The organism is Streptomyces sp. NPDC025638, assembly GCF_055558775.1.
On the sequence record NZ_JBVHLX010000005.1, the window covers coordinates 338208 to 394217 of the forward strand.

A 56010-nucleotide genomic window follows, 5' to 3' on the forward strand; every position below is an offset into this window, starting at 1 on the left:
CGACATTGCGCACGGCCGTCAGGCCGCCGAAGCGCATCGTGACGCCACGGGCGTCGAGCACGACCTCGCCGGGGGCGGGGGCGCCGGGTGCGGCGTCCTTGGTGGTGGTGTCGGTAGTCATCGTGGTCAGGCCCCTGCCTTGGTGAGGACGGCGGGCGCTTCGGCCTCTTCGTGGAATTCGAGCTGGCGGCGCCGGTTCGGGATGAGGCCCTCCGGACGGAAGCGCATGAGGACCATGAGCGTGACGCCGAAGGCGAAGAGCTGGTAGTCGCCCAGGAACTGGAGCTTGGCGGGGATCAGGTAGAGCAGCGCCGCGCCGACCAGCGGTCCGGCGATGGTGCCCATGCCGCCGAGGACGACCGCGGCCAGCAGGAAGGCCGAGTTCGGCGGGACGACGTGGGCGAACTGGTACTGCTCCGGGGTCACCGTGTAGGTGACGTGGGCCTGGACGGAGCCGGCGAGGCCCGCCAGGCTGGCGCCCAGGGCGAAAGCGATGAGCTTGACCCGGAAGCCGTTGATGCCCATGGCGAGCGCCGCGGTCTCGTCCTCGCGGATGGCGATCCAGGCGCGGCCGATGCGGGAGTCGCTGCTGCGCCGGAACACCACGACCACGATGAGCGTGATGAGCAGCATCAGCAGGAAGTAGTTCGCGAACCGGCCGACGGTGGTCCCGAGGATGACGTGCTCCTGGCCGAAGTCGAAGCCGAGGATGTTCAGGTTCGGGATCGAGGAGATGCCGTTGGAGCCGTTGGTGACGTCCGGACCCGAGGTGCCGTCCATGTTGAGGACGGTGATACGGAAGATCTCACCGAAGCCGAGGGTCACGATGGCGAGGTAGTCGCCGCGCAGACGCAGGGTCGGGGCGCCGATCAGCACACCGAAGACCATGGCGACGGCCGCGCCGCACAGCGCCGAGGCCCAGAACGGCCAGTTCACGTGCAGCGGCGAGGACGGCGAACCGGAGACCAGGGCGGCGGTGTAGGCGCCGACACCGAGGAAGGCGACGTAACCGAGGTCGAGGAGGCCGGCGAGGCCGACGACGATGTTCAGGCCGAGCGCGACCGTGGCGAAGATCAGGATGTAGACGCCGATGGTCGCGTACTGGTCGTTGGACTGGGTGAAGGGGAAGGCGGCGGCGGCCGCGAAGGCGCCGGCCATGGTCACCGTGCGGTGCCGTGCGGTGATCGCCGAGACCCGGGCCACGAGCCCGGCCTTGGCGATGGCGGAGAAGCTGAAACCGGCGGTGATGAGGAAGCCGATGAACAGCTGGTCGTACTCCGTGCCGATGCCGTAGGTGAAGACGATCAGGCCGACGGCCATGGCCGCCACGATGACGAGGATCTCGACGTAGCCGGGCAGGTTGCGGGCCGGCGCCGGGGTCTCGGCGGTGAAGGCCGCCTTGAAGACGTTCCAGTTCTGGCGGGACTTGTGGCGGAACGCCTCCATGCCGGTGTCGTCCGGGTCGGACGGCTCGGGGGCCGGACGCTCGAACGGCAGGGCCAGCGCGCCGAGGAGGGCGCCCAGCGTGGCACCGGCGACGACGAAGCCGCCGGCCTCCAGGTTCACCAGGCCGCCCAGCTTGGCGCTGATGGCGATGACGGTGTACCAGGCGGTGGCGAAGGTGCCGAGCGCGGACATCTTCAGGGCGGCGTCGGCGCTCCCGGGAGTCAGCCAGCCGAGGCCCTTGACGCCGTACGAGGCGAGGCCGAACAGGGTGGTCAGGATGCCGCCGATGAGGACGAGGACCTGAAGGCCGCCCGGGTAGCCGTAGACGGTGAGGTCACCGGGGAAGTCCGAGGTCCAGGTCCAGGCGAGGAACGTGGAGACGATCGTCAGGGCACCGCCACCGGTGGCGAGGGCCCGCCCGAGGGAGGCCGGGAGGCCGATCAGTCCGGACTGAGCGGCCGCGGGGGCGCTCGGGGTTTCTGCTGCGGTCTGTGTGGTCATCGGTGTCACGCCCTGTCCGCGACGCGCTCGCCGAGCAGACCCTGGGGCCTGAACAACAGCACGAGGATGAGGAGTACGAACGCCCAGACGTCTGCCCAGGACTGGCTGCCGAACTTGTCCATGCCGGGGATGTCCGAGATGTACGCGGTGGACAGGGCCTCGGCGATACCGAGGACGATGCCGCCGAGCATGGCGCCGTAGATGTTGCCGATGCCGCCGAGGACGGCCGCGGTGAAGGCCTTCAGACCGAGGATGAAGCCCATGCGGAAGTCGATCTGGCCGTACTTGAAGCCGTAGGCGACGGATCCGACGGCGGCGAAGGTGGCACCGAGGGCGAACGCGACCACGATGATGCGGTCGGTGTTGACGCCCATCAGCTTCGCGGTGTCCGGGTCCTGGGCGGTGGCCTGCATACCGCGCCCGGTACGGGTGCGCATCACGAAGTAGGCCAGGAACGCCATGCTGATCGGGGCCGCGATGAGCAGGAAGATGTCGCCGCTCTGGATGGTGACGTTGCCGATGTCGAAGGGGCCGCCCGGCAGGCTGGGGAAGGTGCGGGCGGACTTCGCCTCGGGGTACCACGCCCACACCGCCTGCTGCAGGGCCAGGGAGAGGCCGATCGCGGTGATCAGGGGGGCGAGGCGGGGCGCGCTGCGCAGGGGGCGGTAGGCGAACCGTTCCGCTCCGACGGCGATCGTGACGGCGACCAGGATGGCGCCGATGAGCATCAGCGGCAGGGCCAGCCACATGTTGGTGCCGTCGGGAAGGACGTACACGTAGACCGTGAGCGCACCGAAGGCGCCGGTCATGAATATCTCGCCGTGGGCGAAGTTGATGAGCTGGACAATGCCATAGACCATCGTGTAGCCGATGGCGACCAGCCCGTACATGGATCCAAGTAGCAGGCCGTTGACCAGCTGCTGCGGCAGTTCGTTCACCGCATGTCCTCCGAGACTTCGGATGTTCGACGGATGTGCCGGATGCGAGTCCGCGCGGGGCGCCAGTGGAACAGCGCCCCGCGCGGCTCGATGGTGCGGGTGTGGATCAGCTGCCGTTGTAGGTGCCGGACTCCACGGCCTTCCAGGCCCCGCCCTCGACGGAGTACACGGTGAGCTGCTTGTTGGTCGCGTCACCGTACTCGTCGAAGGAGACCTTGCCGGTCACACCGTCGAAGGAGACGTTCTGCACCGCGGCGGTGATCTTCGCGCGGGCGTCGGACGGCAGCTTGCCGCCGTTGTCGTCGACGACCTTCTTCACGGCCTCGATGATCGCCCAGGTCGAGTCGTAGGAGTAACCGCCGTAGGCGCCGTACGCCTCGCTGTAGCCGCCGGCCTTGTAGTTGGCGACGAACTCCTTGGCGGAGGCCAGGGTCTCGACCGGCGCGCCGACCGAGGTGGCGAGGTCGCCGGTGCCGGAGGTGCCCGCCAGCTTGATGAAGTCGTCGGCGTAGATGCCGTCGCCGCCGGCCACCGGGATCTTGGCACCGGCCGACTTGATCTGCTTGCTGAGCGGACCGGCCTGCGGGTACTCGCCGCCGTAGTAGACCACGTCGGCCCCGGAGTTCTTCACCTTGGTCGCGACCGCGGAGAAGTCCTTGGTGTCGGGGTTGATGTGCTCGGTGCCGGCCACCTTGCCGCCGAGCTTCTTGAACTCGGAGGTGAACGTGGCGGCGAGGCCGGCGCCGTAGGTCTTCTTGTCGTCGATGACGAAGACCTTGGTCTTCTTGGCCTTGTTGTAGATGTACTGGGCGGCGAACGGGCCCTGGATGGCGTCCGTGGTCGCGGTGCGGAAGTACGACTTGTACGGCCGCGTCTTCGTCTTCTGCCAGTTGTCGCCCTGGGTCAGGGCCGGGTTGGTGTTGGCCGGCGAGACCTCGACGAGCTTGGCGTCGTCGAAGACCTTCTGCATCGACTGGGCCACGGAGGAGTTCAGCGGGCCGACGACGCCGAGGACGTCGTTCTCGCTGACGAACTTCGAGGCGTTCGACTGGCCCGAGGAGGGCTGCGCCTGGTCGTCGAGGGCCTCGACCTTGAAGGTCACGCCCTTGACGAAGTTCTTCTTGTTGGCCTGCTTGGCCGCGAGGTCCGCCGAATTCTTGATGCCCAGGCCGAGCGCGGACAGGTCGCCGGTCAGCGGGGCGTCGACGCCGATGACCACCGTGGTGCCACCGTTGCCGGAGTCCGAGCCCTTGTCGCCGCTGTCGCGTGAGCCGCAGGCGGTGAGGGTGAGTGCTCCCGCCGCCAGTGCGGCGGTGATGGCGATGAGCGAACGTTGACGCACGATCAGTCCTTTCCCCTGGCACGACCGCCTCCCCGTGGAAGCGGCCGAGTCGCCCGCAGAGTCGAACTGAGAAATCCGACGGCGTGGTGACTGGCGGTGACTCTAAGCGCGGGTGGGGAACGTCGAGGAGGGTCTGACGAATGCTGTGACGCTCTTGTTATGACACGAGGTAACGCACAGCGGTACACGGTGGGGGGAACAGCGAAATTCAGGCCGATTCGCCCCGTCCACATTGTGAGAACTCGCAGGACTCACCCCCCTGCGTTCAGGCGTCTCAGGGGTTTTGGTGATTACCTGGAATTGTTGCCGCAGGCGACCTGAACGGCCTCTGACAGGTGCTGGGCGTACCGGGAGCCAAGGATGAAACTCTGGACCTGTATTGCGCGCGTATTACGTAGAGTTACTTCCAGGAAAGGCAGTCCCGCGTCCTTCGGAACCTTTCCGCATTCGGTCACATGCATGGTTATCGTGATCTTGCGGGTGTGGCCCGCTTTTGTACCGAAGGGGGCGCGCGGCGTCTCGGTCAGTGAGAGCCCGGCGTACGGCTGGGTGACCCGGGTCACGGTCACCGGCGGCCCGGACAGGACGCTCAGGGACACCGCGAAGCTGAAGCTGCGGGGCGGGGCGCCGGGCGGGGTGGGCCGGCCGTCGAGGAAGGCCATTTCCACCACCTGCGCGGGGTACGGCGGCTCGGGCGGGGGCGGTTGCCGCGGCCGGGTCGCGTAGAGGTAGCCGCCGCCCGCGAGGAGGGCGGCGGCCGCGGCGAGGGCCAGGGCGGCCCGGCGGTGGCGGGCGTACAGCGGCGCGAGACGTGCGCGCGTGCGGCCGGGGGGCCGGACGGCCTCCGCCTCATGCGTGTCCCACGCGCGCGTGCCCTCCCCCGGCTCGACCGGGCCGACGCCGCTCATCGCCACGGACCTCCGCTCGGGGTTCCGGCGCGGTACCGCTCGGCACAGGCCGCGCGCGCCCGACGGTCGATCAATTCGTCGGCGGCCTCGGCCCCTTGACGCCGTTTCGCGGCTCGCGCGGCATCCACGACGTCCCGCAGGATCTCGTACTGCCCGTTGGACAGTCCCATCGACTGGTAGTCGCCGTAGGTGCCGCTGTCGAGCGCCTTGCGCGACCAGTGCGCGACGATCGTGGCGCACAGCTCGGCGTCGGAGGTCGCCGACGCCGAGACGGAGCGGGAAGTGCCCCCGGGGCGACCGGAATCGTCGGCCGAGGCTCCGGACCCGTCGCACCCGGTCGCCAACACGCCTGCCAGCAGCGCCAGTCCGAGCCCCAGTGTGGTCGCCCCCGTGCGGGGGACTCCTCGCCGTTCCATGTGCCGACGCTAAAGGGACGGACGGCGGGGAGCAACGGCGCTGCGGGCCTCTTCGGGTCCGGTTTCAGCCCTGGGGGGTCTGGGCGTGGGCCTCGTCGCCTGCCTTCACGTCCCGGAGCAGACAGGTCAGCCGGGCACTGCACACCCGGCGCTCCTGCTCGTCGCTGATCACGATCTCGTACGTCGCCGTCGACCGCCCCCGGTGCACGGGCGTGGCCACGCCGGTGACCAGCCCGGAGCGCACCCCGCGGTGATGGGTGCAGTTGAGGTCCACACCGACCGCGATCTTGGAGCTGCCGCCGTGCAGCATCGCGCCCACCGAGCCCAGGGTCTCCGCCAGCACGGCGGACGCGCCGCCGTGCAGCAGCCCGTACGGCTGGGTGTTCCCCTCCACCGGCATGGTGGCGACGACCCGCTCCGCCGACGCCTCGACGATCTGCACGCCCATCCGCGTCCCGAGGTGCCCCGCGGAGAACAGCGCCGGCAGGTCGACCCCGAGCGCGGCGTACTCGTCGATGACCTCCTGCGGGAACTTCACCTGCTGCTGCTCACCCATGGGACCCGGCTCCGTTCGTCGTGATCAGCGGTTCTGATCGGTCGCTCCAGTCGACTGAGCAAACGCTCAGTCGGTCGCCGATTGTTCCAGACGCACCACCACGGACTTGCTGGCCGGGGTGTTGCTGGTGTCCGCGGTGGCGTCCAGCGGCACCAGCACATTGGTCTCCGGGTAGTACGCCGCCGCACATCCGCGTGCCGTCGGGTAGTGCACGACCCGGAAGCCGGGTGCCCGCCGCTCCACGCCGTCCTGCCACTCGCTCACCAGGTCCACGTACGACCCGTCCGCGACCTTGAGCTCCCGGGCGTCCTCGGGGTTCACCAGCACCACCCGGCGGCCGTTGCGGATGCCCCGGTAACGGTCGTCGAGACCGTAGATCGTGGTGTTGTACTGGTCGTGCGAGCGCAGCGTCTGGAGCAGCAGCCGGCCCTCGGGCAGCCCGGGGAACTCGACCGGCGCCGCCGTGAAGTTCGCCTTGCCGGTGGCCGTCGGGAAACGGCGTTCGTCGCGCGGGGCGTGCGGCAGCGCGAAGCCGCCGGGCCGGGCCACGCGCGCGTTGAAGTCCTGGAAGCCGGGGATCACCCGCGCGATGCGGTCACGGATCGTCGCGTAGTCCTTCTCGAACTCCTCCCACGGCACCACGCTGGCCTCGCCGAGCACCCGGCGCGCGAGACGGCAGACGATGGCCGGCTCGGACAGCAGCCGGGCACCGGCCGGCTCCAGGCGGCCGCGCGAGGCGTGCACCATGCCCATGGAGTCCTCGACGGTCACGAACTGCTCGCCGGAGTCCTGCAGATCCCGCTCGGTGCGGCCGAGGGTGGGCAGGATCAGCGCACGCGCGCCCGTGACCACGTGCGAGCGGTTCAGCTTGGTCGACACGTGCACGGTCAGCCGCGCGCGCCGCATGGCCGCCTCGGTGACCTCCGTGTCGGGGGACGCGGCGACGAAGTTGCCGCCCATCGCGAAGAACACCTTCGCCTCGCCGTCGCGCAGCGCGCGGATGGCCCGTACGACGTCGAAGCCGTGCTCGCGCGGCGGCGCGAAGCCGAACTCCTTCTCCAGGGCGTCCAGGAAGGCAGGGGCGGGCCGCTCGAAGATGCCCATGGTGCGGTCGCCCTGCACGTTCGAGTGACCGCGCACCGGGCACACGCCCGCGCCCGGACGGCCGATGTTGCCGCGCAGGAGAAGGAAGTTCACGACCTCGCGGATGGTCGGTACCGAGTGCTTGTGCTGCGTGAGACCCATGGCCCAGCAGACGATGGTGCGCCGCGAGGCGAGCACCATCCGCAGCGTTTCGTCGATCTCCGCGCGCGTGAGTCCGGTCGCCGCGAGCGTCTCGTCCCAGTCCGCGGCACGGGCGGCCTCGGCGAACTCCTCGTATCCGTGCGTGTGTTCGCGCACGAAGTCCTCGTCGACCGCGCCGTCCGTCTCGAGGATCAGCTTGTTGAGGAGGCGGAAGAGGGCCTGGTCGCCGCCGATGCGGATCTGCAGGAAGAGATCGGTCAGCGCGGCGCCCTTGAGCATGCCCTGCGGGGTCTGCGGGTTCTTGAAGCGCTCCAGGCCCGCCTCGGGCAGCGGGTTGACACTGATGATCTTCGCGCCGTTGGCCTTGGCCTTCTCCAGGGCGGCGAGCATGCGCGGATGGTTGGTGCCGGGGTTCTGCCCCGCGACGACGATCAGGTCCGCCTTGTAGAGGTCGTCGAGCAGGACGCTGCCCTTGCCGATGCCGATCGTCTCGTTCAGCGCCGAGCCGGACGACTCGTGGCACATGTTCGAGCAGTCCGGCAGGTTGTTCGTGCCCAGCTCGCGCGCGAACAGCTGATAGAGGAAGGCGGCCTCGTTGCTCGTACGCCCCGAGGTGTAGAAGACGGCCTCGTCGGGGGAGGCGAGGCCGGCGATCTCCTCGGCGACGATGTCGAAGGCGCGCTCCCAGGAGACCGGCTCGTAGCGCTCGCCCCCTTCGGGGAGATACATGGGGTGGGTGAGGCGGCCCTGCTGGCCCAGCCAGTAGCCGCTGCGGGTCGCCAGATCCGCCACGGTGTGCGCGGCGAAGAACTCCGGGGTGACCCGGCGCAGTGTGGCCTCCTCGGCCACCGCCTTCGCGCCGTTCTCGCAGAACTCCGCCTTGTGCCGGTGGTCCGGCTCCGGCCAGGCACAGCCCGGGCAGTCGAAGCCGTTCTTCTGGTTGACGCTCAGCAGCGTCAGCATGGTGCGCTTCACGCCCATCTGCTGCTGGGCGATGCGCAGCGTGTGCCCGATCGCCGGGAGGCCGGCCGCCGCGTGCTTGGGCTCGGCGACCTGCGGCGCGTCCTGAACCGGGTCACCCTGGGGTGGCTTCGTTGCCATGGCTGCGCTCTCCTTCACCGGCACCCGTGAACTACGTCTTTGATCCTCGCACGCACCTCCGACAGGCAAGGCGGCCGGGGTTTGCGGAGGACACGGGCAATGGTTGCGTATGAAGCAATGGTTGCGGAAGAGGCAACGATGTGAGGTGTGGGTGCCGGCCGGCCGCCGGGGCACGCACGGGTGGGGTCCGGCTGTCAGTGGCACGTGGCAGGATCGGGGGCGTGGCAGAGACAGCATCGAAGAAGACCGACAGCACCCCCGGCGGAGCCCGCCCGCGGCTGATGCTCATGGACGGGCACTCCCTGGCCTACCGCGCGTTCTTCGCGCTGCCCGCGGAGAACTTCACGACCGCGACGGGCCAGCCGACGAACGCGATCTACGGCTTCGCGTCGATGCTGGCCAACACGCTCCGCGACGAGGCGCCCACGCACTTCGCGGTGGCCTTCGACGTCTCCCGCAAGACGTGGCGCTCGGAGGAGTTCACCGAGTACAAGGCCAACCGCTCCAAGACCCCGGACGAGTTCAAGGGCCAGGTCGAGCTGATCGGCGAGCTCCTCGACGCGATGCACGCCGAGCGCTTCGCCGTCGAGGGGTTCGAGGCGGACGACGTCATCGCCACGCTCGCCACCCAGGCCGAGGCCGAGGGCTTCGAGGTGCTGATCGTCACCGGCGACCGCGACTCCTTCCAGCTGGTCACCGAGCACACGACGGTGCTGTATCCGACGAAGGGCGTCTCGGAGCTGACCCGGTTCACCCCGGAGAAGGTTTTCGAGAAGTACGGCTTGACGCCCGCCCAGTACCCCGACTTCGCGGCGCTGCGCGGCGACCCGTCCGACAACCTCCCGGGCATCCCCGGTGTCGGCGAGAAGACGGCCGCGAAGTGGATCAACCAGTTCGGTTCCTTCGCCGAGCTGGTGGAGCGCGTCGAGGAGGTCAAGGGCAAGGCCGGGCAGAACCTCCGCGACCACCTGGAGGCGGTCAAGCTCAACCGCCGGCTCACCGAGCTGGAGCGCGCGGTGGAGCTGCCCAAGGCGGTCACCGACCTGGCGCGGGCCCCGTACGACCGCAAGACGGTCGCGATGGTCCTGGACACCCTGGAGATCAGGAACCCCTCCCTGCGCGAGCGCCTCTTCGCCGTCGACCCCGGTGCCGAGGAGGCCGAGACCACCCCCGTCGCCGCCGAGGGCGTGGAACTGGACGGCACCGTGCTCGGCACCGGCGAGCTGGCCCCGTGGCTCGCCGGGCACGGCACGCAGACCCTCGGAGTCGCCACGGTCGACGCCTGGGCGCTGGGCGCCGGCTCGGTCTCCGAGATCGCGCTCGCCGCGGCCGACGGCGCGGCCGCCTGGTTCGACCCGTCCGAGCTGGACGAGGCCGACGAGAACGCGTTCGCCGGCTGGCTGGCCGACGCGGCGAAGCCCAAGGTCTTCCACAACGCCAAGGGCGCCATGCGGGTCCTCGCCGAGCACGGCTGGAGTGTCGCGGGCGTCACCATGGACACCGCGCTCGCCGCCTACCTGGTCAAGCCGGGCCGCCGCTCCTTCGACCTGGACGCGCTGTCCCTGGAATACCTGCACCGCGAGCTGGCCCCCGCCGCCGCGGCCGACGGCCAGCTGGCGTTCGGCGTGGACGACGGCGCCGAGGCCGAGGCCCTGATGATCCAGGCCCGCGCGATCCTCGACCTGGGCGAGGCCTTCGAGGGCAAGCTCCAGGAGGTCGGCGCGGCGGACCTGCTGCGCGACATGGAGCTGCCCACCTCCGCCCTGCTCGCCCGGATGGAGCGGCACGGCATCGCGGCCGACCGGGCCCACCTGGAGGCCATGGAGCAGACCTTCGCGGGCGCGGTGCAACAGGCCGTGAAGGAGGCGCACGCCGCGGCCGGGCACGAGTTCAACCTGGGGTCGCCCAAGCAGCTCCAGGAGGTCCTCTTCGGCGAGCTGGCCCTGCCCAGGACAAAGAAGACCAAGACCGGCTACACCACCGACGCCGACGCCCTGGCCTGGCTCGCCACCCAGACCGACAACGAACTGCCAGTGATCATGCTCCGCCACCGTGAGCAGGCGAAGCTGCGCGTCACGGTCGAGGGCCTGATCAAGACCGTCGCCGCCGACGGCCGTATCCACACCACCTTCAACCAGACGGTGGCGGCGACCGGCCGGCTCTCCTCCACCGACCCCAACCTGCAGAACATCCCGGTCCGCACGGACGAGGGCCGGGCGATCCGCCGCGGCTTCGTGGTCGGCGAGGGCTTCGAGTCCCTCATGACCGCGGACTACAGCCAGATCGAACTGCGGGTGATGGCCCATCTCTCCGAGGACGAGGGCCTGATCGAGGCGTTCACCTCCGGGGAGGACCTGCACAACACGGTCGCCTCCCAGGTCTTCTCGGTCGAGCGCTCCGCCGTCGACGCGGAGATGCGCCGCAAGATCAAGGCGATGTCCTACGGCTTGGCGTACGGTCTGTCGGCCTTCGGTCTGTCCCAGCAGCTGAACATCGAGGCGGGCGAGGCCCGCGCCCTGATGGACACGTACTTCGAGCGGTTCGGCGGTGTGCGGGACTATCTGCGGCGGGCGGTCGACGAGGCCCGGGCCACCGGCTACACGGCGACGCTCTTCGGGCGCCGGCGCTACCTCCCCGACCTCAACAGCGACAACCGCCAGCGTCGCGAGGCGGCGGAGCGGATGGCCCTCAACGCGCCCATCCAGGGCACGGCCGCGGACATCGTCAAGATCGCCATGCTCCACGTCGACCGGGCCCTGCGGGAGGCGGACCTCAAGTCCCGCATGCTCCTCCAGGTGCACGACGAAATCGTCCTGGAGATCGCCCCCGGGGAGCGCGCGGCCACGGAGGAGATCGTCCGCCGTGAGATGGCGGGCGCGGTCCACCTGAGGGCACCCCTGGACGTGTCGGTGGGCGTGGGACCGGACTGGGAGTCCGCCGCGCACTAGCCTCCGGCGGCTCAGGCTCAGGCTCAGGCTCAGGCTCAGGCTCCGGATCCAGCTCAGACTCCGGCTCCGGCTCGGCGGAGGGGGCGCCCACCTCGGGGACGCCCCCTCCGCACAAGCACCCGCACCACCCCGGCCCGGGCCCCGCGAGGCCCGTCACTCACGTGGCCCCCGTCAATGCGCCCCCGGCCCTCCCGGCGGTGAGGATGCGGGCATGGGTATACGCATGCTCCACCGCCGGACGGCCCTGGCACGGACCACGGCACAGGCGGACGCCGTCGCGCCCCCGTCCATGCCGCCCTCGCGGATCCCGGCCATCGCGGCCGACGCAAGCACCGCCCGCATCCACACCGACCTGAGGACAGCCGCGCGCAGGACCGCGGCAGCCCTCGGACACCGGCTCACCACCAGGGCCTCCAGAGCGGCCCGGCCACTGGCCTGGCGCCAGTGGGCCGACCTCGGCCGCGGCTACCTCGCGCTGCTTCTCACCCTGCTCCCGAGGCCACGCCCGCCCCGCACGATCACCGTCTTCGTCGCGCCCCTCACCGAGCGACCGGACGGCTCGGCTCGGCACGCTCCCCGCCGGGAACGGCGGCAACCCGGACCGGGCGCCACACCCTGACGCCGGCGGCGTACACCAGCAGCCCCAGCACCAGCCCGGCGCCCGCCCCGAAGCACACCGTCGGCACCACCTCCCAGGGCTTGGCCGAGCCCCCGCCGCGGTACTCCCACCAGCCCGCCACACGCTGCGCCGCCCCGGCCACGGCGCAGCCACCGATCACGGCCCCGGCCCACCACCGGTCCCGTACCGACAACGGCGGCACCCCCACCGGCTCGCCCGAGGGCGCCCGCCGTACCGCATACGCCAGGAACACCGCGATCACGACCGCGGCCACCGCCGAGCCGCCGTACTGCAGGTACCAGTACAGCGGTGTGCCCGCCAGTTCCCGGCCCAGGACCGGGAACAGCCGCATGCCCCACCGGTCGAGATGCGTGAACGCGTCCCACACGACGTGGGTCAGCGCGCCGAGCGCCGCGGAGACGTACCACCACGCCACCGAAGCGGGCCGCACGCGCGCGCGTGGCGCCCCGCAGCGCAGCAGCGCCGCCACCCGCCCCTGCCGGGCCCGCGGCGCCAGCGCCACCAGTGGTTCCCGCACCAGCAGCCACAGCCCCACCAGCGCCCAGGCGATGAGCACGTCGACGGTGAAGACACCGGCGAACGAGTGCGTGACGTCCCCGAACTCCATCGCACCCGACAGGACACTGGCCGCGTAATAGGTCATGTCGGGAGAGAAGGAGCCCGCGACGAGCACCGCGGGCACGAGCCGCCCCCGGCCTGATCCGTCCCCGCGCACCGCGGGCAGGACCGCGGCCGCATGGCTGAGAGTGAACGGCAACGGGTCCCCCTGGAGCGGTTGTCGGCCGGCCCGAGACCGGTGATCACATCCGTCAAGTATGGGTGATGGCAACCCACGACAAGGGCACATGGACAGTGGGTGAAATCCGGACACCATCGGGTGCCTCCGCAAAGGAAGTTGTCGTAGGGTCACCTGGGTTGCGCTACCGGGGAGCAGGCGCGAAAGCGCCACCGCATCGCAGCGCACGCATCGAATGGCGCAACGGGGCAACCAGAGCACCGGGTCAACCGTCACAACAGGGCGAGCAGACAGACAGAGACGGGCGCTCGGGCGTCCACGGGAGGGGTTCACGCCATGACGGCGCATTTCGGCAGGCGGCTGTACAAGGGGGCGGCGACGACCGCCGTGGCCGCGGCAGCGGTCGCGGCCCTCTCCGCGTCCCAGGCTCCGGGTGTCACGTCCGACGACCACGGCAGACAGTCCGCCGCCGGCGCCACCAGCCCGGCGCCCGAGGCGGAGGCCGACGGCAGTGCCAACGCCACCGGCAACTCGCCGTACTACACGGACCTTCCGCCGCTCAACAGCCCGAACCCCAGCCCCTCGTCGACCATAGGCACCCCCGTCTCCCAGGGGGAGGCCGAGTCGGGCATCCCCGCGACCGTCCTCGACGCCTACAAGAAGGCCGCGGCGGAGCTGCGGAGCTCGAAGCCGGGCTGCAACCTGCCCTGGCAACTCCTCGCCGCCATCGGCAAGGTCGAGTCGGGCCAGGCCCGCGGCGGCCGTGTCGACGCGAACGGCACCACCCTCGGCCGGATCCTCGGCCCGGAGCTCGACGGCAACGGCTTCGCGCTCATCAAGGACACCGACAACGGCCAGTACGACGGCAACAGCGAGTACGACCAGGCCGTCGGCCCCATGCAGTTCATCCCGTCGACCTGGGCCTGGGCGGGCCGCGACGGCAACGACGACGGCGTCAAGGACCCCAACAACGTCTACGACGCGGCACTCGCGGCCGGCCACTACCTGTGCCGCAACGGCTGGGACCTGTCCGCCCAGGCGGACATGAACCGCGCGATCCTCAGCTACAACAACTCGCAGGACTACCTCAACACGGTTCTGTCGTGGTTCGAGTACTACCGCAAGGGCACCCACTCCGTCCCCGACGGCACCGGAACCGTGCCCTCGGGCCGCAGCGACGACCGCACCGGGAAGAACGCGAAGCCGGGCAAGGAGAGGACGCCGACCCCCGGCAAGCCGCGCGACACGAACCCGAGCCCCGACCCGTCCAAGCCGCCGCAGACGCCGCAGACCCCCACCGACACGGTGGACCACCTGGAGGACGCGGGCACCGCCAAGCTCACCGCGATGGCCGGGCACGCGTTCACCAAGAAGATCAGCACGCGCGCGGAGACCAAGGCGGGCAAGGCCGTCGGCAAGGTCAGGATCCGGTTCACCATCGTCGGGGACACGGACACCACCTTCACCGGCGGCGAGAGCGTCGCCATGGTCATCACCGACAGCAAGGGCGTGGCCGTCGCGCCCGCGCTCCAGGCGGGCGAGAAGACCGGCGACTTCACCGTCCGTGCCACCATCGTGGGCCGCTCGGTCGCCGCCCCCGACTACAAGGCCACGGTCACCCCGCATGCCGCCGACACCCTCGCCCGGACCAACGACACCGCGCTGACCTGCACCCCGGGCGGCGAGTTCGCCGACCAGGTCGAGGTGAAGGCCACGTACAAGGGCGCCGTCGCGGACAAGGTCGCGGCCACCGCGACCCTCGTCAAGTCGGCGGACGACGCGACCGAGAACGACAAGGGCCCCTACTTCAAGGACGCCGACGGTAAGGCCGTGCGCACCCTCACGGACCTCAAGACGGACGCGAACGGCCTGATCAAGCTGCCGAAGCTGTACGCGGACGACGCCACCGGCACCTTCCTGCTCCGCATCACCACCACCGGTGGCGCCACGCTGACCGTCGAACTGACGGTCGCCGCGGCCGACCCGTCGCCCAGCCCGTCGCCCAGCACCTCCGCGAGCCCGTCCGCCAGTCCTTCGGCGTAAGGCCCGGCCGGCTCCACAGGGCGTCCCTCCGCTCCGGCGGAGGGGCGCCCTCGTCCGTGTGCGCAACGTGTTCTCATCTCGCCCGCCCGTTGCTACGGTGCCGGACCTGACGACCTATCAGGAACCGTCCGTCGGGAGGACCCGCATGCGCGCCCTGATCGCCGCCGCGACCGGTCTCGCCCTCGCGCTCGCCCTGGTCCTCGCGATCACCGCCATGGGGGCGCCCACGGGAAAGACATCCCCGAAGCCACTGCTCACGACGGTGCCCGCACACCCGTAACCACCCGTCCGGGAGGGAGGCCGAGATGCGCCGCACGACCAGTCTGATCCTGCTCGCCCTCGCCGTGTTCTTCACGGCGCTGTCCCCGCTGCTGCGCTGGTACGCCTTCCCGCGCCTGGCCAAGATCCCCGCGAACCAGTACCAGGACATGGTCCTGGAGGCGAAGGACGCCACGCTCCTCGACTACGGCACGATGCGGGCGAAGCAGGTCCCCGAGGTCACCATCGTGCAGACCCTCAAGGGCAACGTGGACGCCTCCGACCGCATCGAGAAGACGGCGGGGAAGGACGTGGTCGTCTGGGACGGCCTGTCCTATGTCCAGGGCCCCGACGGCAAGATGGTCTCCCGCATCCCCGAGCGCTACATCTTCGACGCCCACTCCCAGGAACCCGTCCACGCCACCGGCGAGACGGTCGACGGCGACCCGGTCAAACGGGAGGGCATCGAGTTCAAGTGGCCCTTCCTCACCGAGAAACGGGACTACGAGTACTTCGACGCGCAGACCCGCACCACCAACCCCATCCACTACAAGGGCACCCGGACCTTCCGCGGCGTGCACGTCTACTACTTCGAGCAGACCATTCCCTGGACCAAGGTGCCCTTCCCGAAGACCATGCCCGTGCAGGGCATCACCCCCGAGTCGGTCGCCAGGACCGGGACGACCCGCTGGTACACCACGGTCCGCAAGTTCTGGGTCGAGCCCGTGACCGGCGCCCCCGTCTACGGCGAGGAGATCCACAAGGAGGAACTGCGCGGCGGCACCCTGCTCGGCGGCCGCGACCGGGTGACGGCGTTCGCCGGTCACGTGAAGATGCGCGAGGACTACATCGAGCACACCGTGGCCCTGGTCAAGCACAACCGCACCGTCGTCCTGCTGCTCACGTCCTATCTGCCCTGGGGCTTCCTGGCCCTCGGCCTGGTGCTCCTGTCGCTCTCCCTGTACCTGGAGGCGCGCGGCCGCCGGCCGGCGGACCCGGCCCCGGCACAGGCCGCGGAACCCGAGCCGGTCAGCGCCTGAGCGGGTCAGCGCCCGAGCCGGGCGTTGGTGTGCCGGGTGGGCTCGGCGGTGGCCGGGTCCTCCGGCCACGGATGCTTCGGGTACCGGCCGCGCAGCTCGGCCCGTACGCCCTTGTAGCCGTCCCTCCAGAAGGAGGCGAGGTCGGCGGTGACGGCGGCGGGCCGCCCCGCGGGGGAGAGGAGATGCACGAGCAGCGGCACTCCGGCCACCCGCGGCGACTCGTGCAGCCCGAACAACTCCTGCAGTTTGACTGCGAGGACGGGCTGCTCGGGGTTCGCGTAGTCGATCCGGATTCTGGACCCACTGGGTACGACGATCCGCTCGGGGGCGAGTTCGTCGAGCCGGGCGGCGTCCCCGCCGGCCCACGGCAACAGCCGTCCGAGCGCCTCCCCGGCATCGATCCGCGCGAGGTCGGCCCGCCGCCGGGCCCGTCCCAGCTCGGGTTCCAGCCATTCGTCCACGCGCGCGTGGAGGGCACCGTCCGACACGTCCGGCCAGGGCTCGCCGACCCGCAGCCGCAGAAAGGCCAGCCGCTGTCGCAGTACCTCCGCCTCCGCCGACCACCGCAGCAGCCCGAACCCCTCCTGCCGCAGCCCTTCGAGAAGCGCGTCGCGTACGAGGGCCGGGTCGGCGTCCTTCAGCGGTCGCACCGCCAGCTCGACCGCCCCCAGCCGCTGCACCCGCCGCGCGACCACGTCCCCCTCCGTCCAGCGCACCTCGTTCCGCTCCTCGTACAGGGCCCGCGCCGCGAACCGCGCGAGTTCCTCGTCGACCACCGCCCCGAGCCGCACGCGCGCGTGCCCCTTGCCGAGCGGGCGGTCGGCCGCGGCGACAGCGATCCAGGGCACCTGGCGCAGCGGCGACCCGTCGGCGAGTTCGGCTCGCGTCCCGGAGAGCATCAGGTACGACCCGCCGTCGAGCCTGGCGATCCGCTCGGGAAAGGCGAGCGCGGCGACGAGCCCGGCGATCTGCTGATCGCCCGTTCCTGTGCCGGCCCGGGTGTCCACCGACTGGGGCAGACCGGTGGGCGGGTGGGAAGCCCCCTCCGAGACGACCGCCCGCAGCCGCCGAACCTCAGCGGCCCACCGCTTGGCGTAGGCGTCACCACCGCGCCGCGCGACACGCAAGGCCGACGCCAGGTCGTCCCCGTATTCCCTGGGCGCCTCTTCACTCAGCAGCGCGACGACCTCGGCACCCCCGCCGGAGGTGTCCAGCAACGCCCTCCCCAGCCGGGGGTGCAACCCCAGCCGCGCGAGCCGAACCCCCCGCTCCGTGGCCCGCCCGGCGGAGTCCACCGCCCCCACGGCCGTCAGCGCGGAGCGCGCCGCCGCCATGGCCCCGCCCGGCGGCGGGTCCAGCAGCGCCAGCCCGGAGGCGTCCGGATCCCCCCAGCAGGCGGCCTGAAGCGCGAACGCCGTCAGGTCGGCCACCTTGATCTCCGGCAACGGATAACGGGGCAGACGGGCGTCCTCGGCCTCCGCCCAGCACCGGTACACCGCACCCGGCGCCTCACGCCCGGCCCGCCCCGCGCGCTGCCGCCCCGCCGCCTGCGAGGCCCGTACCGTCGTCAGCGCGCTCAGCCCGCGCGCGTGATCGACACGTGGTTCCCGCGCCAGCCCGGAGTCCACCACCACCCGCACCCCGGGCACCGTCAGCGAGGACTCCGCCACCGACGTGGCCAGCACCACCCGGCGCCGCTCACCGGGCGCCAGCACGGCGTCCTGCACCGCCGCCGGCGCCCGCCCGTGCACCTGGAGCACCTCGACGTCGCCCAGGTCCCCCAGCTGCCCGGCCACCCGCGCGATCTCGCCCACGCCGGGCAGAAAACACAGCACGTCCCCCGGCCGCTCGGCCAGCGCCCGCCGCACCACCGACGCCACGTGGGACAGCAGCGCGGGGTCGACGCGCATCCCGTGCGGCGGCCGTACCGGGCGCACCGGCGGCGCCCACACCACCTCCACGGGATGCGACACGCCCGCGGCCTCGACCACCGGCGCCCCGCCCAGCAGCCGCGCCCAGCCCTGCGCGTCGGTGGTCGCCGACGCGGCCACCAGCCGCAGCTCCGGCCGCAGGGTCTCCCGCACGTCCCACAGGAACGCCGCCACCGTGTCCGCGTCCAGATGCCGTTCGTGGCACTCGTCGAGCACGACCACGTCGACGCCCGTCAGCTCCTGGTCCCGCTGGAGGCGCTGGAGCAGCACACCGGTCGTGACGACCTCCACGCGCGCGTGGCGCCCCACGACCCGTTCCCCGCGCACGGTGTAGCCGACGCTCTCCCCGACCTTCTCGCCCAGCAGCCACGCCATCCGCCGCGCGGCCGCCCGCGCAACGATCCGCCGCGGCTCGGCCACGACCACCCGCCGGGCCGGCCCCGCGCCCAGCAGCCCCGCCAGCGCCGGCGGCACCAGCGTCGTCTTGCCGGTGCCGGGCGGCGCGACCAGGACGGCGGTGCCGTGTCCCGCCAGGGCGTCGTCCAGGGCGGGCAGGGCACCACGTACGGGCAGAGCGTCCAGGGCGTCGTAACGGATCACGCCCCTAGTGTCGTACGGCCCCCGCAACCGCCCTCACGCGCGTGTGCCCGGCGGAATCTCAGTCCCGCTCGCACACGAAGATCGCCGTCCCGGGAATGAGGGCGCCCCGCAGCGGGGACCAGCCGCCCCACTCCGCGGTGTTCCAGGCCGGCCACTCCGGCTCCACCAGGTCCACCAGACGAAAGCCCGTGGCCACGATGTCCCGGACACGGTCGCCGATCGTCCTGTGGTGCTCTACGTAGACCGCCCGGCCCTCGTCGTCCTGTTCGACGTACGGCGTGCGGTCGAAATACGAGGCCGCCACCGACAGCCCCTCGGGCCCCGGCTCGTCCGGGAAGGCCCAGCGGACGGGATGGGTCACCGAGAACACGAAGCGGCCACCCGGGCGGAGTATCCGGTGCACCTCGCGCAGCACCAGCCGCGGGTCCGCCACGAACGGCAGCGCCCCGTAGGCCGAACACGCCAGGTCGAAGGAGGCGTCCGCGAAGGGGAGCGCACCGGCGTCGGCGCACACCAGAGGAAACGATCCGCCGATGCGCAGTGCGTGCTGGAGCTGCCGGTGGGAGAGATCAAGGGCCACCGGCCGGGCCCCCTGGTCGGCCAGCCAGCGCGAGCACTGCGCCGCGCCCGCGCCGATCTCCAGGACGTCCTTGCCCTTCAGCTCCTCCGGCGCGCCGAGCAGCTCGGCCTCCACCTCGTCGAGGCCCTCGGGGCCCCACACGAAACGGTCGTCGCCGAGGAACGTGCCGTGTTCGACCTGGTACTCGTCCGCGTTCCGGTCCCACCAGCCCCGATTGGCCCTGGAGCTCTCGGTGGTATCGGCGTCGCGCCGGGTGGCCTCGGGTTCGAACGCTTCGGGCTCTTGGATGATCGGCTCCCTCGTCGTACTCTTCCGTCCAACCCTCAGGGCCGTGTCACGGAGGAGGTTCCCTCAGGCCTGCGTGGCCTGCTGGGACGTTTCTTGTGCCGGTTATGCGGCGATCCGCCCCGGGTGTGCGCCTTCGCGCATTGACCCTGTCCGGCTGCCCCCGTATGCTACAAGTTGCGCTGCGGGCCTGCGCACCTCAGACGTAGCAGGCTGCGCTCGCATCTGTTGTATGTCCCCTCGGTTGTCGAGGCGCCATCACCAGTCTCTGGTGGGGCGCTTCCTTGGCTGTCCGGCTTCTTCAGAGCGATACGGGCTCCCGGCGTAGCAGTACCTACGACTTCAATGTCCGTACCGGAGCCCTTTCCCACATGACGAGCAGCACCGAGACCACCGCCACCACCCCGCAGGTAGCGGTCAACGACATCGGTAACGAGGAAGCCTTCCTCGCCGCGATCGACGAGACGATCAAGTACTTCAACGACGGCGACATCGTCGACGGCGTCATCGTGAAGGTCGACCGGGACGAGGTCCTGCTCGACATCGGTTACAAGACCGAAGGTGTCATCCCGAGCCGCGAGCTCTCGATCAAGCACGACGTCGACCCCAACGAGGTCGTTGCCGTCGGCGACGAGATCGAGGCCCTCGTTCTCCAGAAGGAGGACAAGGAAGGCCGCCTGATCCTCTCGAAGAAGCGTGCCCAGTACGAGCGCGCCTGGGGCACCATCGAGAAGATCAAGGAAGAGGACGGCATCGTCACCGGTACCGTCATCGAGGTCGTCAAGGGTGGTCTCATCCTCGACATCGGCCTCCGTGGCTTCCTCCCGGCCTCCCTCGTCGAGATGCGCCGCGTCCGCGACCTCCAGCCGTACGTCGGCAAGGAGCTCGAGGCCAAGATCATCGAGCTGGACAAGAACCGCAACAACGTGGTCCTGTCCCGCCGTGCCTGGCTGGAGCAGACCCAGTCCGAGGTCCGCCAGACGTTCCTCACGACCCTCCAGAAGGGTCAGGTCCGCTCCGGCGTCGTCTCCTCGATCGTCAACTTCGGTGCCTTCGTGGACCTGGGTGGCGTCGACGGTCTGGTCCACGTCTCCGAGCTGTCCTGGAAGCACATCGACCACCCGTCCGAGGTCGTCGAGGTCGGCCAGGAGGTCACCGTCGAGGTCCTCGACGTCGACATGGACCGCGAGCGCGTCTCCCTGTCGCTGAAGGCGACCCAGGAAGACCCGTGGCAGCAGTTCGCCCGCACCCACCAGATCGGCCAGGTCGTGCCCGGCAAGGTCACGAAGCTGGTTCCGTTCGGTGCGTTCGTCCGCGTCGACGAGGGCATCGAGGGTCTGGTCCACATCTCCGAGCTGGCCGAGCGCCACGTGGAGATCCCGGAGCAGGTCGTCCAGGTCAACGACGAGATCTTCGTCAAGGTCATCGACATCGACCTCGAGCGCCGTCGCATCAGCCTCTCGCTGAAGCAGGCCAACGAGGCCTTCGGTGCCGACCCGGCCACGGTCGAGTTCGACCCGACCCTGTACGGCATGGCCGCGTCCTACGACGACCAGGGCAACTACATCTACCCCGAGGGCTTCGACCCCGAGACCAACGACTGGCTCGAGGGCTACGAGACCCAGCGCGAGGCGTGGGAGCACCAGTACGCCGAGGCGCAGCAGCGCTTCGAGCAGCACCAGCAGCAGGTCATCAAGTCCCGCGAGGCCGACGCGGCTGCTGCCGCCGAGGGTGGCGAGGCCGCCGCTCCGGCCGCGACCGGCGGTTCGTACTCCTCCGAGGGCGCGGACACCTCTGGTGCCCTGGCCTCGGACGAGGCGCTTGCCGCGCTGCGCGAGAAGCTGGCCGGCGGCCAGAGCTGATCGCTGCCGCTGAGGCTTAGCCGTTGACTGCAGGGGCCGTACCTTTCGGGGTACGGCCCCTCAGTGCTGCCCGGGAGCGGGGAACCCGGCGTCCCCGTCCAGGAGTTCACGGCCACGCGCGTGACGGCCGCACGGCGCCTCGTGCCGTGGTGGACCAGTGCATGAAATCGCGGTGAGAGATGCCTGATCAGGGACGTGGGCGGGAATGCCCACGTTCCGGGCCGCGTTGTCGACTACTGACACGAGGAGGAGCGGTCACAGTGCTTGATCCGCAGGGTTTGTACGCATGGGAGCCGAAGGGGCTTGCCGTCGTCGACATGGCGCTCGCCCAGGAGTCGGCCGGACTTGTCATGCTCTACCACTTCGACGGATACATCGACGCGGGTGAGACCGGCGACCAGATCGTCGAGCGGCTCCTCGACGCTCAGCCCCACCAGGTCGTCGCCCGCTTCGACCACGACCGACTCGTGGACTACCGGGCCCGCCGCCCGCTGCTCACCTTCAAGCGGGACCGCTGGACCGAGTACGAGGAGCCCACCATCGAGGTACGGCTCGTCCAGGACACGACGGGAGCGCCCTTCCTGGTGCTCTCCGGCCCCGAGCCGGACGTGGAGTGGGAGCGCTTCGCCGCCGCCGTACGGCAGATCGTGGAGCGCCTCGGCGTACGGCTCTCCGTGAACTTCCACGGCATCCCGATGGGCGTCCCGCACACCCGCCCGGTCGGCCTCACCCCGCACGGCAACCGCACCGACCTCGTCCCGGGCCACCGCAGCCCCTTCGACGAGGCGCAGGTGCCCGGCAGCGCCGAGGCGCTGGTCGAGTACCGCCTCATGGAGTCCGGGCACGACGTTCTGGGCGTCGCCGCGCACGTCCCGCACTACATCGCCCGCTCCGCCTACCCGGACGCGGCGCTGACCGTCCTGGAGGCCATCACGGCCGCGACCGGCCTGGTCCTGCCCGGCATCGCGCACTCCCTGCGCACGGAGGCGCACCGCACGCAGACGGAGATCGACCGGCAGATCCAGGAGGGCGACGAGGAGCTCACCTCCCTCGTCCAGGGCCTTGAGCACCAGTACGACGCCGCCGCGGGCGCCGAGAGCCGCGGCAACATGCTCGCCGAGTCGGCGGACATCCCGTCGGCGGACGAGATCGGACGGGAATTCGAGAAGTTCCTGGCGGAGCGGGAGGGCGACAACTAGGCGGTGCGGCCGATGGGCGCCCTGTCAGCGGCAGGGCCTAAGCTTCCGCTCATGCTGAAAGTTGGCCTCACCGGTGGGATCGGCGCCGGCAAGAGTGAGGTGTCGCGGCTGCTCGTCGCGCACGGTGCCGTACTGATCGACGCGGACCGCATCGCACGCGAGGTCGTCGCGCCCGGAACCCCGGGCCTTGCGGCGGTCGTCGAGGCCTTCGGCAAGGAGGTGCTCGCCGCGGACGGCAGCCTGGACCGGCCCCGGCTGGGCTCCATCGTCTTCGCCGACCCGGAGAAGCTGGCCGTCCTCAACTCGATCGTGCATCCCCTGGTGGGCGTCCGCTCCCGCGAGCTGGAGAGCGCGGCGGCCGACGACGCGGTGGTGGTCCACGACGTCCCGCTCCTCGCGGAGAACGGCCTCGCGCCGCTGTACGACCTCGTGGTCGTCGTCGACGCGAGCCCCGAGACCCAGCTCGACCGGCTCGTCCGGCTGCGGGGCATGACCGATGAGGACGCACGCGCGCGCATGGCGGCGCAGGCGACGCGCGAGAAGCGCCTGGAGATCGCGGACGTCGTCATCGACAACGACGTACCGCTCGAAGCCCTGGAGCGGCGCGTGGACGAGGTGTGGAGCGAGCTGGTCCGCCGTGCGCGGGAATAGCGGCCCTCCGGCCGGGCGTTGAACGCCTCCAGCAAGGGAAGGACTTTGTCGTGCCCGAGACCAGCGGTTCGACCGGACGTACGCCGGAGACGCATGTCATCGACTTCCGTGCCGCCGAGCAACTGCTCAACGCACGGGACCCGAGGGGCGCGGTGAAGCTGCTCGACGGCGTCATCGCCGCCCATCCCGAGAACACGGCCGCGCGGCTGCTGCGTGCCCGCGCCTTCTTCGCCGCCGCCCAACTGCGGCCGGCCGAGCTGGAGTTCACCATCGTCCTGGAGCGCGAGCCGGACAACGCGTTCGCGCACTTCGCCCTCGCCCGCACCTATGAGCGGCTGGGACGCCCGGACCAGGCCAAGCGTCACTTCCGGCTGGCGGCCGCGCTGGACCCCAACCCGGAGTATCTGAAGGCCGCGCGGTTCGATTCCTGACGCCGCCGCCGGTCCGACGCCGGCCGCGGTGCCGTGCCGCCACGCGTGCGCCCGTCACGGCTGCCGGTGCTGCGGAGGCCGACGGAACGGCGGACGACTGTCCACCGGATCGTACGGCGGGACATCACGGCCCGGCTGGTAGTGCGGGCCCTGCCGCATGTGCTTGAGGATCACGGCCATGTCGACGGTGGCCACCACCCAGAGCACCCCGCAGGCGGCGGCCCAGCCGGGGCGCCCGACGAGCACGAAGACCACCGTGCCGAAGATCGCCCAGCCCAGCCCCCACACGCTCAGCCACAACCGCGCCCGCAGAGAACTGCGCGCGGTCGCCGGCTCACTGCCCGTACGCATCGGGATCACCATTCCTCCTTGCAACGTACTCTTCGAGGGGACGTTCACCAAAGGGGGAATCGCACCGTGCTGCCGGACGCCGACGACCTGCCCGAACTGCTCCTCGACCTCTGCGTCCCCCATGAGGACATCAACGAATTGGTCGGACTGCGCCGCACGGTGACCGGCGACCCGGGCGCTTTGCGGCTCCTGGAGGAGTGCGTCGAGGAGCTGGTCCGGGACCTGGGGGAGCCGGGTGGGGCACCGGGGCTGGACGAGCGGCTCGCGGCGGCTCCGGCCGGGCTGGGCCCGTACTTCGTGGTGTACATCTTCCTCGCCGGGCTTGCCCACACGCGCGCGTACCACCGCGAGCGCGGCATCCCGGCCGACGTCTGCCGGCGCACCCTCGCCGACCTGGGGCGGCACATGACGATTCACCGCAGACGGTCCGGCGCGGGCGGGCTGCACCCTCGGCAGGCGCGCTGGCTGGCCCACCACTTCCGCGGTGAGCTGTACCAGCTGGGCCGACTGCAGTTCGAGCGCGCACGGCTCGGCGAGCGTACGGCGCGGGTGATCTCGGCCGCCGGACCGGACGTGGCCCCCGGCGTGCCCTGTCTGAACCTGCACATCCCCGACTTCCACGGTCCGCTGACACCGGCCGCATGCGACCGGTCGGTGGCGCTGGCCCGGGACTTCTTCGCCCGGTACTTTCCCGAGGAAAGGCCTCGGGTCGCGGTCTGCCACTCCTGGCTGCTCGATCCGCAGCCGAAGCGGTATCTCGCCGAGGACTCCAACATCGTCCGTTTCCAGGAGCGGTTCCGGGCGGGCCGGGAGGACACGGGGCCGGCCGACGGAGATCCCGTCCAGTTCGTGTTCGGGGATCCGGACCTGCCGGTGCGGGACCTGCCGCGCCGGACGTCCGTGGAGCGGGCCGTGGGGGACCATCTGCGGGCGGGCGGCCACTGGTACATCGGGCACGGATGGTTCCCGCTGCCATGAGGAACACTCGAACGAGTGAACTACCGGCGGGCGGGAACGGGCCTGCGGAGGCGGGCCGTTGTTCGGGCATGACGGTTGAAATGCGTGAGGGGTACGAGGGAACGGGACCCGGTGCGATCACACCGGACGGCTGCGCGGTGGAGCTCTACTCACGCCTGCCGGTGCGGGACGAGCCGGACATCATCGCCGCGGCCGTGCCGCCCGGTGCGCGCATCCTGGAGCTGGGCAGCGGAGTGGGACGGATGACCCACCCCCTGCTGGAGCGCGGCTTCACGGTCACCGCGGTGGACGAGTCCGCCGAGATGCTGGAGCGCGTCCACGGGGCGCGCACGATATGCAGTCCCATCGAGAACCTCGACCTGGGCGAGACGTTCGACGCGGTGATGCTCGCGTCGTTCCTGGTGCACGCCGGGGACGTCGAGGTGCGACAAGGAATGCTGCGCACCTGCGCCCGGCACCTGGCGGCGGGAGGCTGTGTCCTCATCCAGCGGGAGGGCGAGGACTACCACACCAACCTCCCGCGGGAGCGGGTCGACCCCAGCGGCTTCACCGTGCGGATGCTGTCGTCAGAGCCGGTCGGGGACGGGGTGAACTCGGTGCGCGCGGAGTATGTGTTCCCGGACGCGGTCTGGACGCAGACGTTCCGGGCCCGGCCGCTGACCAAGGAGGAGTTCGAGGAGGCGCTGGCGGAGGCGGGGCTGGAGGTGGACGAGTATCTGACACCGGACGGGGTGTGGGTGCGGGCGGTGCGGACGGCATAGGGGCGTCGGAGCGCGGGACAGCGGGCGCATTTCCCGCGGACGGCGATGAGTTCTGGGACAGGGGTCGGTCTACCTCTGTGACAGCAACCGGGACCGCTTCCCCAGGAGACACCCATGACCGGGATCATCGCTTCCGTCACTTCCGCCCCGACCGCCCTCGGCCACCGCGCCCGGATCGCCCTGCGCACGGTGCAGGTGCTGCTCGCCCTGTTCTACGCCATCGCGAGCGCACTGCCCAAGCTCATCGCGCACCCCTCGGCCGTCGAGTCCTTCGACAGGATCGGCTGGGGCAGCACGGGCATGTACACCATCGGCGCACTCGAACTGGCCGGGGCGGTCGCTCTGTTGATCCCGGTCCTGCAGTCGGTGGCGGCCATCGCGCTGAGCGCGCTCATGGTGGGCGCGTTCATCGTCCAGCTCACGGTGTTCGACGGTCAGTACGCGGCGACCCCGGTCATCCTGATGGTGCCCCTGACCCTCATCGCCTGGGCGCGACGAGGGCACAACGCGGAGCTGCTGCGGCTGGTCCGACGACGGGCATGATCCGCGCACGCGGGCGGCGACGTCCGGCGGGCCTCGGGGGCTCGGGCGGGCGTCACCGCTGTGCCAGGGCGTGCGGGCGGGATCACCGCTCCTTGGGACGGCCCCCGGGATTTGGCCGTCCCCTGGGATTTGGCCGTCCCCCGGAAGTTGGCCGTCCCCCGGGACTGCCGAAGCCGCCGGCGCCACCCGCTCCCCGAAGCCGTTCCAGCTCGCGGCGGTCGCGCTTGGTGGGGCGGCCGGTGCCGCGGTCGCGGATGCCGATGGGGGCCGTGGCCTCGCGGGGCGGGGGCGGCGGGGAGTTGTCGATGTAGCACTGGGCTGCCACGGGGGCGCCGACCCGCTTGCGGATCAGGCGCTTGACGACGACGACCCGCTCCCGGCCCTCGTGCCGCAGGCGCACCTCGTCCCCGATGCGCACGGAATAGGCGGGCTTGACGCGCTCGCCGTTCACATGGACGTGTCCGCCACGGCAGGCGGTCGCTCCCTGGGAGCGGGTCTTGACCAGACGCACGGCCCAGATCCAGCTGTCGATGCGGACGCTCCCGCCGTTGGCCGGCCCGGCGGCCTCGGCGGCGGCAATCGCGGCGGCGATCTTCGGGTCGACGGCAGTCGCGTCGGCGGCACCGGAGTTTCCGGTGGCGTCGGCGGTACTGGTAGCGGCTTCGTCCGGGGTGTGGGCAGCGTCGGTCGCCCCGGGGGTCCCGGCCACCGCGTCGGTCCGGGTTCCACCGTCGGCCCGCGGGCGAGTGTTGCCGCCGTCGCCGCCGTCGCCGCCCGTCTTCGGCACAGCCGAGCCGCGTCGCTCGGTCACCCGTACCCGGCGTGTGTCGGGCGTGCGGCCTGCCGACCGCGTCCCGGTCCCGCCGGTCTCGCGGCCATTGCTCTCGTCCGCATCCTGCAAAGCCATGTCCTCGACCTTAGCTCCAGGAGCGTCGTGAGCCGGACGCGTTTTTCGAGCGGAGGCATACGGTTGTGGCATGGACATCCGCGGCTTGCCCGACCTCGACCGGCGCCTTGCCGACTGCCGGGCGTGCCCGCGGCTGGTCGCCTGGCGGGAGGAGGTGGCGCGGACCAAGCGCGCCGCCTTCGCCGACTGGACCTACTGGGGCCGCCCGGTGCCCGGCTTCGGCCCGCCCGGTGCGCGGCTGCTGATCATCGGGCTCGCCCCGGCGGCACACGGCGGCAACCGCACCGGCCGCATGTTCACCGGCGACCGCTCCGGGGATGTGCTGTACCGGGCGTTGTACGACGTCGGACTGGCCTCGCAGCCCACGTCCGTCAGTGCCGACGACGGACTGGAGCTGTACGGCGTACGTGTCACCGCGCCCGTGCACTGCGCTCCGCCCGCCAACAAGCCAACCCCCCAGGAGCGCGACACCTGCCGGCACTGGCTGGTGCGGGAGCTGGACCTGCTGCGGTCGACGCTCAGGGCCGTCGTCGTGCTCGGCGCCTTCGGCTGGCAGGCCGCGCTGCCCGCGTTCGCCGAGGCGGGCTGGACCGTGCCCCGCCCGCGGCCCGCCTTCGCCCACGGCACCCGCGTGAGGCTCGACGGGCAGGACGGGCAGGACGGGCAGGACGGGCCGGACGGGCTGGATCTCTTCGGCTGCTTCCACGTCAGCCAGCGCAACACCTTCACCGGCCGGCTCACACCAGAGATGCTGCGGGAGGTGTTGCGCACGGCGGCGGACGCGGCGGGGCTCGGTGACCCGGTGGCCCGGAAGGCCGGGTGAGCCCGTGCGTTTGTGCGTTCGCCGATGAGGCTGTTCCCTGGGCTCCTCAGACGATGCGGGCCGCCGCGATCGGTCGCTTGTCGGGGGTGTACGACGTGCCGCTGTTGACGCTCCACCGGTAGCGGGAGAACTCGCCGGAGGCGTTGTCGGCGTAGACCATCATGTGGCCCATGCCGACGCCCTGGAGGTTGGTCACGTCGTCGACCATCCGGGTGTCGGGGTAGGGGGCGTAGCTGGCCTTGCCGTACACCCCGTGCGGATCCGATGTGCAGTCGAGGATCTCGACGGCGTACTGCGTCTCGTTGTTGACGGTCGAGTTGCCGGTGTAGACGCCCTTGACCTCGCGGACCATCACGATGTGCCCGGTGTTGACGGTCGCGGGGTCGGTGCCGGGCTCCGGCTTGTAGTCGATCGCGATCAGGTCGCCCGGCCGCAGGTCGGTGACCTTGCGGATGCGCTGGAAGCGGGGGCCCGCCGTGCCGTTGGTGAACGCCGAGCAGTAGTCGGCGGCCTCCGGGACCTTCTCCTGGAAGTACTGCAGGTAGTAGGCGTCGCTCGCCCAGCCGTAGGTGTGCTTGAGGACGGCGGTCATGAACGACGAGCAGCGGGCGCGGGCCACCCAGCTCGTGAGGTCGTCGGAGCGGCCCCAGGCGACGGTCGCGGGGGAGCCGATCAGGTAGACGTTGTTCTCCCGGGCCGTACGGCCGCTGACCAGGGCGATCTCAGCGGCGGTGAGCGCGCGGGAGTACGCCCGTACGTCGTCCACCGCGCCCTTGAACCGGTTCGCATAGGCGCCGTCCCAGCGGGCCCGCCCGATGTTGAAGCCCTGCGTCGCGGCCCACGCGAGCGTGGTGTCGGCGCTGCCCTCCAGCGTGCCGTTCACATACAGATGGATGCGCGTGCCGTCCCAGACGCCGGTCAGATGCGTCCAGTCCCCGGTCTTGGTGACCGGGGTGGTGGAGACGGCGGACACCTTGGTGCTCTGGTCCTCGCTGCGCACCTTGAACGCCCATGTCCCGGCCGTGTTGTCGTACTGGAGCAGGAAGCGGCTGGCGGAGCCGCCGTCCTGGCTGACGGCGGTGTACATGCTGGTCAGATCGGCCGGACCGGCGGGGTCGTCGGACAGGCGTACCCACGCCGAGACCGTGAACGGGGCCGTGGTGTCGAGGACGGAGCCGGTGGCCGCGTACGCACCGGAGGTGCCGTCCAGGCTCAGCTCGCCGCCGGACCGCAGTGTCGTCCAGGTCGCGCCCGGGCCGAGCGTGACGGGGTGTTCCCGTCCGCTGCGGTCGCCCGCGGAACCGTCCAGCGGCCAGTGCCCGGCGAGGCCCTCCGAGAGATACCCGGCCGCCAGTAGCCGCTGGTACTGGACCATCCGCTCGGCCTCTGCCAGATGCGGCGTCGCGACGGGGGTGAACGGGGTGTCCAACGGCGCGTCGGCCGCGGCCGTGCCCGCACCGGCCACCACTCCCGTCATCGCACCGGCACCCACCATCGCCGCTCCGCCCAACAGCCCGCGTCTGCTGATCATCGTCTCCCCCATCGTCTCTCCTCAGGGCCGCCACACATACCGGACATCCGGCTCCCGCTCCTCGTTGTCGCTGCCGTCCGTGAACTCGGCGGCGACGAAGCCGTGCCGTTCGTAGAAGCGATGGGCGGGCTTGTTGACCTGGAAGGTCCACAGCGTGAGGCCCCGCGGACGGCGCTCCTTGGCGACGGCCATGAACCGGTCGCCGAGGCCGCGCCCGCGCCAGCCCGGGTCGAGATACAGCTGGGACAGCAGGCCCTCGTCGAGCACCATCACGCCCACCATCGCGCCGCCCGCCTCGGCCACCCAGGTCTCCCGCGACGGCACGACCACGTCCCGGAAGTAGGCGCGGACCTCGTCGTCGGTGCGCGGCCGTCCGACCGTCGGCAGCGCGGCCGCGAAGGAGCGCAGCCAGACATCGGCGGCGGCGAGGGCGTCGGACTCGGCCGCCCGGCGCAGAAGGACCGTGGGTTCGCCGCTCATGAGCGCGCCTCCTCGGGGATGACGGCAGTGGCCGTGATCTCCACCAGCTGCCCGGTGTACCCGAGGCAGGCCACGCCGAGCAGGGTCGACGAGTGCGGCCCGCCGCTCAGCCCCGACGCCTCGACCACCTCCCACACCTCGGAGAGCACCGAGGGGTCACTGCTCACCACGTACACATCGGTCGTCACGACATGCGCCAAGTCGCTGCCCACGGCCTTCAGTTGCTCACCCAGATTCGCGATCACCTGCTCGGCCTGCCGCACGGGATCCCCCACACCGACCAACTCCCCCCGCGCATCGAGGGGCACGGCCCCGGCGAGGAACGCGAGCTTCGTACCGGCCTCGACTATGGACGCATGCGAGTAGGTGGGCGGCGGAAACAGACCGGATGCGGTGACGCGCCGGATCATGCGGGCTCCTGGCGTGGACGAAGGACAACCTACCGATCATCCGCAGCCCGGCTGGTGACCGCATCCGAATTTTCGATCTCCGCCTACCCGTTGAGCAGTGGATCGAGGAAGCGGCCGAGGAGTCGACCGTATCGGGGACCTCGGTCGCCGTGGGATCATCTCGCCACGTTCGGCACACGCCTATGGGGGAGGCACGTGGTGCGTGTTCGGTACGACCAGCGGGCACTGGCACTCGTCGAGGTGCGCGGGGGGCGACGGGACTGGGAGACGGCCGAGAACGAGTTCGCCCAGCGCGGTTGGCCGGTCGTCACCTCCTTCGCACGCGGTGAGGACATATCGGCGGGAGTGCTCACCGGGGACCCGGACACGCGGCTGTACTGCGTGGAAGTGCGCCTGTTCGGCGCGCGCAACAGCAGAACCGAGCGGGCAGCGGCCTGGCGGGTGGAGCGGCTGGCGAAGGCCGCCCGGATCGAGATGTACGTCAGGCGCTGTGACCTGCTGGACCCGGACCGGGAACAGTTCACCGAGTGGCGGGTCCATTCCGTGGCGCACCGTCTGCCCCTGCGCCCGCCGCCGGGACCCCGGCACCGCATCGCGGAACTGCGTCGGCGCTGGGCCGTCCGCCAGGCGCGTTTCACCGAACGTCGGGGCCGATACGACACCGGAACCTTCGTGAGCGGCACGGCCTCGGAGGCCAGGCGGCTGGCCCGGATGGGCATGCCGACGGGAGCCGCCCCCCGGAGCGATGTCGATGTACGTCCGGCGCACGGGCCGGGCCACGACCGTATCGTCCGCAGACGTGAACGGGCCGCGGACCGTTGGGTGAATCAGCAGCTGGCCTGGCTGCTGGCGATGGCCCTTTGCGTGGCGTACGCGCGCCTCGCCACCGCTGATGGCGCGTGGTTCTGGGGAACGCTGGCAGTCGGCTGCTTCGCCGCCAGTGTGCGCGCGGCAGTCCGGGTCCACCTTTCCGGCGGGCGGATGCGGGAAGCCCTGCGCCTCCTCACCATGGCGGCTCTGCTTCTGGCGGCGGTTTTCGGCTGGCTCCCTCCTGGGGCCGATCCTCTGACACCGCTCCAGGTGCTTGCCTCCGTCGTCCTGCTGGCCACGGCGGTCGGTGTCTGGCTGCTGGTGCGTCAGTGGAGCTGGGGGGAATGGCTGGCCTGGGCGGCTCCGCTGGTGTTCGCGGCGCTCGTGTCCTTCGTCGTGGCCTCCGGTTCCGTCCTGCACGCCCTGTACGCGAACGCGTTGGGACTCGACCCGGAGGACTTCCACGTGCCGGGGATCTGGCAGGTGGCGGCGGCGGGCAAACTGCTGAGTTTCCTGAGTCTGGCCCTGGTGGTGCCGGCCGGCTGGGGCATCGCGAAGCATGTGCACGCGACCTTCCTCCGCCCGGCCGAGTATCTGAACCCTCCGCTGTATGCCGTGGTACAGCTCCTCGTCGCCGGAATTGTCGCGGCTCTGGCCGTCGGCTCCTCATATCAGGCCGCCGACGCGGTGAAGGCGGCTGCCAAGGCGCACCGGGCGGCACCGCCCTACTTCGGTGTACGGCCCGAATGGATCTGCGTGCAGCCGACGGTGGCCAGGAAACAGCTGAACGTGCAGGGAGCGGAGCTCCGTCCAGGACGCCCCTACCTGTCGTTCGGGGTCTCCGGGGACGACGTCGTGCTGTGGGACGCGGACGCCGCCGAGCCGTTCAAGGTGCCCACCGCGCAACTGCGCCTGCTTCCCACGAAGAATCCGCGCAAGCCGTGCGACTTCCCGGCCCGGCGGTGGGAGCGGTCGTAGACCGCGTTCCGCGTGCTCAGTTGGAGAGGCGGTCGCTGCCGGGCTTCGAGCCGACGCGTCTTCGCCGTCGAGATCCGGGTCGGGAACGGTGCACAAATGGCGTCGGCTCTGCGATTCGGGGGTGATGTGCGGGTTCTGCGCAGGATCGCGTACACGGAGGTACAAGGCGATAGCCATGTCCACACGGAGCGCGAGAAGGTGCGGGAGCTTGAACGCCCGTACGGGACTCTTCGCGCGCAGGCGCTCACTCCGGCAGAATCGCTCGCGTTGATCGAGAAGTTGTTGGGAGAGAGATGAGCGGGGACGAGCTGACTTGGTTCAAGAGCAGTCACAGCGCTGGTAACGGCGGAGAGTGCGTCGAGGTCGCTGTCCGTCCCGGCAGGGTTCACGTCCGTGACTCCAAGGACACGAGTCATCCTGCTCTGAGCGTGGAGCCTGCTGCGTGGACCGCATTCGTGGAGTTCGTGGAGCTGTGAAAGCGGCGGGGCCATCGGCAGGCATGTGCTTGTCGAGGGCCCCGCGTGTGTCTCAGCGAGGCCGGCGGCCGTTGGCGTCGAACCAGGTCGCCGATGCCTTGCCCCCGGCCGTCGAATAATCCTTCGAAGTCGGGCAGTTGCCGCTGCTACCGTCACCGACGTGGCGAAACTCAATCAGATCATCGCAGTGGAGAAGGGCATCAAGTCCAAGGCGCACCAGGACCTGACGTCCGCGCACCACGGCCTGCAGAAGCCCGCGTTGCTGGCCGGTATCTCGCGGACCTACCAGCCCAAGGACGAGGAGGGCGAGCAGTTGCCGCCCGAGTCCACTCGGGTGCAGGTGAAGGCCGAGGACGTGCTGCGCGAGACCGCGGCGACGCTGACGCGGCTCTTCGATGTAACCGCCACCAAGGACTGGGCCAACTGCACGGCACGGGCGGATGTGAAGGTGGACGGGCGGGTGCTCGTCGCCGACGTGCCCGTGGCCTATCTGCTGTTCCTGGAGAAGCAGCTCGTCGATCTCAACACCTTCGTGCGGAAGCTGCCCGTCCTCGACGCCTCAGAGTCCTGGGCGCAGGATCCGTCCACCGACGCGTGGAAGACGGAGCCCGTGCGGACGCTGCGCACCAAGAAGGTGCCCAGGAACCACGTCAAGGCCGAGGCCACCGAGAAGCACCCGGCTCAGGTCGAGGTGTACTACGAGGACATTCCCGTCGGGTACTGGACCACCGTGAAGTTCTCCGGCGCCCTTCCCGCCCGGCGCGTCAACGAACTCCTCGACCGCGTCGAGAAGTTGCAGCAGGCCGTGAAGTTCGCCCGGGAAGAGGCGAACGGCACCGACGTCGTCGACCAGCGGGTGGGTGACGCCGTGTTCGGCTACCTGTTCGGGTAGCCTTCAAGAATCCCCGGTCCCTTGAGACCGGGGTGCGCGAGGAGCGCAAGCTGAAGCTGAAGCTTGTCGTGACGAAGCGGTTCCAGTGGAGGTTCGAGTCCTCCCCGCGGCATTCATCCCGTGCCGCGGTAGCCCAAATGGCAGAGGCAGACCGCGATCAATCTCAGACTCTCGCTCCAGACTCAGCATTCGCCGCCGATCGCCGGATCGACCGGGCCCGGGCCCCAGCACGTCGAAATGCAGGTTCAAGTCCTGCCCGCGCAGCTCGATGCGCGGTGGTCCAAAGGCAGGACGCGGCGACATAACGACTGACCCGGGTCCTCAAGCGTGCCGGCGTGCGACGATGGGCGGCCATTCCGGGCCCGGGGGCAGGCTACGCCCCCGGGTCCACCCAACTTCGCCCGGCCCGAGCATGACATTGCGTTCATAAAGAACTCGGCTCTCCGGGCATCCGTCACGCCCCGGCAACCTGATCGTCCCATTTGCTCCGGGAACACGATCTACCGTGGACACCGCAGCCCACCACTCGGCCACCGTCGCCCGAAGGCACTCCCCGCCCTCGTCCGGACAGGAGCCCCGTGTCCCGCCCCGTTCCCGCACTGCCGCCCTGGCTGGCCCATGCCCTCCGCGCCCAGCGCGGGCCCGTCCCCTGGAGCGCGGTCACCCGGGGTGCGCTGGCCGCCGGTCCGCTGCTGCTCGTCGCCGTCCTCACCGACCGCACCTCCCTCGGCGTCGTCGCCGCCATCGCCGCCATGCTCGCCGGGGTCAACGACCGGCCCGGCAGCCGACGGGCGGCTGTCCGGTGGCTCGGGGTGCCCGCGCTGGCCGGGGCCGCGGGGCTGCTCGTCGGGACGTACGCCGGACAGCACGTCGGAGCCGTGCCGCTGACCCTCGTCCTGACCGGGCTCGGATTCCTCGCCGGCGGCATGAGCGCCGTCGGGCCCGTCGCCTCCGGTGCCGGTACGCAGCTGCTCGTCGCCTCCGCCGTCGGAGCCGGTATGCCGCTGCCCGAGCCGGGGTGGCAGCGGGCCCTCGCCTTCCTCGCCGGGGCCGGTTGGCTGCTCGCGCTGCGGCTGGCCCTGCCCACGCCCGGTGCGATCGCGGGTGACTACCGGTTCGACGGGGAGCGGGACGCCGTCGCCGGGGTGTACGACGCCGTCGCCGAACTGCTGGATGCCGTGGGGACCGAGGCGGCCATCGCCCGGCGGGCCGCGCTCACCGGCGCCCTGGACCATGCGCAGGACGCGCTCGCCGGGCCCCGGCTGCGGCGGTACGCCGGCTCCGCGGCCGAACGCCGGCTGCACGCGCAGTACGCCGCCGCGCTGCCCCTCGCCGAGGCCGCGACCGCCCTGGCCTGGGCGGCGGAGGCCGTCGGTGAACGGGCCGGGGAAGGGCCCCGGCGCCTCGCCGCCGCCGTGCGGGGCAACCGTGGCACCGGTCCGCTGCCCGCACCTTCCCGGTCCGCTCCCGCCCTCCGTGCCCTGGACGACGCTCTCCTGCGCGCCGCCGAGGCCTTCGACCGGGCAGAGGGAGCGGAGCACCGGGTGTTCACCCGCCGTCGCCGCGCGCGGGACCTCGTCCGGGCCGCGCTCGGCACCGGCGGACGCGAGTACGGCCTGCGCGTCGCCCTCTGCTTCGGCGCCGCCGCAGCCATCGCCCAGGCCCTGCACCACGCCCGCTGGTACGGGCAGCACCAGCACTGGTACTGGCTCCCCGTCACCGCCGTCTTCCTCGTCAAGCCCGACCTCGGGCCGCTCGTGTCCCGGGTGCTGTGCCGGGCGGCGGGGACCGTGCTCGGCGCCCTCGTCTTCGCGGGCTTCGCCGCCGTGCTGCCCCGGCCCGAGGGGCTGGTCGCGCTGGTGGCCGTCAGCGGAGCGCTCATCCCCGTCGCCACCCGGCACTTCGCCGCCGTGACCGCCGTCGTCACCGTGCTCGTCCTCGCCCTGGTCATGGTCGGCGGGGAGCCGCAGGCCTCCGTCGGCCGGATCGGCGAGACGCTGCTGGCCTGCGCGATCGTGCTGATCGTCGGGCATCTGCCGATGCCGGGGGAGCGGGGCGGCGGCGTGCGAGCGCGGCTGGCGGCCGCCGGGAGTGCCGCGCGGGTCTATCTCGACCACGTCCTTGGCGAGTCCGACGACCGGACGGAGAGATGGGCCCTGCGGCGGGAGGCCTACCGCACCCTGTCCGAGGCCCGTACGGCCATCGCCCTCGCCGCCGCCGAGCTGCCCGCCCTCGCCCGGCACACCGAGGGCACGGACGCCGTCGCGGCCGTTCTCGAACGGCTGGTCGACACGACCACGGCGTGCGCCGTGCACCTCGACGACACGGGACGGCTCACGCCGCACCACACCGAGCGCCTCGACGAGCTGCTGGCCGAGCTGGAGCGGGGGTGGCAGCGGCTGGGGCTCCCGGCGGCGGCGCCGCGGATCCGCGCTTCGGCTCACACGACCCGATGACCCTGCCGTACGTTGGCGCAATGAGTCCCGCGCCCGCCGACCTCATCATCACCGGATGCACCGCCCTGGTGCACGACGACCAAGAACGGATCGGGTTTCGGGAGGACGCCGCGATCGTGGTACGGGACCGGGTCATCGACACGGTGACCGGCTCCGCGGCCGTACGCGACCTGCCCGCCGCCGAGCGCGTGGACGCCCGCGGCCAGGTCGCGATGCCCGGTCTGATCAACTGTCATACGCACGCTCCGATGGTGGCCCTGCGCGGCCTGGCCGAGGATCTGCCGACCGAGGAGTGGTTCAACGACGTCGTGTGGCCCGTCGAGTCCAACCTGACCGAGCGGGACGTGGAGCTGGGCGCGCGGCTGGCCTGCGCCGAGATGATCCGGGGCGGCGTCACCTGCTTCGCCGACCACTACTTCGCCATGGACGCGGTCGCCGCCGTCGTCGCCGAGTGCGGGATCAGGGCCCATCTGGGGGAGGCCTACTTCTCCTCCCAAGGAGCCGAAGGCAGGGAGAAGTCGCTGGAGTTCGCGCTGCGGCACCGGGGCGGCGCGGACGGTCGTATCACCACCGCCCTCGCCCCGCACGCCCCCTACACCGTCACGGACGACGACCTCACCGCCACCGCCGAACTCGCCCGCGCCCACGGCCTGCCCGTCCACATCCACGCCGCCGAGAACCGCGACCAGACCGAGGCCAGCCTCGCCCGGCACGGTATGACCCCGATCGAGGTCCTGGACCGCACCGGGCTCCTCGACACCGACCTGCTCGTCGCCCACGGCACCGGCATCGTCGAACGTGACCTGCCCCTGCTGGAGCGCACGCGGGGCCGTACGGCGGTGGCCACCGCGCCCCGCGGCTACCTCAGGTTCGGCTGGCCCACCACCACACCGGTACGGGCGCTGCGTTCCGTCGGCGTCCCGGTCGGACTCGCCACGGACGGCGCCGCCTCCAACAACTCTCTCGACGTGTGGGAGTCGATGACCCTGACGGCCCTGGCGCAGAAGTTCGCCGAGGGCGACCCGCGTTGGCTGACGTCCCGTCAAGTCCTGCACCACGCAACCCTCCAGAGCGCGCAAGCGGTCGGCCTGGGCGGCCGCGTCGGCGCCCTCGCGCCCGGCCGCCGGGCCGACATCGTCCTCGTCGACCTCACCGGACCGCACACCCAGCCCGTCCACGACCTCGCCGCCACCCTCGTGCACAGCGCACGCTCCTCCGACGTCCGCACCACCGTTGTCGACGGACGGATCCTGATGCGCGACCGCGAGCTGCTGACCATCGACGTGCCCACGGTGGTGAGGGAGTTGACGGAGCGGCTGCCGGCGCTCGTCGACCGGAGCCACGGGAAGCGCATCCAGGAATACTCCACCTGACGGTTCCCTAGGGTGGGTCCCATGAACCTTGCGGACGGCCTCATCGACCACCCCTACGACGTCTACGCGCGACTGCGCGACAGCGTGCCCGTGCACCGCATCACCGGGCCGGACGGCACCCCCGCCTGGCTCGTCACCCGCTACGAGGACGTCCGGGCGGCACTTGGCGACCCACGGCTGTCCCTGGACAAGGCGCATGCCACGGCGGGCACCTATAAGGGGTTCGCACTGCCGCCCGCCCTGGACGCCAACCTCCTCAACATGGACCCGCCCGACCACACCCGCATCCGCCGCCTGGTCTCCCGGGCCTTCACCCCGCGCCGTGTCGAGCACCTGCGCGAGCCGATCCGGCACACCGCAGACCGGCTCCTCGACGGATTCGGGCCGCACGGCACCATCGACCTGGTCGCCGCCTATGCGGCGCCCCTGCCCATCACCGTCATCTGCGACCTGCTCGGCATCCCGGACGAGCACCGTCTGGACTTCCGCGTCTGGACGGACACCCTGGTCGCTCCCGACCCGGCACGGCCCGGGGCAGGCCGGGAAGCGGTCGTCGCCATGCTCGGCTACCTCACCCGGCTCCTCGCGGACAAGCGCGCCGAACCCGCCGACGACCTGCTCTCCGACCTGATCGCCGTCCGCGACGAGGGCGACCGGCTCACCGAGGACGAGCTGATGTCGCTCGCCTTCCTCATCCTCTTCGCCGGGTACGAGAACACCGTCCAGCTCATCGGCAACGCGGTGCTCGCCCTGCTGCGGCACCCCGAGCAGCTCGCCGCGCTGCGCAAGGAGCCGGCGCAACTCCCGGCCGCCGTGGAGGAGTTCGCCCGCTACGAGGGTCCCGCCCTGTTCGGCATCAGGCGCTTTCCCACCGAGGACGTGACCATCGGAGGTGTCACCGTCCCGGCCGGCGAGACGGTATGGGTGTCGCTGTCCGCCGCCAACCGCGATCCCGCCCGCTTCCCGGACCCCGACCGCCTCGACCTCGGCCGCGACGCCTCCGGCCATCTCGCCCTCGGGCAGGGCATCCACTACTGCCTGGGTGCCCCACTGGCCCGCGCCGAGACCGAGATCGCGGTGGGTGCCCTGCTGGAACGGTTCCCGGACCTCGCCCTCGCCGACGAGGACATCCGGTGGCGCCCCTCCCTGCGGGCCCGCGGTCTGCTCGCGCTGCCGGTGACGTACTGAGAGGACTCCGGCACGGATGGTGTCCGCAATGCCGGAAAGTCAACGGATCCTCACCGTCCGCGTTGAGCCGGTGTCAAGTAGGTCTCAGTCACGTTACCGGGCGAGGCGTTTCTCCCTTCCGGAGCGTTAACTCCTACAAGAACGACGCTTTCTGGAGGTGCAGGATGGTGAACGGGCGAACAGTGCTCGAACGCTTTCCCGCCGGCGGACCGCGAGGCTCGTGGCCCGCCGAGGAGTTCGCTCACGCGCGACGCCTGGAGGGGCTGCCCGCCGAGGTCGTGATGGACCTGGCGACGGACACGTTCCTGGTGATCGTCCGCGGCGGCGAGACCGCGGACTAGAGAGCGGCGAGACCGCGGACCCGAGAGCGGCCGGACTGCGCACCGGTGACCCGTGCCGGTCAACCCGCCTTCGGCGCGGGGAGTTTCGCCGTGAACTGTTCGGCCTGGAGTCCGTACAGCTCCGCGTAGACACCGCCGCTGGCGAGGAGTTCGTCGGGGGTTCCGGACTCCACCAGGTGGCCCTGTTCGAGGACATGCACCAGGTCGGCGTGGCGTACCGACGCCAGCCGATGGGTGATCAGCACGACCGTCTGGCCGCTGCCCGCCAGTGCCCGGATCTTCTCGAAGACCTCCAGTTCGGCCCTGGCGTCCAGGGCCGCTGTCGGCTCGTCCACGATCAGGATGCGCCCGCGCCGGTACGCGGCGCGGGCGATGCCGAGGCGCTGCCATTGGCCGCCGGACAGCTCGTGCCCGCCGCTGAAGTTCCGCGCCAGCAGGGTGTCCAGACCGCGCGGCAGATCCGCGACGACGTCCTGGGCGCCCGCCTCGGCGACCGACGAGGCCAGGCGCTCCTCGGTGAGGGGCGCCGCGGAACGGCCGACGGCGACATTGACCTTCGCGGTGAAGGGCCAGCGCTTGAAGTCCTGGGCGACCATGGCGATGCGCTCGGCCAGTTCGTGCCGGTCGGCGGTCGCCGCGTCGACGCCGTCCCACATGATCCGGCCCCGGTCCGGCGTGTACAGGCCCGCCAGCAGTTTGACCAGGGTGGTCTTGCCCGAGCCGTTCTCGCCGACCAGCGCCACGATGCGGCCCAGCGGGAGGGTGAGCGAGACGTCGTCGAGGGCGGGCCGGGCGGCCTCACCCGGATAGGCGAAGGTGACGTTCTCGAACCGGATCTCCCTCGGATCCTCGGGCAGCGCCTCCCCGCCCACCGGGATCGCCCGCTCGGCCGCCTCGACATAGAGCCGCTGCAGATCGCCCACGAACAGGGCCTCCTCGTGCAGTTGGTTGATCTCCAGGACGAGCGTGTCGAGGCTCGCGGAGCCGGTGCGGATGGCGATGACCGCCGTACCGGCCACGGACAGCGCCATCGCCCCGGACAACAGCAGCGCGCCCAGGGTCGCGTACGTCGCGGTGGTCGCCAGGCCCGTCCAGGCCGCCGCGATCAGACCCGTGCGCGCCGCGAGCCGGGCCAGCCGGGCCTGCTCCGCCTCCGCCGTCTCCGACATCGCGCGGAAGTGCCGCAGCAGGAACGGGCCGACGCCGTGCACACGGATCTCCGGGGCGGCCTCCGGCTCGGTGAGCAGGGCGCTGATCAGATGCCCGGCGCGGGCGTGCTGCACCCAGGTGTGGAAGGACTCGTAGCGGCGCCGGGCGTTGGTCAGGGCACCCCAGGCGCTCGGCAGGGTCATGGTCACCAGCAGCGGCAGCAGGGCCGGGTGCAGCACGGTCAGTACGCCCGCCGCGGCCGCGAGCGAGATCACCGCGTTCACGACACGCGTGCCATACATGATCATGCGGCGGGCGGACCCGGCGCCGTACTGCGCGGTGTCCAGCAGCTTGTGGAAGGCGTGGTCCTCGATCGCGGACAGCTCCACGGCCGCCGCACGCTCCAGATACAGCTCGGTCGCCACCCGCTCCACCTTGGGCTCCAGGCGGCCGGTGGCGTACGTGGACGCGGCCCGCAGCAGGGCGCTCACGAGCATCACCGCGGCCATGGCCACCAGCGCGGGCGCGGCGCCGCGCAGCCGCTCCTCGATCGGGCCGGCGCCGATCAGCCGCCCCAGCACGCTGTTCACCGCCAGCAGGCTCACCGCCTGAGCCACGCCCCGGCCCGCCTCGGCGGCGAGCACGGTCCGCGCGGCCCGGGCGTCGGCCTGCCGGGCCAGCCGGAAACTCGACGCCAGCATGCCGGGCAACCGCGTCACCATGGCCCGGAAGTCCAGCTCCAGGAAGGCGTCCCGGTGCTGGTTCCATCCCATGTCGTACCGCAACGGCCCGCCGAACAGCAGTTGCTCCGACTCGGACACCTCGGGTTTGAGCCCGCCGTGCCTCCTACCCACTGTTGACCTCCCCCGGACGTGGACGGACGGCCACTATCGCGGGGCGGGCCTTTCGGGGGCAGAGCGCGTGGCGCGGCGACGGGAGCGCGCTGGCGTGCGCCCTGCCGGGAGTCGTCGGTCGTACATGCCCGGCCGTGCCGGCCGGGCAGGCGCACCGCTCATGCGCTGATCGGGCGTGACCAGTCCGGGGTCGTCCCGGTCACCCGGCACAGCGTCAGATACAGCGGGATCGGCGGGGTGTACGGAACCGTGCCGTCCGGCCGGTTGAGAAGGCGGGCGGCCTCGGGGATCGGGGCGCCGGGGGCGTAGTGGGCGGGGGCGGGCCAGGGCAGGGCGTAGTCCGAGTCGGACGGGACGATCCACCACCAGTGCGCCTCGTCGGCGTACACGCATCCCACGCGGGGCAACCGGGGCACGATCAGGGGCCCGAAGCGGCTCGGTATGGCCACCGCGTCGCAGCCGAGTGGCGCCGTCATGCCCGCGGGCAGCGGCAGGCGTCCGGTCGCGCCCGAAGTGGCCTGCTCGCGCCTCAGCCGGACCAAGGTGTCCAGGCCGAACACCTGTCCGGACCCGGGGGCGCCGCTCACGGCCACTCCGGCAGCGTACGGCGCCGGGCCTCGGCCTGGGACCCCACGCGGTGCCGCGTGCGGGCCTCCTCCTCGTCCGAGCCGTTGGACTGGCCAGGTCTGGGACGTGGTGCGCCCCAGCCCAGGTCGTTGCGCGGCTCGGCCACGTCATGGGCGGCGTCGGTCTGGCGCGGCACTTCGGCCCAGACCAGCAGCCCGGGACCGTACTCCTGGGCTCCCCAGGCCTGGCACACGGCGTCGACGAGGAACAATCCCCTCCCGTGCTCCTCCTCGGGCCGCTGCGGCGACGGGTGGGGCTCACCCGGGGCGCAACCCTCGTCGCGCACGGCTATGCGCACCGTGTCGTCGTGGTCGTGCAGTTCGCACACCACGCGACTGCTCGCGGTGTGCACGATCGCGTTGGTGACCAGCTCGGATATGACCAGGGCCGCCGTGTCGCAGGTGTCCGCGCAGACCGACCAGCCGGTCAGCCGGGCGCGCGTGACGCGTCTCGCCTGCGCGGGAGAACCCGGATGTGCGGCCAGCTCGAACCGGAACCTGCGCGCGACAGCGGCCCCACCTGGGGCGACTCCCACGTCGGCGCCGAGGCCGGAACGGTCTGCGGCGGCGTCTGTTCCTAAAGGCGCGGACGGAATCACGCTTGCCACTATCTCCCCGCCGTGAACACTTGGCAAGTGTCACTATGAAAAATGCAGAGTGCTGTATGACGCGGTGAAGGGCCGTGGCACACTGCTCGCAACAGCACCTCGGGCGGCGCCAGTTGGGATCAATCGGGGATCCGTCGGATCTTTCGAATGAGTCTTCGAATGGCGCCGCAGGGCTGTCAGCATTCGTTCGTGGAGGTGGGAGCGTGAGCGAACCGCGGTCCGCGCCGACGGTGGGGCAGGTCGTCCTGGGGCGGCGCCTGCTGGACCTGCGGGAACGGGCCGGGCTCAAGCGCGAGGAGGCCGCCCGCATCCTCCGTGTCGCCCCCGCCACCGTCCGCCGTATGGAGATGGCCGAGGTCGCCCTCAAAATCCCGTACCTGCAGCTGCTCCTGAAGGCCTACGGCGTCCCCGACGAAGAGGCCGACCTCTTCGTCCAGTTGGCCGAGGAGGCGAACAGGCCGGGCTGGTGGCAGCGGTTCCACGACATCCTGCCGGGCTGGTTCTCCATGTACGTCAGCCTGGAGGGCGCCGCCGGCCTCATCCGCTCCTACGAGCCGCACTTCGTGCCCGGGCTGCTGCAGACCGAGGACTACGCGCGCGGGGTGCTGAAGTCGGGAGCCATCGGCCAGACCAGCCCCGAGGACATCGAGCGCCATGTCGCGCTGCGCATGCAGCGCCAGGAACTGCTCACCCGTCCCGAAGCCCCGCGCTTCTGGGCGGTGATGGACGAGACCGCCCTGCGCCGCCCGGTCGGCGGCCCGGAGGTGATGCGCGCACAGATCGACAAGCTGCTCGACGCTACGAAGCTGCCCAACGTGACGCTCCAGATCGCCCCGTTCGCCAACGGGCCGCATCCGGGCACGTACGGGCCCTTCGTGCTGTTCCGATTTGCCATGTCAGAACTGCCGGACATGGTCTACAGCGAGTACCTGACCGGCGCCGTCTACCTGGACGCGCGCTCCGAGGTGGCGACCCACCTGGAGGTCATGGACCGCATGGCGGCGCAGGCCGCTACGGCACATCGCACGAAGGAGATCCTCCGGGATCTCCGCAAGGAGTTGTGAATGGATCGCATCAAGTCCCAGACCGGGCCACGCAACCGCGACGAGCGGATCTACAACGGCATGCCCGCACGGGAGTTGGGCAGCGAGGGCTGGCACAAGCCGTGGAGCGGCGGAAACGGAGGCAACTGCCTGGAGGCGATGAAGCTGGCCGACGGCCGGATCGCCGTCCGTCAGTCGACCGACCCGGACGGACCGGCACTGATCTACACCTCGGACGAGATGACCGCCTTCATCGAGGGCGCGAAGGCGGGGGAGGCGGACTTCCTGCTGTCATGACCAGCCCGTTGTTCTTGATTGTTGCTCAACTTCCCTATCTTGGTACTGACTTGAATCTTGGTACTGACTTGATCACCAACCGCGTCGGACCCTTACGGAGTGCCGCATGACCGGGCAGGACCCCACGACCGCCGGCCGGATCGACACCAGCAGGCCGCACCCCGCGCGCATGTACGACTGGTACCTCGGCGGCAAGGACAACTACCCCGTCGACGAGGAGATGGGCCGGCAGATGCTGGCCCTCGAACCCCGGGTGCCGGTGATGGCCCGGGTCAACCGCGCGTTCATGCACCGCGCCACGCGCTGGCTGGCCCGGAACGGGGTGCGCCAGTTCCTGGACATCGGCACCGGCATACCGACCGAGCCCAACCTGCACCAGATCGCCCAGTCGGTCGCGCCCGACGCCCGCGTCGTCTACTGCGACAACGACCCGGTCGTGCTGGCCCACGCGGCTGCCCTGCTGCGCAGCACACCCGAGGGCGCGACCGAGTATCTGCAGGCCGACGTGCGCGATCCGGCCGCCATCGTCGAGGGTGCCAAACAGACCCTGGACTTCGGCCGGCCGGTCGCGCTCTCGCTCGTCGCCCTCCTCCACTTCGTCCCGGACGAGGACGGCGCCCATGAGCTGGTCCGGCGGCTGCTGTCCGAACTGGCCCCGGGCAGCCACCTGGTGATGACCCACGCCACCGCCGACTTCACCCCTGAGGAGTCGGCGGTGGCCACCGCCAAGCTCAAGGCGGCGGGCGTGACCCTGGCACTGCGCTCCCGCGAGGAGTTCACCCGCTTCTTCGACGGGCTGGAACTGGTGGACCCCGGCGTCGAGATCGTGCACAAGTGGCACCCCGAGCTGGGCGAACCGGTGCCCGGACAGGACGACGGGGTGATTCCGGGGTACGGGGCGGTGGGGCGGAAGGGGTAGTCCGGTCCCGGATCGTCATCCGGGCGGCAGTACGGCGCACAGTGCCTCCAGCGCCGCTCCGTAGGCGTGTTCCGAGGGCGTCGCGTACCCGACCACCAGACCGTCGGCCGCACGCTCCTCGGCCGCCGGGTGCCGGAACCCGGCCAGCCCGTCGAGGGCGATGCCGTGCCAGGCGGCAGCCTTGACGGCGGACCGCTCGGTGCCGGGCGGCAGCCGGAGCACCGCGTGCAGCCCGGCCGCCACGCCGGTGACCTCGACGTGGGGTGCCCGTTCGGCGAGCGCCTCGACCAGCCGGTCACGGCGGCGTCGGTAGCGCTGCCGCATGCGTCGCACATGACGGTCGTACGACCCGGAGACCACGAAGTCCGCGAGGGCCAGCTGGTCCAGGACGCTCGCCCACGCCTCGCGCTCGCCCTTGGCCGCCAGCACGGCGTCGACGTACCGCTCCGGCAGGACCATCCACCCCAGCCGCAACGCGGGCGACAGGCTCTTGCTGACCGAGCCGATGTGGATCACCCGGTCGGGGTCGAGGCCCTGGACCGCCCCGACCGGCTTGCGGTCGTAGCGGAACTCCCCGTCGTAGTCGTCCTCCAGCACCACCGTGCCACGCGCGCGTGCCCAGTCGATCACCGCGGCCCGGCGCTCGGCGTGCAGCGGGCCGCCGGTGGGGAACTGGTGCGCGGGCGTGAGCAGCACGGCCCGCTCACGCCCCAGCCGGTCCACCCGTGCGCCGTGCTCGTCCAGCGGAAGCGGCACCGTCCGCACACCGGCCGCCGTCAGCAGGTCGCGGTGGAACCCCAGCCCGTACGCCTCCACGGCCAGCGGGCCGCGCAGCACTCCGCCGCCCGGGTCGCCCTGCCCGCGCTGTCCGAACAGCAGCCGCAGCGCATGCGCGAAGCCGGAGCAGATCACGATCCTGCCGGGCTCGGTGCGCACGCCACGCGCGCGTGCCAGATACTCCGTGAGGGCCTCCCGCAGTTCGAGCCGCCCGGTGGGGTCGCCGGGCCCGAACGCCTCGGTGGGTGCCGCCTGGAGCGCCCGCCGGTACGACGCCGCCCAGGCCGTCCGCGGGAACGCCGACGCGTCCGGAGTGCCCTGTCTGAAGTCGTGCCGCGGCCCACGCGCGCGTGGAGGTGGCTGTGGAGGTGCCTTTCTGGGCACGCGTACGGCGTGTCGCAGCGGCTCGGCCCGCTCGGCGACCCGGGTGCCGGAACCCTGTCGTGCGGTCAGCCAGCCCTCCGCGACGAGCTCCGCATACGCGTCGGCGACCGTGTTGCGGGCCACGCCGAGGTCGGCCGCGAGCGAGCGGTACGGCGGCAGGCGGGTGCCGGCGGCCAGCCGCCCGCTGCGCACGGCCTCGCGCAGCGCGCGGATCAACGCGGCCCGCCGCCCGCCCGGCCCGGACAGCTCCAGATGCAGGTCAGCACCGATCCGCTCCGCCGAATTGACCCACGATTCCGTCATGAAAATGCACCCTACAGAGGGTCTTTCCGGACCGTAGGTTGAAGGACATGACGACGAACACGACGGACCCGACCGACGTCTCCTCCCACGCCGCCTCTCGCGCCGCCTCCGCCATCGCCACCGCCGTTGACGAGCGGTCCCGCCTCGACTTCGCCAAGGCCGCACCGAAGGTCTTCCGCGCCCTCGTCGGTTTCGACGCCGCCGCCCGCGCAGGCCTCGACCCGGCCCTCGTCGAGCTGATCCAGATCCGCGCCTCGCACCTCAACCACTGCGCGTACTGCCTGCACATGCACACCAACGACGCCCGCAAGGCCGGCGAGAGCGAGGACCGGCTGCACATGGTCGCCGTGTGGCGCGAGGCCCGGCACTTCTTCACCGAGAAGGAGCAGGCCGCGCTCGCCCTGACCGAGGCGGTCACCCTGGTGGCCGACGCCGGCGTCCCGGACGACGTCTACGCCGAGGCCGCCGCCCGCTTCACCGAGGAGGAACTGGCCCAGGTCATCGCCCTGATCCTCACCATCAATACCTGGAACAGGGTGGCCCTGTCGACGGCGAAGGTTGCGGGGACGGACGAGCGCCGCTAGCCGACGCGCAAGCAGGGGCGCGAGCACGGGGGTTGGGCGACGGGTGCGTGGCCGGGCTACACGTGCATGGGACGGTCGTACGGCGATATCGGCGTCGGCAGCCGAGAGCTGCCCGTCAGATAGTGGTCGACCGCGGCCGCCACCGCCCGCCCCTCCGCGATCGCCCACACGATCAGCGACTGCCCGCGCGCGGCGTCCCCGGCGGCGAACACGCCGGGGACGTTGGTCGCGAAGCCGGCGTCCCGGGCGAGCGTGCCGCGGGGCTCCAACTCCAGCCCCAGCTGGTCGATGAGCCCGTCCTCCCGGTCGGGCCCGGAGAAGCCGAGGGCGAGCAGTACGAGGTCGACGGGGAGCGTCCGCCCGGTGCCCGGCACGGGCTGCCGCGTGGCATCCACCTCGACCAGGTGCAGCGACCGCACATGCCCCGTCCCGTCCCCGGTGAAGTGGAGCGTCGACGCCGCGAACAGTCGAGCGTCGGCGTCCGCGGCGGGCGCCGTCCCCAGATCGCGCGCCTCCTCGTGCGCGGCCGACAGCCGGTAGATCTTCGGGTACGTCGGCCAGGGCTCGACGTCCTCGTCCCGCTCGGCACCCGGCTGGGCGTAGATGTCCAGCTGGGTCACGGACGCGGCGCCCTCCCGCACCGCGGTCCCCAGACAGTCCGCCCCGGTGTCGCCGCCGCCCACGATGACGACGTGCTTGCCGGCGGCGGACATCGGCGAGGCCTCCAGGTCCCCCTCGCACACCCGGTTGGACAGCGGCAGATACTCCATCGCCTGGTGTATCCCGTTGAGTTCGCGCCCCGGCACGGCCAGCTCGCGCCTGGCGGTGGCCCCCGTGGCGATGACGACGGCGTCGTAGCGCGACCTCAACTCGGCCGCGCCGATGTCCCGCCCGATCGCCGTCGACGTACGGAACTTGGTGCCCTCGGCGCGCATCTGCTCCAGCCGCCGCTCCAGATGCCGCTTCTCCATCTTGAACTCGGGGATGCCGTAACGCATCAGCCCGCCGAGCCGGTCGTCCCTCTCGTACACGGCGACGGTGTGTCCGGCCCGGGTCAACTGCTGGGCCGCGGCCAGTCCCGTGGGCCCCGATCCGATCACCGCGACCGTCCGCCCGGACAGCCGGTCCGGCGGCCTGGGCGGCACGAACCCCTGCTCCCACGCCCGGTCGCCGATCGCGCACTCGACGTTCTTGATGGTGACGGCCGGCTGGTTGATCGCGAGCACGCATCCCGCCTCGCACGGCGCCGGACACAACCGCCCCGTGAACTCGGGGAAGTTGTTCGTGGCGTGCAGCCGGTCACTGGCCGCCCGCCAGTCCTCCCGCGACACCAGGTCGTTCCACTCGGGGATCAGATTGCCCAGCGGGCAGGCGCTGTGGCAGAACGGGACACCGCAGTCCATGCAGCGGTCGGCCTGCTTGCTGATGATGGGCAGCAGCGCCCCCGGGACGTAGACCTCGTCCCAGTCCCTGACCCGCTCCTCGACGGGCCTGCGCGGCCACTCCTGGCGCGGTGTGGTCATGAAACCCTTGGGATCGGCCATGGTCGTCTTCCTTGCGTGCACATACGACGGGCCGTGCGGCATCGGGCGCACTCTTTCGGCCACGATACGTCCCCCCGGCCATATGTGCAGAGTGGTGGACAGCGCTTTCTGCGGGGCCTTTCTCAGGCGTGGGCCAGACGGGGGCGGGCCGTCTCCGAGGTCGTCCTCAGGTGAGTGCCAGCACATACACCACCGCGGCGGCGGCCGAGGCCGCTGTCCGCACGTGGTTCCACGCGGTCCACTCGCGCACATACGTCGGCCAGTAGGCGGTGGCCTCCGGGGTGCCGGGGTCCAGCTTGAGCAGGGCGTCGTTGCGGGGCACGTTCGCCATCACGGTCAGCCCGAACGAGCCGAACAGATACAGCGCGCTGCCCAGCAGCAGCTCCACCTTCCCCTCGTCCGGCCACAGCACGAACGTCACCACCGCGATCATCGCGCACAGCACCGCCGACCCGGCGAACACGAGCATGAAAGCGGGTGTCACGGCGGCCACGTTGATCGCGTTCATCGCGGCGACGCCCTGCGCGGGTGGCAGCGAGGCCAGCCCCCTCATCACGAATGTCGAGAACCCGCAGAAGACTCCGGCGACCAGCCCGGTCCCGAGAACGCCCAACAGGATCAGTACGAAAAACGGCCCGTCGATCATGATCAACGCCCACTCCCGCCTCCGAGCCGGGCCGCGCCCGGCACCGTCATCACCTCAAGTGAATTCCCACCCGGGAACGGTTCCCATGGCTGAGAGACGCGGTGACATACGCGTGCGTCCAGAAAGGGGTCTGCGGTCCGCGGAAGTCCCCGGTCCGTGGATCTCAGCCCACGTCCTCCGCTCCTGCGCCCCGCCACCCCCGCAGTACCGTCTCCACTCCCGCGGCGATCCGCCGCCGCGCCTCGTGCCGGGCCACCCCGCTCATCAGCAGTTGGTCGTACGGCGTGTCCACGTGCCGTACGGACGCCACGACCGCCGAGATCACCGCGCCCTCGGACAGCGCCCGTCCCGCGGCGCTCCGCCCGACCCGGCCACTGCCCCGCGCCGAGGCGTGCCCGGCCATCGCATGGGCCCGGTCGGCCGGGCAGCCGGGATACAGCCGCAGGATCTCCGCCGCGAACGCCTCCGCGAACCGCGCGTCCTCCGCCGCCCTGCGCCGCGCGTCCCGCGCCCGGCGGCGCCGCCGCGCCTCCCAGTCGGCCAGGCACCGCTCCTCGGCCCGGGCCAGGGCCGCCTCCTCCACGAGAACGCCCTGCCGCTCGTAGCGGCCCTTGCGCCGGTTGAACCGCACCACCACCGCCGACAGCCCGCTCTCCTCCCGCGACCTGCGGGTCAACGCCGTGTCACCGCGCGGCAGGAACACCAGATGCCCGAGGTCGGCGCAGTCGAGGCAGCGCGGTGCGCCGTCCTCCAGCACGAGCAGCGACAACGGCCCGCGACGGCAGGCGGCGCACTGCTTGCGCCGGAGCGGCTGGACGACGAGAAGTCCACTGCGGTACGGGTGAGTTGCGAGGCGCGCCATAACCGGTTCCTTCCCCGCGCGGCCCGGGAATTCCCGTGGATCGAGTGCGGCCGCGCATCCGCTCTCGCCGCACGACCGGCTCTCCCGGTCCCCGCCCACCGGCGAATCCACGGCCACCCGGCATCATGGCGACTGTGCGACTCGAAGCGATCACCTGGGACAGGCTCGGCGAGCTGCTGGCCGAGCGGCTGCTGGACCTGAAGCCCGCCGACGGCGGCCCGTGGCCGCGTGTCGCCTTCGACGGCGCGCCGGCGGCCCGCCCGGGCGACCTCGCGGAGCGTGTCGCGGAGGAACTGCGCGTGCGCGGTCGGCCCTCGCTCGTCGTGGGTGCCGAGGGCTTTCTGCGCCCGGCCTCGCTCCGGCTGGAGCACGGCCGCCGGGACGTGGAGTCGTACTACAGCGGCTGGTTCGACACCGCCGCCCTGTGGCGCGAGGTCTTCGGGCCGCTCGAACCCGGCGGGGACGGCCGTGTCCTGCCCGACCTGTGGGACCCGGCCACCGACCGGGCCACCCGCAGTTCCTACGTCCAACTCCCGTCCGGTGGAATCCTGTTGCTCCATGGCCCCCTCCTTCTGCAGCACTGGTTCCCTTTCGATCTGAGCGTTCATCTCCTCCTCTCGCCGGGCGCCCTGCGCCGCCGCACACCCGACGCCGAGCACTGGACCCTGCCCGCCTTCGACCGCTACGCGGACGAGATCGATCCCGCCGCGACGGCGGACGTCCTGGTGCGGGCCGACGACCCCCGCCATCCGGCGTGGAACGGCTGATCCGGCGGGCCAACGATCTCCGAAACCCCTTTTATATGCGCATGCATTTAATTACGCTGGTGCCATGACGATCTCCTCAAGCGATCCCGATTCCTCCGACGACTCCGTTTCCTTCGGCGACTCCGTCCGTGCCCTCCTCGACGGCAAGAACTTCGCCAGCGTCGCCACCCTCGGCCCCGACGGCGCCCCGCAGAACTCCGTGGTGTGGATCAAACGCGAGGGCGACACCGTGCTCTTCTCCTCCGTCGACAACCGCCAGAAGGTGCGCAACCTCCGCCGTGACCCGCGCATCAGCCTGTCGGTCTTCGACCTGGCCAACCCCTATGCGTCGGCCGAGATCCGCGGCACCGCCGAGATCCTCCCGGACGAGGGCAAGCGGCTCCCGAACGAGCTCTCGCACAAGTACCTGGGCATCGACCCGCCCGCCGAGAAGGACGACGAGGTCCGCGTGATCGTCAGGATCGTCCCGCGGAGGATCGTGGCCTTCTCGGTCTGAGGTGCGGCCACCGGGCCGGGCGCGCGACAATGAAGTGCGCCGGGACCTGCGGTGCGTCCCGCGCCGCGCCGGCCCGAGCGGCACCGGGAGGTACACCATGACCACCGCCGGAGACATCATGCACCGGGGCGCCCAGTGGATCCCCGCCCATGAAACCCTGGACCGCGCCGCCCAGTTGATGCGCGAACTGGGTGTCGGCGCCCTTCCCATCAGTGACCAGAACGAACGGCTCTGCGGCATCCTGACCGACCGCGACATAGTCGTCGGCTGCGTGGCCCTCGGACACGACCCGGCCAAGGTCACCGCGGGCGAGCTGGCGCAGGGCACGCCCCGCTGGATCGAGGCGAGCGCCGACGTGCGCGACGTGCTCCGGGAGATGAAGGAGCACCAGATCCGCCGGCTCCCCGTCATCGACAACAAGCGTCTCGTCGGCATGATCAGCGAGGCCGATCTCGCCCGGAGCCTGGACGAGGGCCAGATCGCCGCCTTCACCGAGAGCGTCTACGCAAGGACCGCCCCGAGCGCCCACTGACCCCACGCCCGGTGCCGCGGGACCGCCCCGTGCCGCTCAGAGCCAGCCGTTGCGCCGGAATCCCCGGTACAGCACCAGGCAGGCCACGGATATGACGACGATGACCAGCGGATAGCCGAACCGCCAGTGCAGCTCAGGCATGTGCTCGAAGTTCATGCCGTAGACCCCGCACACCATCGTCGGCACGGCGATCACCGCGGCCCAGGCCGTGATCTTCCGCATGTCCTCGTTCTGCGCGACCGTCACCTGCGCCAAGTGCGCCTGCAGGATCGAGTTGAGCAGTTCGTCGAAGGCCGCGATCTGTTCCTTGGCCCGCATCAGATGGTCGAGGACGTCCCTGAAGTAGGCCTGTATCTCCGGGGCGACCACCCGTATCGGCCGGGTGGCCAGATCCTCGACGGGGCGGGCGAGCGGCACCACGGCCCGCTTCAGTTCAAGGAGTTCACGCTTGAGCTGGTAGATCCGCCCGGGGTCGGCCCGCGCGCCGTTCTCGGCGAACACGTCCATCTCGACCTGGTCGATGTCGGCCTGCACCGCGTCCGTGACATTCAGATAGTCGTCGACCACATGGTCCGCGATCGCGTGCAGGACCGCCGCCGGCCCCTTGACGAGCTGCTGCGGGTCCGACTCCAGCTCCTCGCGCAGCGGCCCCAGTGAGCCGTGCCGCCCGTGCCGTACCGTGATCACGAAGTCCTGGCCGACGAACACCATGATCTCGCCGGTGTTCACGACCTCGCTGGTCGCCGTCAGCTGTTCGTGCTCGACGTAGCAGACCGTCTTGAACACCGCGAACAGCGTGTCGCCGTACCGCTCCAGCTTCGGGCGCTGATGGGCCTCGACCGCGTCCTCCACCGCCAGCGGGTGCAGGTCGAACAGCTCGGCGATGCCCGCGAACTCGAGGTCCGTCGGCTCGTGCAGGCCCAGCCACACGAATCCGTCACCGTACTTGCGCACCCTCTCCACGGTGTCCACCAGATCGCTGCCTCCCGGTACCCGGACCCCGTCCCGGTACGTCACGCAGTTGACCACCGACGAGCCGAGCGGTGACCGGGCGGGGTGGCTCAGGTCGACCCGCGGCCGCCGCCGGGCCAGCCGTGCCACCTTGCGCAGGCCGCTGACCCTGCCCAGGTCGCGGACCTTCCGCAGATTCCCTGCCATTGACATCTGGCTCTCCTTGCGTGGCTCTCCTCGCGCCGTGCTGCCGCGCCTTGGCGGGAAAGTCTGCCAGGTCGGCGTGAGGTGCGGGTAAGCCTGTGGGAGCAGGCGATTCCGCTTTGTTCCCGGCTGTGGACAAGGCATTCCCAGCCGGGCCGTCTCGGCGTACCGGAGCGTCGACCGTTACGGACAAGCGGCGCAACTGGGAGGATCATGACATGACGCGCACCGACGGGTATCTCCTCGACAACCGGCAGACCGAGGCGGGCCGGCGCTTCGACGCCTTTGCCACCCTCTTCGACCCCACCACCTTCCGGCGCCTGGAGAGCCTGGGCCTCGGACCCGGCTGGCGCTGCTGGGAGGTCGGCGCCGGGGGCACCTCCGTGGTGTCCTGGCTGGCCAAGAAGGTCGGCCCGACCGGCAAGGTCGTCGCGACCGACATCGACACCACGCTCCTCGCCGCGGCCGGCCGCCCGCCCGTCGAGGTGCGTGTCCACGACGTCGGCACCGAGGAGCCGCCGGGGGAGGGGTTCGACCTCGTGCACGCCCGGCTCGTCCTCGTCCATGTGCCCGACCGCGAAAGGGCGTTGCGGTCGATGGTCGCGGCACTGCGGCCCGGCGGACGCCTTCTCGTCGAGGACGCCGACCCCGCCCTTCAGCCACTGATCTGCCCCGATGAGCACGGCCCTGAGCAGCGGCTGGCCAACCGGCTCCGGCAGGGCTTCCGCAAGCTGCTCGCCGACCGCGGCGCCGACCTGTCCTACGGCCGCAAGCTGCCGCGCCTGCTCCGCGAGGCCGGACTGCGTCAGGTGGAGGCCGACGCGTACTTCCCCGTCACCTCGCCGGCCTGCGCCGAGCTGGAGTCCGCCACCGTACGGCAGATCCGTGACCAACTCGTCGCCGCGGGCCTGGCCACCGACGAGGACATCGACCGGCATCTGGCCAACGTCGCCGCGGGCAGCATGGACCTGGCCACCGCGCCGATGATCTCGGCGTGGGGGCGCAAGGCGTGAGGTGACCGGCGGACGGGGGCCGGACACCGACGCGCCGGGCGCCTCGCCGTCAGCGGTCTCCTCGCCGTCAGCCCGGCACCGGAGGCCTGCCGCCCACCCCTTCCACAGCCAGCGCTCCCGCCCGGCATCCCCGCGCCACCGCGGCCTCGGGATCCGCGCCCCCGACGAGAGCGGCCAGGAACGCACCGGTGAAGGCATCGCCGGCGCCCGTGGTGTCCCGGGGCGTCGCCGGTGCGGCGGGCACACGGGCGAGTACGGTGCCGGACCGGGCCACCAGCGCGCCCTCCGCACCCAGCTTGGCCACCACCAGCGGGACGTGGCGGCTCAGCTTGGCCGCCGCGTCCGCCGGATCCGGCAGCCCCGTCAGCAGGTACGCCTCGTCACGGCTGGGCAGCAGAACGTCCAGCCCCTCGGTGAACGCCAGGAAGCGGTCCACCCCCAGCACCCGGAGGAAGCCCGCCGACGCGGGATCCAGACTCACCGGCACGCCACGCGCACGTGCCGCCGCCAGCGCCACCGCGGCAAGAGCCCGGCTCGACTCGGAGAACAGCAGGTAGCCCGACAGATGCAGCCGGGCGACCCCGTCCAGCGAGGCGTCCGACCAGTCGGCGGGTTCCAGCCGCAGGGACGCGCCGCTGTCCGTCAGAAACGTGCGCTCGGCCGAAGCGCCGGTGTCGACGAGACAGATCACCGTCCCGGTCGATGCCCGCGGGTCGACCACCAGTCGCGGCCGCACCCCGGCCGCGACCAGCTCCCGCTCGTGCCACGCCGCCGCGTCCGCGCCGACCCGCCCCAGCAGCCGTACGTCCGCACAGCCCGCGTGAGCGGCCCAGCAGGCCACGTTGGCACCCGCGCCGCCGGGCACCGTCCGGATCACGGCCGCTGTGTCCGTACCGCCCGCGAGCGGCCCCTGATGCCGGGCGACGACATCGGTGACCACGTCCCCGACGACCAGCAGCGCCCGGTCCCGCCCCGCCGTCACGGCTTGGCCGGCCGTATGCCGTGGCCCCGGTGCCTTTCGGCCCTCCGTCACCCGCGGGACCACGCCGCCGCGATCCGTGCCGCCAGGCGTACGTTGCCCCGGACCGCCGCCAGGTTGGCGCTCAGTGAGGCCCCGTCCGTGTGCCGGACCAGGTAGTCGAGCAGGAACGGCGTCACGGCCTGCCCGGTGACGCCCTCCTCCTCGCACGCGTGCAGCGCATCCTCCAGCACACGCGCGTGCAGGGCGGGATCGAGCTGTTCCTCCTCGGGGACGGGGTTGGCGACGATCAGCGCCGATTCGGGCACGCCGAGCGCGTCCTGCGCCCGCATGACCCCGGCCACCTCCTCCGGGCTCTGCAGCGTCCAGTCGACCGGGTGCCCGGAGTCGGACAGATAGAAGCCGGGGAACCGGTCCGTGCCGTATCCGGCGACGGCCACACCCAGCGTCTCCAGGCGCTGCAACGTGGCCGGCACGTCCAGGATCGACTTCACCCCCGCGCACACCACCGTGATCCGTGTGCGCGCCAGCAGCCCCAGGTCGGCGGACTCGTCCTGCGTGACCGTCCATTCCCGGTGCACACCGCCCAGCCCACCCGTCGCGAACACCCGGACCCCCGCCAGCGCCGCCAGCAGCGCGGTCGCCGACACCGTGGTCGCACCGCTCACCCCCGCCGACACGGCGAGCGGCAGATCGCGGTGGCCCAGCTTGCGGATCCCGTCCTCGTTGGCGACCCGTTCCAGTTGCTCCTTGTCCAGGCCGACGTGCGGCCGGCCGTCCAGCACGGCGATCGTCGCGGGTACGGCACCCTCCCGCCGTACCGCCTCCTCCAGCTCCAGCGCCACCCGCAGATTGCGCGGGCGCGGCAGCCCGTGCGCGATGATCGTGGACTCCAGGGCCACCACGGGTCGACGCGCGTCGATCGCCTCCCGTACTTCTTCGGACACCACCAGCACCACGCGCCTGCCTCCTGTCGGTCGGTTCTCCCTCATCCCTGGCGGGCCGCACGTCCCGTTAAACGCTTGCGACCTGTGGGGACTGCCACCAGCCTGGGCGGCATGACCAACAACACGACACGTCTCGACCATGTCGTCCTGTGGGTGAACGACCCGGTTGCCGCGGCCGACTTCTACGAGAAGGCGGTCGGCCTGGAGCCCCTGCGGGTCACCGAATTCACCGAGAAGAAGACGTCCTTCCCCTCCGTGCGCGTCAACGAGGAGACCATCCTCGACCTGGCCCCGCTCACCATGGCCGAGCGGATGAAGATGCTGCCCGGCTCCGTGGAGAGCGCGGGCCACCCCGTCAATCACGTCTGCCTGTCGCTGCCGTCGGACCGGTTCGACGCCCTGCGCGCCCGCCTGCAGGACAACGCCGTCCCCGTCTCCGACATCGCCCACGACGCGTACGGAGCGCGCGGAAAGGCCATCCGCAGCTTCTACTTCCGTGACCCGGACGGCAACGTCTTCGAGGCACGGCACTACGAGTAGCCGGCGCACCCGAGCCGTCAGAACAACGGC

General features: G+C 71.3%; 57 protein-coding genes (2 of these 57 running past the window's edge). 30 read left to right on the top strand and 27 right to left on the bottom strand.

All coding sequences use genetic code 11. The features are described 5' to 3' along the window. From ACZ4EG_RS15590 to ACZ4EG_RS15625, 8 genes are all read right to left on the bottom strand, one after another. A protein-coding gene (locus tag ACZ4EG_RS15590; protein ID WP_390709069.1) for an ABC transporter ATP-binding protein crosses the window boundary here: on the bottom strand, positions 1–121 show its beginning. Its footprint begins 791 nt before the window's first position; 121 of the gene's 912 nt are visible here — the first part of the coding sequence; it begins with the start codon at positions 119–121; the stop codon falls past the left edge of the window. A 5-nt stretch (positions 122–126) separates the two neighbouring features. Beyond that, complete coding sequence (locus tag ACZ4EG_RS15595; protein WP_453548152.1) at positions 127–1947, bottom strand: branched-chain amino acid ABC transporter permease; 1821 nt, start codon at positions 1945–1947, stop codon at positions 127–129. Between the two features lie 5 nt (positions 1948–1952). Next, entirely contained in the window at positions 1953–2885 is a 933-nt protein-coding gene (locus ACZ4EG_RS15600) for a branched-chain amino acid ABC transporter permease (protein ID WP_453548155.1), read from the bottom strand. A gap of 106 nt (positions 2886–2991) precedes the next feature. Next, complete coding sequence (locus ACZ4EG_RS15605; protein WP_453548157.1) at positions 2992–4227, bottom strand: branched-chain amino acid ABC transporter substrate-binding protein; 1236 nt, start codon at positions 4225–4227, stop codon at positions 2992–2994. A 290-nt stretch (positions 4228–4517) separates the two neighbouring features. Beyond that, the gene (locus ACZ4EG_RS15610; RefSeq protein ID WP_467790985.1) at positions 4518–5135 is read right to left on the bottom strand and encodes a Tat pathway signal sequence domain protein; all 618 of its coding nucleotides are present in this window, start codon (positions 5133–5135) and stop codon (positions 4518–4520) included. Then, complete coding sequence (locus tag ACZ4EG_RS15615) at positions 5132–5551, bottom strand: hypothetical protein (RefSeq protein WP_467790986.1); 420 nt, start codon at positions 5549–5551, stop codon at positions 5132–5134. The genes ACZ4EG_RS15610 and ACZ4EG_RS15615 overlap by 4 nt, the downstream gene beginning before the upstream one ends. Before the next feature lie 64 nt (positions 5552–5615). Further along, positions 5616–6107: a PaaI family thioesterase gene (locus tag ACZ4EG_RS15620; RefSeq protein WP_390709063.1), complete on the bottom strand. Its 492-nt coding sequence runs from the start codon at positions 6105–6107 to the stop codon at positions 5616–5618. Positions 6108–6173: 66 nt separating this feature from the next. Continuing rightward, positions 6174–8453, bottom strand: coding sequence for an FdhF/YdeP family oxidoreductase (locus tag ACZ4EG_RS15625; RefSeq protein WP_467790987.1), 2280 nt, complete (start codon positions 8451–8453; stop codon positions 6174–6176). A gap of 221 nt (positions 8454–8674) precedes the next feature. Here ACZ4EG_RS15625 and polA point away from each other — a divergent pair, with 221 nt between their 5' ends. Further along, the gene (polA, locus tag ACZ4EG_RS15630) at positions 8675–11401 is read left to right on the top strand and encodes a DNA polymerase I (RefSeq protein ID WP_467790988.1); all 2727 of its coding nucleotides are present in this window, start codon (positions 8675–8677) and stop codon (positions 11399–11401) included. Positions 11402–11612: 211 nt separating this feature from the next. Continuing rightward, positions 11613–12020, top strand: coding sequence for a hypothetical protein (locus ACZ4EG_RS15635; protein WP_453548170.1), 408 nt, complete (start codon positions 11613–11615; stop codon positions 12018–12020). Here the strand turns inward: ACZ4EG_RS15635 and ACZ4EG_RS15640 are convergent. Then, complete coding sequence (locus ACZ4EG_RS15640; protein WP_467790989.1) at positions 11941–12798, bottom strand: DUF4184 family protein; 858 nt, start codon at positions 12796–12798, stop codon at positions 11941–11943. The two genes, ACZ4EG_RS15635 and ACZ4EG_RS15640, sit on opposite strands and share 80 nt — an antisense overlap. A gap of 315 nt (positions 12799–13113) precedes the next feature. Between ACZ4EG_RS15640 and ACZ4EG_RS15645 the strand changes: the two genes are divergently transcribed. The 3 genes from ACZ4EG_RS15645 (at position 13114) to pgfA (ending at position 16118) form a co-directional block, all read left to right on the top strand. Beyond that, positions 13114–14820: a lytic transglycosylase domain-containing protein gene (locus tag ACZ4EG_RS15645; RefSeq protein WP_467790990.1), complete on the top strand. Its 1707-nt coding sequence runs from the start codon at positions 13114–13116 to the stop codon at positions 14818–14820. Positions 14821–14965: 145 nt separating this feature from the next. Continuing rightward, the gene (locus ACZ4EG_RS15650) at positions 14966–15100 is read left to right on the top strand and encodes an SPW_0924 family protein (protein ID WP_345010136.1); all 135 of its coding nucleotides are present in this window, start codon (positions 14966–14968) and stop codon (positions 15098–15100) included. A 25-nt stretch (positions 15101–15125) separates the two neighbouring features. Beyond that, a complete protein-coding gene (gene pgfA / locus ACZ4EG_RS15655; RefSeq protein WP_467790991.1) occupies positions 15126–16118 on the top strand; it encodes a cell envelope lipid trafficking protein PgfA in 993 nt (330 codons plus the stop codon). A 5-nt stretch (positions 16119–16123) separates the two neighbouring features. On the opposite strand, the gene hrpB is transcribed toward pgfA, so the two are convergent. Next, the gene (hrpB, locus tag ACZ4EG_RS15660; RefSeq protein ID WP_467790992.1) at positions 16124–18649 is read right to left on the bottom strand and encodes an ATP-dependent helicase HrpB; all 2526 of its coding nucleotides are present in this window, start codon (positions 18647–18649) and stop codon (positions 16124–16126) included. Positions 18650–18707: 58 nt separating this feature from the next. Further along, positions 18708–19517 carry a class I SAM-dependent methyltransferase gene (locus ACZ4EG_RS15665; protein ID WP_467791121.1) on the bottom strand — a complete coding sequence of 270 codons (810 nt, stop codon included), beginning with the start codon at positions 19515–19517 and terminating at the stop codon, positions 18708–18710. A 368-nt stretch (positions 19518–19885) separates the two neighbouring features. Between ACZ4EG_RS15665 and rpsA the strand changes: the two genes are divergently transcribed. From rpsA to ACZ4EG_RS15685, 4 genes are all read left to right on the top strand, one after another. Beyond that, positions 19886–21376, top strand: a complete 1491-nt coding sequence (rpsA, locus tag ACZ4EG_RS15670; RefSeq protein ID WP_066992403.1) for a 30S ribosomal protein S1 — start codon at positions 19886–19888, stop codon at positions 21374–21376. A 260-nt stretch (positions 21377–21636) separates the two neighbouring features. Then, positions 21637–22575, top strand: a complete 939-nt coding sequence (locus ACZ4EG_RS15675; protein WP_467790993.1) for a PAC2 family protein — start codon at positions 21637–21639, stop codon at positions 22573–22575. Positions 22576–22626: 51 nt separating this feature from the next. Continuing rightward, positions 22627–23226 carry a dephospho-CoA kinase gene (gene coaE, locus ACZ4EG_RS15680; protein WP_467790994.1) on the top strand — a complete coding sequence of 200 codons (600 nt, stop codon included), beginning with the start codon at positions 22627–22629 and terminating at the stop codon, positions 23224–23226. 50 nt (positions 23227–23276) lie between these two features. Further along, entirely contained in the window at positions 23277–23657 is a 381-nt protein-coding gene (locus ACZ4EG_RS15685; RefSeq protein ID WP_316753559.1) for a tetratricopeptide repeat protein, read from the top strand. Positions 23658–23711: 54 nt separating this feature from the next. Here ACZ4EG_RS15685 and ACZ4EG_RS15690 read toward each other — a convergent pair whose 3' ends face one another. After that, positions 23712–24020, bottom strand: coding sequence for a DUF6343 family protein (locus tag ACZ4EG_RS15690; protein ID WP_467790995.1), 309 nt, complete (start codon positions 24018–24020; stop codon positions 23712–23714). A gap of 54 nt (positions 24021–24074) precedes the next feature. Between ACZ4EG_RS15690 and ACZ4EG_RS15695 the strand changes: the two genes are divergently transcribed. The 3 genes from ACZ4EG_RS15695 (at position 24075) to ACZ4EG_RS15705 (ending at position 26290) form a co-directional block, all read left to right on the top strand. Continuing rightward, positions 24075–24986: an acyltransferase domain-containing protein gene (locus tag ACZ4EG_RS15695; RefSeq protein ID WP_467790996.1), complete on the top strand. Its 912-nt coding sequence runs from the start codon at positions 24075–24077 to the stop codon at positions 24984–24986. A gap of 68 nt (positions 24987–25054) precedes the next feature. After that, the gene (locus ACZ4EG_RS15700) at positions 25055–25747 is read left to right on the top strand and encodes a class I SAM-dependent methyltransferase (RefSeq protein WP_467790997.1); all 693 of its coding nucleotides are present in this window, start codon (positions 25055–25057) and stop codon (positions 25745–25747) included. A 114-nt stretch (positions 25748–25861) separates the two neighbouring features. Next, entirely contained in the window at positions 25862–26290 is a 429-nt protein-coding gene (locus ACZ4EG_RS15705; protein WP_453548199.1) for a DoxX family protein, read from the top strand. Between the two features lie 82 nt (positions 26291–26372). Here the strand turns inward: ACZ4EG_RS15705 and ACZ4EG_RS15710 are convergent, their stop codons facing one another. Beyond that, positions 26373–26882 (bottom strand): RNA-binding S4 domain-containing protein, encoded by a 510-nt coding sequence (locus ACZ4EG_RS15710; protein WP_467791122.1) that lies wholly within the window; start codon positions 26880–26882, stop codon positions 26373–26375. Positions 26883–27267: 385 nt separating this feature from the next. Here ACZ4EG_RS15710 and ACZ4EG_RS15715 point away from each other — a divergent pair, with 385 nt between their 5' ends. Next, positions 27268–28020 (top strand): uracil-DNA glycosylase, encoded by a 753-nt coding sequence (locus ACZ4EG_RS15715; RefSeq protein WP_467790998.1) that lies wholly within the window; start codon positions 27268–27270, stop codon positions 28018–28020. Positions 28021–28066: 46 nt separating this feature from the next. Here ACZ4EG_RS15715 and ACZ4EG_RS15720 read toward each other — a convergent pair whose 3' ends face one another. Genes ACZ4EG_RS15720 through ACZ4EG_RS15730 form a run of 3 tightly spaced genes read right to left on the bottom strand, consistent with a single transcriptional unit; the run spans position 28067 to position 30441 of the window. Next, the gene (locus ACZ4EG_RS15720; RefSeq protein WP_467790999.1) at positions 28067–29563 is read right to left on the bottom strand and encodes a LamG domain-containing protein; all 1497 of its coding nucleotides are present in this window, start codon (positions 29561–29563) and stop codon (positions 28067–28069) included. A gap of 9 nt (positions 29564–29572) precedes the next feature. Further along, the gene (locus ACZ4EG_RS15725) at positions 29573–30031 is read right to left on the bottom strand and encodes a GNAT family N-acetyltransferase (protein ID WP_467791000.1); all 459 of its coding nucleotides are present in this window, start codon (positions 30029–30031) and stop codon (positions 29573–29575) included. Then, the gene (locus ACZ4EG_RS15730; RefSeq protein ID WP_453548208.1) at positions 30028–30441 is read right to left on the bottom strand and encodes a RidA family protein; all 414 of its coding nucleotides are present in this window, start codon (positions 30439–30441) and stop codon (positions 30028–30030) included. Before ACZ4EG_RS15730 ends, ACZ4EG_RS15725 begins: the two co-directional genes overlap by 4 nt. Before the next feature lie 195 nt (positions 30442–30636). Here ACZ4EG_RS15730 and ACZ4EG_RS15735 point away from each other — a divergent pair, with 195 nt between their 5' ends. The 8 genes from ACZ4EG_RS15735 to ACZ4EG_RS15770 all read left to right on the top strand — a co-directional run bounded on the left by ACZ4EG_RS15735 (position 30637) and on the right by ACZ4EG_RS15770 (position 38955). Next, positions 30637–32229 (top strand): NnrS multi-domain protein, encoded by a 1593-nt coding sequence (locus ACZ4EG_RS15735; RefSeq protein WP_467791001.1) that lies wholly within the window; start codon positions 30637–30639, stop codon positions 32227–32229. Positions 32230–32241: 12 nt separating this feature from the next. Further along, the gene (locus ACZ4EG_RS15740) at positions 32242–32526 is read left to right on the top strand and encodes a Scr1 family TA system antitoxin-like transcriptional regulator (RefSeq protein WP_467791002.1); all 285 of its coding nucleotides are present in this window, start codon (positions 32242–32244) and stop codon (positions 32524–32526) included. Beyond that, positions 32523–32705 (top strand): DUF397 domain-containing protein, encoded by a 183-nt coding sequence (locus ACZ4EG_RS15745; RefSeq protein ID WP_453548218.1) that lies wholly within the window; start codon positions 32523–32525, stop codon positions 32703–32705. The genes ACZ4EG_RS15740 and ACZ4EG_RS15745 overlap by 4 nt, the downstream gene beginning before the upstream one ends. A gap of 160 nt (positions 32706–32865) precedes the next feature. Next, complete coding sequence (locus ACZ4EG_RS15750) at positions 32866–33597, top strand: DUF7873 family protein (RefSeq protein ID WP_263207540.1); 732 nt, start codon at positions 32866–32868, stop codon at positions 33595–33597. A 578-nt stretch (positions 33598–34175) separates the two neighbouring features. Further along, complete coding sequence (locus ACZ4EG_RS15755) at positions 34176–36053, top strand: FUSC family protein (RefSeq protein WP_467791003.1); 1878 nt, start codon at positions 34176–34178, stop codon at positions 36051–36053. Between the two features lie 20 nt (positions 36054–36073). Next, on the top strand, positions 36074–37426 hold the full coding sequence (locus ACZ4EG_RS15760) for an amidohydrolase (protein ID WP_467791004.1): 1353 nt from the start codon (positions 36074–36076) through the stop codon (positions 37424–37426). A 21-nt stretch (positions 37427–37447) separates the two neighbouring features. Next, positions 37448–38614 (top strand): cytochrome P450 family protein, encoded by a 1167-nt coding sequence (locus ACZ4EG_RS15765; RefSeq protein WP_467791005.1) that lies wholly within the window; start codon positions 37448–37450, stop codon positions 38612–38614. Positions 38615–38778: 164 nt separating this feature from the next. Then, positions 38779–38955 (top strand): hypothetical protein, encoded by a 177-nt coding sequence (locus ACZ4EG_RS15770; RefSeq protein ID WP_363297178.1) that lies wholly within the window; start codon positions 38779–38781, stop codon positions 38953–38955. Positions 38956–39014: 59 nt separating this feature from the next. Here the strand turns inward: ACZ4EG_RS15770 and ACZ4EG_RS15775 are convergent, their stop codons facing one another. The 3 genes from ACZ4EG_RS15775 to ACZ4EG_RS15785 all read right to left on the bottom strand — a co-directional run bounded on the left by ACZ4EG_RS15775 (position 39015) and on the right by ACZ4EG_RS15785 (position 42192). Next, positions 39015–40877: an ABC transporter ATP-binding protein gene (locus ACZ4EG_RS15775; protein WP_453548628.1), complete on the bottom strand. Its 1863-nt coding sequence runs from the start codon at positions 40875–40877 to the stop codon at positions 39015–39017. A 239-nt stretch (positions 40878–41116) separates the two neighbouring features. After that, complete coding sequence (locus ACZ4EG_RS15780; protein ID WP_453548227.1) at positions 41117–41551, bottom strand: hypothetical protein; 435 nt, start codon at positions 41549–41551, stop codon at positions 41117–41119. Then, a complete protein-coding gene (locus tag ACZ4EG_RS15785) occupies positions 41542–42192 on the bottom strand; it encodes an ATP-binding protein (protein ID WP_467791006.1) in 651 nt (216 codons plus the stop codon). Before ACZ4EG_RS15785 ends, ACZ4EG_RS15780 begins: the two co-directional genes overlap by 10 nt. Before the next feature lie 203 nt (positions 42193–42395). On the opposite strand from ACZ4EG_RS15785, the gene ACZ4EG_RS15790 reads away from it, so the two are divergent. The 3 genes from ACZ4EG_RS15790 to ACZ4EG_RS15800 all read left to right on the top strand — a co-directional run bounded on the left by ACZ4EG_RS15790 (position 42396) and on the right by ACZ4EG_RS15800 (position 44451). Further along, entirely contained in the window at positions 42396–43256 is an 861-nt protein-coding gene (locus ACZ4EG_RS15790; RefSeq protein WP_453548231.1) for a helix-turn-helix domain-containing protein, read from the top strand. After that, a complete protein-coding gene (locus ACZ4EG_RS15795) occupies positions 43257–43532 on the top strand; it encodes a DUF397 domain-containing protein (RefSeq protein WP_363297182.1) in 276 nt (91 codons plus the stop codon). Between the two features lie 106 nt (positions 43533–43638). Continuing rightward, on the top strand, positions 43639–44451 hold the full coding sequence (locus tag ACZ4EG_RS15800; protein ID WP_467791007.1) for an SAM-dependent methyltransferase: 813 nt from the start codon (positions 43639–43641) through the stop codon (positions 44449–44451). A gap of 15 nt (positions 44452–44466) precedes the next feature. Here the strand turns inward: ACZ4EG_RS15800 and pdxR are convergent, their stop codons facing one another. Continuing rightward, a complete protein-coding gene (gene pdxR / locus ACZ4EG_RS15805; protein ID WP_467791008.1) occupies positions 44467–45915 on the bottom strand; it encodes a MocR-like pyridoxine biosynthesis transcription factor PdxR in 1449 nt (482 codons plus the stop codon). A 47-nt stretch (positions 45916–45962) separates the two neighbouring features. Here pdxR and ACZ4EG_RS15810 point away from each other — a divergent pair, with 47 nt between their 5' ends. Further along, positions 45963–46499 carry a carboxymuconolactone decarboxylase family protein gene (locus tag ACZ4EG_RS15810; RefSeq protein ID WP_453548238.1) on the top strand — a complete coding sequence of 179 codons (537 nt, stop codon included), beginning with the start codon at positions 45963–45965 and terminating at the stop codon, positions 46497–46499. A 56-nt stretch (positions 46500–46555) separates the two neighbouring features. Here the strand turns inward: ACZ4EG_RS15810 and ACZ4EG_RS15815 are convergent, their stop codons facing one another. The 3 genes from ACZ4EG_RS15815 to ACZ4EG_RS15825 form a co-directional block, all read right to left on the bottom strand. After that, on the bottom strand, positions 46556–48043 hold the full coding sequence (locus tag ACZ4EG_RS15815; RefSeq protein WP_467791009.1) for a glutamate synthase subunit beta: 1488 nt from the start codon (positions 48041–48043) through the stop codon (positions 46556–46558). A 166-nt stretch (positions 48044–48209) separates the two neighbouring features. Further along, on the bottom strand, positions 48210–48689 hold the full coding sequence (locus ACZ4EG_RS15820) for an anthrone oxygenase family protein (protein ID WP_453548242.1): 480 nt from the start codon (positions 48687–48689) through the stop codon (positions 48210–48212). Positions 48690–48852: 163 nt separating this feature from the next. Continuing rightward, a complete protein-coding gene (locus tag ACZ4EG_RS15825) occupies positions 48853–49551 on the bottom strand; it encodes a DUF2293 domain-containing protein (protein WP_467791010.1) in 699 nt (232 codons plus the stop codon). Positions 49552–49685: 134 nt separating this feature from the next. On the opposite strand from ACZ4EG_RS15825, the gene ACZ4EG_RS15830 reads away from it, so the two are divergent. From ACZ4EG_RS15830 to ACZ4EG_RS15840, 3 genes are all read left to right on the top strand, one after another. Next, positions 49686–50318 carry a nucleoside/nucleotide kinase family protein gene (locus ACZ4EG_RS15830; protein WP_467791011.1) on the top strand — a complete coding sequence of 211 codons (633 nt, stop codon included), beginning with the start codon at positions 49686–49688 and terminating at the stop codon, positions 50316–50318. A gap of 64 nt (positions 50319–50382) precedes the next feature. After that, positions 50383–50814 carry a PPOX class F420-dependent oxidoreductase gene (locus ACZ4EG_RS15835; RefSeq protein WP_467791012.1) on the top strand — a complete coding sequence of 144 codons (432 nt, stop codon included), beginning with the start codon at positions 50383–50385 and terminating at the stop codon, positions 50812–50814. A gap of 97 nt (positions 50815–50911) precedes the next feature. Continuing rightward, positions 50912–51346, top strand: coding sequence for a CBS domain-containing protein (locus ACZ4EG_RS15840; RefSeq protein WP_453548249.1), 435 nt, complete (start codon positions 50912–50914; stop codon positions 51344–51346). Between the two features lie 36 nt (positions 51347–51382). Here ACZ4EG_RS15840 and ACZ4EG_RS15845 read toward each other — a convergent pair whose 3' ends face one another. Beyond that, positions 51383–52510, bottom strand: coding sequence for a magnesium and cobalt transport protein CorA (locus ACZ4EG_RS15845; RefSeq protein ID WP_453548252.1), 1128 nt, complete (start codon positions 52508–52510; stop codon positions 51383–51385). A 209-nt stretch (positions 52511–52719) separates the two neighbouring features. Between ACZ4EG_RS15845 and ACZ4EG_RS15850 the strand changes: the two genes are divergently transcribed. Then, positions 52720–53514 (top strand): methyltransferase, encoded by a 795-nt coding sequence (locus ACZ4EG_RS15850; RefSeq protein WP_467791013.1) that lies wholly within the window; start codon positions 52720–52722, stop codon positions 53512–53514. Positions 53515–53581: 67 nt separating this feature from the next. On the opposite strand, the gene ACZ4EG_RS15855 is transcribed toward ACZ4EG_RS15850, so the two are convergent. Further along, positions 53582–54496 carry a carbohydrate kinase family protein gene (locus ACZ4EG_RS15855; protein ID WP_467791014.1) on the bottom strand — a complete coding sequence of 305 codons (915 nt, stop codon included), beginning with the start codon at positions 54494–54496 and terminating at the stop codon, positions 53582–53584. A gap of 47 nt (positions 54497–54543) precedes the next feature. Further along, entirely contained in the window at positions 54544–55452 is a 909-nt protein-coding gene (locus ACZ4EG_RS15860) for a pseudouridine-5'-phosphate glycosidase (RefSeq protein WP_467791015.1), read from the bottom strand. A 99-nt stretch (positions 55453–55551) separates the two neighbouring features. On the opposite strand from ACZ4EG_RS15860, the gene ACZ4EG_RS15865 reads away from it, so the two are divergent. After that, positions 55552–55980, top strand: a complete 429-nt coding sequence (locus ACZ4EG_RS15865) for a VOC family protein (RefSeq protein WP_363297198.1) — start codon at positions 55552–55554, stop codon at positions 55978–55980. 17 nt (positions 55981–55997) lie between these two features. Here ACZ4EG_RS15865 and ACZ4EG_RS15870 read toward each other — a convergent pair whose 3' ends face one another. Continuing rightward, positions 55998–56010: the final stretch of a methylated-DNA--[protein]-cysteine S-methyltransferase gene (locus ACZ4EG_RS15870; RefSeq protein ID WP_467791016.1), read on the bottom strand. 542 nt of this gene lie beyond the right edge of the window; the window shows 13 of its 555 coding nt (coding positions 543–555); its start codon lies beyond the right edge, outside the window; the stop codon is at positions 55998–56000.

Coding starts and splice junctions, on each gene's coding strand:
- ACZ4EG_RS15840 (WP_453548249.1), top strand. CDS start 50,912: ATGACCACCGCCGGAGACATCATGCACCGGGGCGCCCAGTGGATCCCC.
- ACZ4EG_RS15825 (WP_467791010.1), bottom strand. CDS start 49,551: ATGGCGCGCCTCGCAACTCACCCGTACCGCAGTGGACTTCTCGTCGTC.
- ACZ4EG_RS15690 (WP_467790995.1), bottom strand. CDS start 24,020: ATGGTGATCCCGATGCGTACGGGCAGTGAGCCGGCGACCGCGCGCAGT.
- ACZ4EG_RS15865 (WP_363297198.1), top strand. CDS start 55,552: ATGACCAACAACACGACACGTCTCGACCATGTCGTCCTGTGGGTGAAC.
- ACZ4EG_RS15815 (WP_467791009.1), bottom strand. CDS start 48,043: ATGGCCGATCCCAAGGGTTTCATGACCACACCGCGCCAGGAGTGGCCG.
- ACZ4EG_RS15720 (WP_467790999.1), bottom strand. CDS start 29,563: ATGGGGGAGACGATGATCAGCAGACGCGGGCTGTTGGGCGGAGCGGCG.
- ACZ4EG_RS15650 (WP_345010136.1), top strand. CDS start 14,966: ATGCGCGCCCTGATCGCCGCCGCGACCGGTCTCGCCCTCGCGCTCGCC.
- ACZ4EG_RS15635 (WP_453548170.1), top strand. CDS start 11,613: ATGGGTATACGCATGCTCCACCGCCGGACGGCCCTGGCACGGACCACG.
- ACZ4EG_RS15645 (WP_467790990.1), top strand. CDS start 13,114: ATGACGGCGCATTTCGGCAGGCGGCTGTACAAGGGGGCGGCGACGACC.
- ACZ4EG_RS15770 (WP_363297178.1), top strand. CDS start 38,779: ATGGTGAACGGGCGAACAGTGCTCGAACGCTTTCCCGCCGGCGGACCG.
- ACZ4EG_RS15725 (WP_467791000.1), bottom strand. CDS start 30,031: ATGAGCGGCGAACCCACGGTCCTTCTGCGCCGGGCGGCCGAGTCCGAC.
- ACZ4EG_RS15775 (WP_453548628.1), bottom strand. CDS start 40,877: ATGGGATGGAACCAGCACCGGGACGCCTTCCTGGAGCTGGACTTCCGG.
- ACZ4EG_RS15625 (WP_467790987.1), bottom strand. CDS start 8,453: ATGGCAACGAAGCCACCCCAGGGTGACCCGGTTCAGGACGCGCCGCAG.
- ACZ4EG_RS15810 (WP_453548238.1), top strand. CDS start 45,963: ATGACGACGAACACGACGGACCCGACCGACGTCTCCTCCCACGCCGCC.
- rpsA (WP_066992403.1), top strand. CDS start 19,886: ATGACGAGCAGCACCGAGACCACCGCCACCACCCCGCAGGTAGCGGTC.
- ACZ4EG_RS15745 (WP_453548218.1), top strand. CDS start 32,523: ATGAGCGGGGACGAGCTGACTTGGTTCAAGAGCAGTCACAGCGCTGGT.
- ACZ4EG_RS15715 (WP_467790998.1), top strand. CDS start 27,268: ATGGACATCCGCGGCTTGCCCGACCTCGACCGGCGCCTTGCCGACTGC.
- ACZ4EG_RS15765 (WP_467791005.1), top strand. CDS start 37,448: ATGAACCTTGCGGACGGCCTCATCGACCACCCCTACGACGTCTACGCG.
- ACZ4EG_RS15610 (WP_467790985.1), bottom strand. CDS start 5,135: ATGAGCGGCGTCGGCCCGGTCGAGCCGGGGGAGGGCACGCGCGCGTGG.
- ACZ4EG_RS15595 (WP_453548152.1), bottom strand. CDS start 1,947: ATGACCACACAGACCGCAGCAGAAACCCCGAGCGCCCCCGCGGCCGCT.
- ACZ4EG_RS15700 (WP_467790997.1), top strand. CDS start 25,055: ATGACGGTTGAAATGCGTGAGGGGTACGAGGGAACGGGACCCGGTGCG.
- ACZ4EG_RS15705 (WP_453548199.1), top strand. CDS start 25,862: ATGACCGGGATCATCGCTTCCGTCACTTCCGCCCCGACCGCCCTCGGC.
- ACZ4EG_RS15835 (WP_467791012.1), top strand. CDS start 50,383: ATGACGATCTCCTCAAGCGATCCCGATTCCTCCGACGACTCCGTTTCC.
- ACZ4EG_RS15850 (WP_467791013.1), top strand. CDS start 52,720: ATGACGCGCACCGACGGGTATCTCCTCGACAACCGGCAGACCGAGGCG.
- ACZ4EG_RS15820 (WP_453548242.1), bottom strand. CDS start 48,689: ATGATCGACGGGCCGTTTTTCGTACTGATCCTGTTGGGCGTTCTCGGG.
- ACZ4EG_RS15800 (WP_467791007.1), top strand. CDS start 43,639: ATGACCGGGCAGGACCCCACGACCGCCGGCCGGATCGACACCAGCAGG.
- ACZ4EG_RS15730 (WP_453548208.1), bottom strand. CDS start 30,441: ATGATCCGGCGCGTCACCGCATCCGGTCTGTTTCCGCCGCCCACCTAC.
- pgfA (WP_467790991.1), top strand. CDS start 15,126: ATGCGCCGCACGACCAGTCTGATCCTGCTCGCCCTCGCCGTGTTCTTC.
- ACZ4EG_RS15615 (WP_467790986.1), bottom strand. CDS start 5,551: ATGGAACGGCGAGGAGTCCCCCGCACGGGGGCGACCACACTGGGGCTC.
- ACZ4EG_RS15795 (WP_363297182.1), top strand. CDS start 43,257: ATGGATCGCATCAAGTCCCAGACCGGGCCACGCAACCGCGACGAGCGG.
- ACZ4EG_RS15760 (WP_467791004.1), top strand. CDS start 36,074: ATGAGTCCCGCGCCCGCCGACCTCATCATCACCGGATGCACCGCCCTG.
- ACZ4EG_RS15845 (WP_453548252.1), bottom strand. CDS start 52,510: ATGTCAATGGCAGGGAATCTGCGGAAGGTCCGCGACCTGGGCAGGGTC.
- pdxR (WP_467791008.1), bottom strand. CDS start 45,915: ATGACGGAATCGTGGGTCAATTCGGCGGAGCGGATCGGTGCTGACCTG.
- ACZ4EG_RS15620 (WP_390709063.1), bottom strand. CDS start 6,107: ATGGGTGAGCAGCAGCAGGTGAAGTTCCCGCAGGAGGTCATCGACGAG.
- coaE (WP_467790994.1), top strand. CDS start 22,627: ATGCTGAAAGTTGGCCTCACCGGTGGGATCGGCGCCGGCAAGAGTGAG.